Source organism: Fibrobacter sp. UWB2 (genome assembly GCF_002210425.1).
GTDB classification, from domain to species: Bacteria; Fibrobacterota; Fibrobacteria; order Fibrobacterales; family Fibrobacteraceae; genus Fibrobacter; species Fibrobacter elongatus.
On sequence record NZ_MWQK01000001.1, the window covers coordinates 1 to 56,248 of the forward strand.

A 56,248-nucleotide genomic window follows, 5' to 3' on the forward strand; every position below is an offset into this window, starting at 1 on the left:
GGCTCTGTCAAGCCTTTCCGTATTGCTGCGTTAAAAATCTTTATTGGCTGTAAATTGGCTGCGGTTTCTTGGCGGGCTCTGTCAAGCTTGGCTGTATGTTTGCGAACCTGCTGTGGTTATGCTGCGGCGGTCAAAATGGCCAAAATAGCCTAAAAACAGCATTTCCGAGGTGAATTTGCAGGTTTCGATGGGCTGACGGATTGGGAAAGTTTTGCTAACCCAGGGTTGGCGTATAAAATGACTTGACAGAGCCCGAATCATCGGCTCTTTTTGTTTCGTATTTGAAAGAACAAACTCACCAAATAAAAAAAACGATATTCGGGTGGGTTATTTTGTTATACCCTAAATTACCCTCTGAGTAAGCACGACCTTAAAGACTTAAAGGAACGGTGCAACGAGCAGAGCTGGGAACAGGGCTTGCATGTGCCGGAGAAAGGAAAGACATTTGCTGGAGAAGTCCGGGAAGAAACGGTGGCATGGAGCAAAGACACCTACCAGCTTTTGAAACAGGCAGAGCAGGGAAAGGTCAAAAGCTATGTGCAGGATATTGCCCTTGCGGTGCTGGATTGTAAGGAAACAGCGACCAGCCGGGAAACCTTTATCCGGCTGATGAATGAAAGAGGGTACGGGGTGGACTGGCAGGACAGCCACAAGTACATCACATATACCGACTTAGCCAGGGAACAGGCAGGAGAAAAGGCTTGTAAAATCAGGGATAACAAGCTGGAAAAATACTACAATATGGATTTTGGAAAGGAGAGTATGGAGCATGAGTTTGAGAGAAATGCACGAACAGCAGAAGCAGAGCAGTCCAAGAGAGCAGCTTCAAGAGTTAAACCGACAGAGCCGGACAGAGCTGGAAAACAGTCTGCTCAAAGAAGCGTTGGCGATGTCGAGCGAGAACTGCGAGGAATTGATGAAGCAGTCAAATCAAGAACAAGTGAGGGCAGAGCAGAACAGGCAGAGAGACGCAGAGCAGAACAGGAAGCTCATCAGCGAGCTGAAGCAGAGCGTAGAGCTGCTGAAGAACAGCAACGAATTGCTTCAAGACGCTATATCGGGCGAGATTGGGAGCCTGAAAGATGAGGTTAAGGAAAACACCGTCCAAGAGGTTAGAAAGGCGTTACAGGCGAATATAGAGGCTATACAGAGGGCTACAAAGCTTCTTGAGAAGCAGTCTGATACACTTACGAGCGTGATGAAGCAGAAGATCCGGGAGCTTGAGGAAAGTAAGAACAGTTTTTTTAGATATGAGGGCTTGAAGTTGTACCTGTTTTGGGGCGGTATGGTCTGCAATATTTTAGTGTTTCTTATGCTGTTGTATGGTATGATTAGTAAGTAAAAAGAAATCGATAAATTAGAATTTGACGGGGAGGTCTCATGAGGACAGAATATAAACACAATCCGCCCATTCCATATAGTCTGCATGATATGCGGGTCAAAAAGATTATAATTCAAGATAAAACAATAGTCCTTGAATTCGAGGACGGATATGAAAAACTTACAGAACCTTTTGAACAGGTCGAGGGAAACATCACAATCGAAGGTGTGGATTTTGATTGTACCTGCGTTATGTTGCAGAGCAAATGGGGAAACTATGGAAAATTCAACGGTGAGAAATTAGAACTGGAACGCTTTATAAAGAGATACAAAAACTATAGCTTTGAAATTGTAGGAAATCAAGAAGAGGACAAAAGTCGTAGGCGTCTTCCCGAATCCAGAATCGTGCGAGAGGCTCATCGGCTCGCTACTGATGGAACAACACGAGGAATGGATGGAAGAAAAAGCTTACTTAACCGAGAAGGAAATGGAAAAATCTGCTTTTTGTGCATGAATTTACAGAAAAAGACTTGCCTAATCTAAGGAATATAATTAGATTTAGTATTATACAAGGAGTTAATAAATATGCGGCAAGGTATTCTTAAATAAACTGTCAATTTGATAGTGGGAACAAAAAGTAGCAGTCCCGTTTCACTTTTAATATGGGGCTTAGTTTTTTGTACCCAGTTTAAGAATACTTTTATCATGTAATTTTATATGCCCGAAAACATATAAGTGTTTTGGGGCTATTGGAGTTATTTACCCAGTGATAGGAGTATTTATCACTGGGTATTTTTATGCCCTTTTTTGGGTGTTGATAGGAGGAAAATCACATGAAAATAATTAACTTAGGCATTCTGGCTCACGTTGACGCAGGAAAGACAACATTAACGGAAAGTTTATTGTATACCAGTGGTGCAATTGCAGAACTAGGGAGCGTAGATGAAGGCACAACAAGGACAGATACAATGAATTTGGAGCGTCAAAGGGGAATCACTATCCAGACAGCAGTGACATCTTTTCAGTGGGAGGATGTAAAAGTCAACATTATAGATACGCCAGGCCATATGGATTTTTTGGCGGAAGTATACCGTTCTTTATCCGTATTAGACGGAGCAGTATTATTAGTTTCTGCAAAGGATGGCATACAGGCACAGACCCGTATACTGTTTCATGCACTACAGATAATGAAGATTCCGACAATTTTTTTCATCAATAAAATTGACCAAGAGGGGATTGATTTGCCAATGGTATATCGGGAAATGAAAGCAAAGCTTTCTTCGGAAATTATAGTGAAGCAAAAGGTTGGGCAGCATCCCCATATAAATGTAACGGACAATGACGATATGGAACAGTGGGATGCGGTAATTATGGGAAACGATGAACTATTAGAGAAATATATGTCAGGGAAACCGTTTAAAATGTCAGAACTGGAACAGGAAGAAAACAGGAGATTCCAAAACGGAACGTTATTTCCCGTTTATCACGGAAGCGCTAAAAACAATCTGGGGATTCGGCAGCTTATAGAAGTAATTGCCAGTAAATTTTATTCATCAACGCCTGAAGGTCAATCTGAACTATGCGGGCAGGTTTTTAAGATTGAATATTCAGAGAAAAGGCGGCGTTTTGTTTATGTGCGTATATATAGCGGAACATTGCATTTGAGGGATGTTATTAGAATATCTGAAAAAGAGAAAATAAAAATCACAGAGATGTATGTTCCGACAAACGGTGAATTATATTCATCCGATACAGCCTGCTCTGGTGATATTGTAATTTTACCAAATGATGTTTTGCAGCTAAACAGTATTTTGGGGAACGAAATACTGTTGCCGCAGAGAAAATTTATTGAAAATCCTCTCCCTATGCTCCAAACAACGATTGCAGTAAAGAAATCTGAACAGCGGGAAATATTGCTTGGGGCACTTACAGAAATTTCAGATTGCGACCCTCTTTTAAAATATTATGTGGATACTACAACGCATGAGATTATACTTTCTTTTTTGGGGAATCTGCAGATGGAAGTCATTTGTGCCATCCTTGAGGAAAAATATCATGTGGAGGCAGAAATAAAAGAGCCTACTGTTATATATATGGAAAGACCGCTTAGAAAAGCAGAATATACCATCCACATAGAAGTCCCGCCAAATCCTTTCTGGGCTTCTGTCGGGTTGTCCATAGAGCCGCTCCCTATTGGAAGCGGAGTGCAGTATGAAAGCAGAGTTTCACTTGGATATTTAAATCAATCGTTCCAAAATGCGGTTATGGAGGGGGTTCTTTATGGCTGCGAGCAGGGGCTGTATGGATGGAAAGTGACAGACTGTAAAATCTGTTTTGAATATGGATTGTATTATAGTCCTGTAAGTACCCCCGCAGACTTTCGGCTGCTTTCCCCTATCGTATTGGAGCAGGCTTTAAAAAAAGCAGGGACAGAACTATTAGAGCCATATCTCCACTTTGAAATTTATGCACCGCAGGAATATCTCTCACGGGCGTATCATGATGCTCCAAGGTATTGTGCAGATATTGTAAGTACTCAGATAAAGAATGACGAGGTCATTCTGAAAGGAGAAATCCCTGCTAGATGTATTCAAGAATACAGGAACGATTTAACTTATTTCACAAATGGGCAGGGAGTCTGCTTGACAGAGTTAAAAGGATACCAGCCAGCTATTGGTAAATTTATTTGCCAACCCCGCCGCCCGAATAGCCGTATAGATAAGGTTCGGCATATGTTCCACAAGTTAGCTTAACAGCTTGCAAAAGTCATATAAAATGAGATTTGAAAGGATTAGAGACTAATTATGATGAAATGCGAATGGATATTGTGTCCTGTTTGTGGGAGCAAAACCCGTAATAAAATTAGGAAGGACACTGTTTTGGAGAATTATCCCCTTTATTGTCCAAAATGCAGACAAGAAAGATTGATTAAAGTTGACAACTTGAAGATAACTGTCATCAAAGAGCCAGACGCTTAAGACGCAGAGCCGATGAAATTGTGGAACAATTCACGAATCATGGCTCTGTCAAGCCTTTCCGTATTGCTGCGTTAAAAATCTTTATTGGCTGTAAATTGGCTGCGGTTTCTTGGCGGGCTCTGTCAAGCTTGGCTGTATGTTTGCGAACCTGCTGTGGTTATGCTGCGGCGGTCAAAATGGCCAAAATAGCCTAAAAACAGCATTTCCGAGGTGAATTTGCAGGTTTCGATGGGCTGACGGATTGGGAAAGTTTTGCTAACCCAGGGTTGGCGTATAAAATGACTTGACAGAGCCATTTTTAAGGCTCTGTCAAGTCTTTTATGTATAAAAAAACAGGTGCTCCGCTTGGAGCACCTGTTTGAAGTTGAAGGGGATTCCCGCTCGTCCCCGTCAAGCGAGGACAGGTTGGCGGGAATGACAACTCGCAGTTTTCAATTACTTGTAAAGCAGAGCGAACACCATGCCAGGACGGAAGTACTTACCAGCGGTGTACTTGAGTGCCGTGCTGTGGAGGAGCGTGAAGAGCTCGTTCACATCGACCTTGTTGCTCTTTGCAATGGCGCCGAAAGCCTTCGTGAAGGCGGCGAGATTGCGCGGGAGCTTCGGGCTGATGCGGGAGTCGGCGAGGAGAGCGCCCTTCTTCAGGAGTTCCTTGTGCATCTTGTCGGCGGCAGTTGCGCTGAGGCCGAACTTTGCAACGAGAGCTTCCGGGTGGAGGCGGCAAGAACCGTTGAATCCTTCCGGTGCAGCAAACGGAACGCGTGCTTCGTCATAGAGGTTTCCGATCATGGAATCGGCGAGCACGGAGGCTTCTTTTTCCAAACCGTGGAACATCATGGCGGTCATGATGCTGTACTGAATACCAATCCAAACGTCGTGAGCCTGGAAGTTGAATTCGTCGAGCGGAGAACCGTCCTTACGAACAAGGTTTGCAGCTCCGATGAGTGGGCTGTTGGCCTTATAGTTCGTATTGAAAATTCTGAGCAAGTTAGACTTGGCCTTCACGCTGTCGGTAATCGGTTCGAGGTCGAGCAAGCGGAGGTAAGTGTCTGCAAGCATCGTATCAGCGAACACGTCATCGCAGTCGTTAGCAATCTTTGCTTCCCAGCTCTTGGTGAAGGCTTCCTTGCACTGAGCCGTAATCCAAGCCTTCTTGAGGCCGCGGAGTTCGTTCTTGGAAAGGTCTTCGCCGTCCGGGATTTCGCCTGCGCAGAGCCATTCGTTGATGGCCTTCACGCCAGCGTTCGGATCTTCCGGGAGTTCGAGCGATACCTTCACGGCTTCGCGGAGTTCGGCGTACTTTTCGACGTTCAAGTCCTTCATTTCCATCGGAGTGATGAAGAAGCGGAAGTAGCCTTCGTTTTCGTCCCAGAGCGATTCGGTGAATTCCTTGTTGGCGGCTTCGGACTTGGCGTTCCACTTGGCGGCCTGGTCGTTATCACCGAGGAGTTCAGCAATCTTGGCTGCAGCGCGGAGGCCTGCAATCCAGAGGGAACCGCAGTAAACGGAGATGCCGTAGCTGCAGAGGTTGTCGAACGTATCGTCCGTACCGTGCGTGAGCGGGAAGTTTTCGCCCGGGTTCACCATCTTTTCGAGGTATTCCATAGCGGCGTAAACGGCTTCCTTGCAATCGGCGAGGCACTGCATGTCCTTCGTCTTGTGGTAGTGACGGTAGACCATGAGCACGTATTTCGGAGCGAGGTCCTTCCATTCCTTAACATTGTGCCAGTCGTAGGCATCCGGTTCGGCGTCGAAGGGGCTACCGAGGTCGTGAATCACAGCGCCACGCACAGCACGCGGGCCTTCGAGCTTCGGATCCGGGAGGTCGGCGTAAGGGAGGTTCACAAATTCGTGGTGACGGCGACGGTTGTTGTTCACGGCGAGGATGGCATCGCCAAAGCGCTTCATCACAACGCCATCAAGGCGCGGCATGAGGGCGAGCAAGCTAAAGCTGCCGTAGAAGTAAACGTCGAGAGAGTTGAAGAACGGATAGTCAGCGCATTCGCGAACGAGGAAGCGGTCTTCCTTGTCCCACACGGTGGCTTCGGCGAGGAAGCTGAGCGTGTTGATGGCGAGGCTCTTGAATTCAGCCTGCTTGGCGGCGGTCTTGTAGAGCTTTGCAACCGGCTTCTTCGGAACAAGGTTTTCAAATGCCTTGAGGCGATCGTCAAAAGTCTTGTCGGCAGCGAGAGCTTCCGTAAGGAGGGCGACCACACGGCCGTATGCTTCCGGGTAGAATGCGGTGTACTTCTTGGCGGAAGTGAGCTTGTTCAGCTTGATTTCCGGGAAGTCGAGCACCATGTTGAACTGGAAGGAGACCTTCTGCTTCGGCTTGAGGACTGCGGTAACGGCGATGGCGCCGGCAATCGTTTCACGTCCGCTGTAGACGTTCTTGACCCAGGAGTTTGCAACGCGACCGCTCTGGAGTGCAGCCTTCAAGACGGACTTGGCGTCGTCCTGATAGAACATCGGCTTCACGGAAACGTTGAGGTTATCCTTCTTGTTCCAAGCCACGCTTACGCCCATGCAGCCGTTGAAGTCGCTTTCGGCGAGAGCCTTTTCGTTATAAAATTCGATACCGCGAACAGAGCGGCCATCTTCGAGTTCCTTGTCGAACTGCACACCCTTCGGGAAACGTGCTGCCGGAACGAGAACAAAGCTAGAGTCCTGAACGCCCTGGCGGTCCTTCTTGGCCATGTAGCCCGTGATGCTGTCTTGAATCTGGACAATCGTCACTTCGCGGGTTTCCTTGGTGTTGTTTTCGAGCGTAAAGACGGTAGCGTTCACCGGGAGGCTGGAGAGGCGTTCGTCGCCCGGAGTCACGTAGCTGGATTGCGTCTTGGTGATGGAAACACCCTTGCCTTCGTAAACGGTTTCGCTGACCGGATAGAGGGCGGTGTACTTCATCTTGGCGGCGTCATAGCCCGGCTGGCCGAGAAATTCGCTGTCGTTTGTCCAAGCGGCGGTGAGGGCGCCTTCGCGGGCAGCCTTTTCACCAACCATGCCGTCGAAGAAGTCGATGAGCACGGCGCGGTTGATGGCGGCGGTGTCCTTGCCTGCAGCAATCAAAGCCTGGGTGCGGTCGCTGAACTGGATGTGCCAGCGTTCAAAAGCGGCCTTGTTCGTTTCGAAGAAAGTCTTGTCGGCGAGAACCTTGTTGAGCTTGGCTTCGGCCTTCTTCTGGTCCTTCATGTCGGCGTCGCCGAAAACGCGTGCGCCGCTCTCGTCGAGGAGCGGGAAGTTGTTGTTGTAAATGCCGAATGCGGCGAAGTTGCCAATCACAAGCGCAGCCTTTGCGCTGAGGACAGCTTCCTTGAAGAAGAAGTTGTTGAAGCGGAGGTCAGACGGCTTTTCGGTGCGAACCTGGACGCCCGGCATCACGTTCATCACGGGAGTCGTGCCTGCAGGCGTTGCGGTAAACGTAGAACCGATACCGCCCACGGCAATACCCGTGGTGGAAGGAGTTGTAGAAAGCGGGGTGTACCACGGCTGAATGAATTCCACAGCGAGACCCGGGGTCATCAGCTTCTGGACAGAGCCGGACATTTTTGCACCGGCAAGATATTCTTTAATGCTCATAATGAGGTCCGATATTTAAAGGTTTATACGGGTGGAAAGATAGTATTTTAGAGCTTAGTCTTGTATTGCTTTCTCTTTTTGCAGTCTTTTTACATGAAATGTTTTTGATTTGAATTATCTTTAAGGTATGACTAAGTTGATTGCACATATGCTCCCCGGCGTTTTCCTTATCGTCGTGTTTTCCCTGTTGAAAGCCTACGTTATCCCTGCTCACGTGACCTTTGAATCGTGGTTTGTCTACGTCAATTTTTTAGTCTGGGTTGTCTGCATAACGGTCCCGTGCGTCATCTATTATCTCCGCACTCCGCCTGGAATCGATCATAAATAAATTAGACGAGAGAACGGACCTACGGTCCTACAGACGAGTGACGAAAGAGGTACTCTAAAGATTTGTTTTGATTCCGTGATTGTTGGAATATTCTCTCGTCTCTAGTCTTTCGTCTAAAAAAAACTATATTTGGCCCATGTTCAAAATAGGCGTCATGGCTTCCGGCGGTGGAAGCAACTTCAAAGCAATTATTGACCGCATTGGCGAGGGTGACCTCGAAGCCCAGTGCAAGTTCTTAATCACGAACAACGCGGGTTGTGGTGCGGTGCATCATGCCGAAGAATTCGGAATCCCGGTGCATCACATTTCGGGTAAGACGCATCCGGATCAGGCTGCGTACGAAGCGGCTATGCTTGAAGTTCTCGACAAGTACGATGTGGACCTTTTGATTTTGGCGGGTTACATGAAGGCGCTCCCACTTTGCATGCTTAAGCGTATGCCGGACCGCATTTTGAATATTCACCCGTCGCTGTTGCCGAAGTTTGGCGGTAAAGGTTTCTTTGGACATCATGTTCATGAAGCTGTGCTTGCCGCGCATGAAACGGAATCTGGCCCGACGGTGCATCTCGTGAGCGAAGAAATTGACCGCGGTCGTATCTTGGCGCAGACTAAAGTTCCTGTGATGCCGGACGATACCGCCGATACGCTTGCCGCCCGCGTCTTGGTTCAAGAACACGCTTTGTACTGGAAGACAATTAAGGAATACGCGGCCTCGCTGGGTCTATGAAATTTAAACTGCCCGCATTTTTAGAAAACATTGAATCCCCGGTAGAAGGGGAGGTGGCTCTGCGCAAGTTCGCTGCTAATCCTCTCGCTTTTGGCGGTGACTTGGACTTGTTTTCTGCGGGTGCGAATGGTGCGCGTTCTGAAAATGCGTCGTATGGTTCTGCAATTGTTGTGGGCATTGACGAAGTAGGCCGAGGACCGCTTGCGGGGCCTGTTGTGGCATGCGCTGCAGTGCTTAAGTCGCCCGATGCGCTTTTGACGCTGAACGATTCCAAAAAGCTTTCTCGTCCTAAGCGTGAAGCGATGTTTGATGCGGTTAAGGACGCTTGTGCATGCTACGCCATTGCTAGCGCGAGTGTCGAAGAAATTGACGAAATCAACATTCTCGAAGCGGATTTCTTGGCGATGCGCCGTGCTTTGCAAGCGCTCGGATTCCCGGGCCTCAATGAAACTGCTCCTGAAATTCCTATAGAAGTCAAAGGCTCTTTCGCCGATGTATTGGGAACGCCATCTTGTCCTAAAATCCTCATTGCTGTCGATGGCAATCTCAAAATCGACAAGATGCCACAAAACATCCAGATGCCCATCGTCAAAGGCGATGGGCGCATCGCAAGCATCTCGGCTGCGTCAATCCTCGCGAAAGTCTTCCGTGACCGCTATATGGATAAATTAGAAGAACTTTATCCGGGTTACGGTTTTAACAAGCACGCCGGTTACGGCACCAAGGCTCACCTCGACGCCATCCGCCGCCAAGGCTTCACGCCGGCCCACCGCAAAACTTTCCATCCCAAAAGCTTGTAGCAACTTTTAACTCGCGCTTTCTCGGCGCGTTTTTTTTTGCTGTTCGTGCGTTTGTGCAAACAAAAAGAAAAGAGACTCAACTTTCGCCAAGTCTCTTTTTCTGCGGGTGCCAGGACTCGAACCTGGAGCTGTATGAAGACCGGACGAGCCTATATCGCTATAAGAAAGTTAGGGCTCGTCCTCTCGCCAACACGGCCGGTTGATACCGGTCGCTTATGGCTCACGTCGGCTCCAGTTTCTCGTAGAAATAAAAACAGAAAAGGCTAGTCTTGCGACTAACCTTCTCTTCTGCGGGTGCCAGGACTCGAACCTGGAGCCTTTTGGTTCGTAGCCAAACGCTCTATCCAGTTGGGCTACATCCGCGTTTTGTTTTGTTGTCTTCTCTCGTTGACGGGTCCAAATATAGAATAATCGAAAATAATGTCAAGGGTAAAGTGCGAAAAAAATGAAATTTTTTGAAAAAAGTTTCGAGCGTTCTCTTTTTGACCATATAAACTTCCTTTTTGACCGTTTGTACGTTTGAATTACCCCCTATTTACCCCCTAATTGCGCTCCCGTATAATTGAATAGATTTCATCGATTAGCTATTTTTGTCCGCAAACTTTTTTAGTGTGACTTAAAATGGATAAGTTCAAATCATTCATGAAGATTTTAGGCGCGGCCATCGTTAAGTATGGTTCCCTCGTTTGGCAGAAAATTTGGAGCTTGGTGAAGATTGCTTTTGCCAACAAGGTTTTCCGCTGGTTCTTTATATTCATGTGCCCGATTTTCGTGGCGTTTATTGCTGCGCTAGTCGTCTATATTCATTACTCGCCGGAACTGCCGTCGCTTTCGCAGCTCGAACAGATTAATCCGCGACTTGTGACGAATATTTACGACAAGGATGGTCAAATTGCGCATGAATACTTCGTGGAACGCCGCGAATGGACTTCCATTGACTCGATCCCGCTGAACGCTATCCATGCCGTGATGGCGACCGAAGACCGTGCGTTCTACAAACACTGGGGCATGAACGTTTGGGCGATTCCGTCTGCGCTTATCGAAAGTGCCGTCTCGGGCAACAAGCTCCGCGGTGCATCGACTTTGACACAACAGCTCACCAAGCTCCTCTTCCTCACGCCGGAACGTTCGCTTTCCCGTAAGATCAAGGAAATGATGACGGCTATTCGCATCGAACAGACCTACACGAAGGAAGAAATTCTTGAATTCTACATGAACGAAGTTTACCTCGCTGGCGGTAACTACGGTTTCCAGGCGGCAGGCAAGTACTACTTCGGCAAGCCGCTCGATAGCCTTTCTATTCCGGAATATGCTGTGCTCGCAGGTATGTTGCAGCGCCCTGAAACGTATCGCCCTGACCGTCACCCGAAGGCTTCCAAGCGCCGTCGTAACACGGTGCTCTATGCTATGCGTGATGCAGGCTTCATCACGAACGAAGAATACCGCAAGTATATAGAAGAACCGATTGTGCTAGCCAAGAAAGAAGAAGCTACGGGAACGGGCTTGTATTTCTTTGAAGAAATTCGCAAGTACATGGAAAAAAAGTACGGCGAAAATTCTCTCTATGCCGATGGCGTGTCTGTCTACAGTACGATTGACCCGGACATCCAGGCGTTCCTTGACAGTGTCGCTCGTGCGCAGGTCGAACGCGTCCGTCGCCGTATCAAGTACCGTGCAACTCGCAGACTCCAGCTCACCAAGAAGTACGACATGCCCGAAGATAGCGTTGTCGCTCACTTCGATAGTGTCTACACGCTTTTCAAGAAGGAATATCTCGCTGCTGATACGGTTCGCAACAAGCGTGGCCAGTTTACCCGTTTCCCGGACAGTATCCGTTATCATCACGCAGAAGTAGCCGCAATTATTATTGAGAATGAGACTGGTGCTATTCGCGCCATGGTGGGCGGTAGCGACTTCAACAAGTCCAAGTGGAACCGTGCCGTGCAGTCCTTGCGCCAGCCGGGTTCTTCGTTCAAGCCGATTGTCTATTCTACCGCTATGGACAATGGCGCAAGCCCCTGCGACTCCGTGAATGACCAGCCGGTGACTATTCCGGACCCGGATGACAAGAACCCGAACAAGGTCTGGCGCCCGGGTAACTTCGAACATGACTTCGAAGGCATGATGACGCTCCGTCGCGCTCTGTACAAGTCCAAGAACCTTCCTGCCATTTTGACCGGCATGAAGTACGGTCTCAGCAACGTGGTGAACTACGCTCGCAAGTTCGGCATCAAGCGTGCTCCGTTGCAGGCTGTCCCGAGCTTGGCGCTGGGTTCTGTGGGTGCAACGCTTATGGAAATGACTTCTGCTTACACAGTGTTCCCGAACGGCGGTAACCGCATCGAGCCGTACATGATTGAATCCATCGTGGACCGCAATGGCGAAGTGGTGGAGAAGAATTCCAAGGTCGAACACGAAGTCTTGCGCCCGGCATCGGCTTATTTGATGGTTGATATGCTCAAGGACGTGAACGTTCGCGGTACGGCCGGCCGTGTGTGGGCTTCTGGTTTCCGCCATCCGAGCGGCGGTAAGACCGGTACGACGAACGATTACACGGATACGTGGTACATCGGCTTCACCAAGCAGTACACGATGGGTGTTTGGGTGGGTTCCGATACGCCGGGGACCATGGGTGCCGGTCATACAGGTACCGAAGACGCTCTCCCGATTTGGATGGCGACGATGGCTAAACTGCACAAGGATTTGCCGAAGCTTCCGTTCCCGGTTCCGCCTGGTGTGATCAGCCGTGGCATCTGCAACCACACGGGTCTTATTGCTGGTGAATTCTGCTCTGAAAAGACTTACTGCCTCTACACGGCGGGCTACGGTCCGACTGAAAAATGCGATGGCAACCACTTCTCGTCGCAGACAAAGTCTGCTGATAACGCAACGTTGTTCAGCAACAAGAGCGTTGTCGAGAACAACCGCTACGAAGCTCCGCAGCCCAAGAAAAAGAAAGGCAAAGGCAAGGACGAACCGCAGCAGCCCAAGCGTAGCACGAGAAAGATGTTCTAGCGTTTGTTGTCATGCCGGCCTCCGTGCCGGCATCGCCATTTATAGCGTGTAAGGAGCCCTACGGGCTCCTTTTTTGCGTATAATTGTTTTTCTTTGCTTCGCTTTTTACTTATTTTGTAAGTATGAATTTAAAGCGTGCTCTTTTTCCGGTATTTTGCTCTTTGTTTGCTCTAGTCTCTACGGGGTGTATCAATACGCATTTTCAAAAGCTGCATATGACGGCTTCTGAAGCGCCCGAAGTCCATGGGGCAAATACTTATCAACAACCACATTCCGCTTCTTGGCGTGTTACGGGTAAAATTAATAGTAATACGCGAAGAGATGTAAAGATTACTCCAGAAACGTCAAATTCAAAAAATAAGTCAAAAGAGAGTGTGGAACCGGATTGGCTTTATAAAATGGGCGGTGTCGAATTTACGGGCAAGGCTGACTTCTTTTACAAGGCTAATAGTGCTTTTTTGGGGACAGGCATAGGGTACAACGACGGCATATACCACCACTTCTCATTTGGTGGCAACTTTTCACACGTTGAATTTGGATTTTTCATCGGACTTTACCACCAATATTTCGATGCCGATTATGTGGGGGAGCATTGCGAAGTTGTTTTATTTAGCGATGATAAATGTGATTCTTTTTCAAATGAAAGTCACGGCCTTAGCACGTCTTTATTTGGCGGTGGATTTGCCGGTTTGATATTTGGCGATTTCTTTTTAAACTATAGCCTGAGCGTCTATGCGCCAAGTCCCGAAATTGAAGGGGGGAGTCCGGACCTTTCTGGAATTCATTCGAACTATTTTACGATGGGGTATAGGTTCCATTGGGTTGAAGTGAGTGCTGGTTTCGTAATGTCGCTTGTTGAAGGTAGTATTGCTAGTTATGGCTTTACAGGCGGATTAAGTTTTTATTTGAACTAAGCGAATGAATTAAGCGAAAAAAATCCCGAGCTCGTGAGAGTCGGGATTTTTAGTGGAGTTAGAATATGAAATTCTAGCGGATTACATCATGCCGCCCATGCCCATGGACGGATCCATAGCCGGAGCTGCCGGAGCCTTCGGTTCCTTCTTTTCGGTGATCACGCAGTCAGTTGTGAGGATCATCGAAGCGATGGAGGAGGCGTTCTTGAGAGCCGTGCGAGTCACCTTAGCCGGGTCAATGACACCAGCCTTGATGAGGTCTTCGTAAGTATCGGTCTTAGCGTTATAGCCAAAGCCGTCCTTGCCTTCCTTCACCTTGTTCACCACGACAGAGCCTTCGAGGCCAGCGTTCTGGACGATCTGACGGAGCGGTTCTTCGATAGCGCGGCGGATGATTGCAGCACCAGTCTTCTGGTCGGCATTGTCGAACGTAAGAGCGTCGATAGCCTTTTCAGCGCGGATGAGAGCAACGCCACCACCCGGAACGATACCTTCTTCGACAGCGGCACGAGTTGCGTGCATAGCGTCGTCGACGCGGTCCTTCTTTTCCTTCATTTCAACTTCGGTAGCTGCACCGACCTTGATCACAGCAACGCCACCGGCGAGCTTTGCCAAGCGTTCCTGGAGCTTTTCACGGTCATAGTCGCTTGTGGTAGCTTCAATCTGCTTCTTGATCTGAGCGATACGGCCCTTGATAGAAGCGGCGTCGCCAGCACCTTCGACGATCGTGGTGTTGTCCTTCGTGATGGTGATGGACTTTGCCTTACCGAGAACGGTAACCGGAGCATCTTCGAGCTTTGCACCCGTGTCTTCGGAGACGAGCATACCGCCAGTGAGGATAGCGATATCTTCGAGCATTGCCTTACGACGGTCACCAAAGCCCGGAGCCTTAACGGCAGCAACCTTCAAGGTGCCACGCATCTTGTTCACAACGAGCGTTGCGAGAGCTTCGCCATCGACGTCTTCGGCGATGATGAGGAGAGACTTGCCTTGCTTTGCAACGTGTTCGAGCATCGGGAGCAAATCCTTCATGGTAGAAATCTTCTTGTCGTACAGGAGAATGTACGGATTTTCGAGAGCGACTTCCATGCTGTCCGTGTTCGTGACGAAGTACGGAGAGAGGTAGCCACGGTCGAACTGCATACCTTCGACAACGTCGAGGACAGTTTCAGCAGTCTTGGATTCTTCGATGGTGATGACGCCATCGTTGCCGACCTTTTCCATAGCGTTGGCGAGGAGTTCGCCAATTTCCGGGTCGTTGTTAGCAGAAATCGTTGCGACCTGGGCGATGTGTTCCTTGCCGTTGATCTTGACGGCCATCTTGCCGACTTCCTTGATTACAGCTTCGACAGCAGCGTCCATACCGCGCTTGATGTCCATCGGGTTTGCACCAGCAGCGACGTTCTTGAGGCCTTCGCGAGTGATTGCCTGAGCGAGAACGGTTGCTGTCGTGGTACCGTCACCAGCAGCGTCAGAAGTCTTGTTGGCAACTTCCTTAGCCATCTGAGCACCGAGATTTTCGTATGCGTCTTCGAGTTCGACTTCCTTAGCGACAGAAACGCCGTCTTTAGTGACGTTCGGAGCACCGAAAGAACGTGCAATCATGACGTTACGGCCCTTAGGACCGAGAGTAACCTTAACTGCATTGGCGAGCTTGTCAACGCCCTTCATGAGGGATTCGCGAGCTGCTACATCAAACTTCAATTGCTTTGCCATTTTTGTATTTCCTTTTTAAAATTCTTTTGGTTGCCTATTAGAGCGTTGCGATAACGTCGGATTCCTTGACGATGAGGTAGTTTTCGCCGTCGACGGTAACTTCAGTACCGCTGTACTTGCCGTAAAGCACCACGTCGCCAACCTTGACTTCCATAGCGACGACTTCGCCCTTGTCGTTCTTGCGACCCGGACCTACGGCCACGACCTTACCCTGCATCGGCTTTTCCTTTGCATTATCCGGAATGAAGAGACCGGAGGAGGTCTTCTGTTCGGCTTCTGCCGGCTTGACAACGATTCGATCTGCTAAAGGCTTGATCATTATTTTTATCCTCTTTTGAGCTTTTGCCCAGTTAAATTGCTTGGCCCAATTGATTGTTGGAGTTGTTCCAAATTGGACCATTTCTTTTGTTACACCGCTTTTAGAGCAATTTCCGTGCCAATATATAAATAGGCGTATCTTTGGGGAGATAGACAGATGTTTTTACTTAAGACGTTCAATTTTGAAACTCGAAGGAGAAAACGCCTAATCCGTTTTTGCGTACGTGTTTAAAAAAGAAACGTAAATATATGGGGCCAAAACACGACCATAAATTGTAAAAAAATGTTTTTTACGTACGAATTTTTTATCTTTAACCCCACGTAAGGGTGTTTGAATACACTTATATAAAAAGGGTTTTTGAATGAAAATAGTTCTTCCTGTTGCTGGAAATGGCATTCGCCTACGTCCATATACGGAAAATCTGCCAAAGTGCTTGCTTCCTGTTGCCGGCAAGACAATCATTGATTGGATTGTCGATGGTGCTCTTTTTTTGAATCCTTCTGAGACGATTTTTATTACGGGGTATAAGGCTTCTGTTGTTGATGAATTTTTGAAACAGAGACCGGAATGGGGTGCTGTCCGTACGGTGGTCCAGTCCAATCCGCAAGGCCTGGGTGAGGCAATTAGCCTTGCTCTCCCGTATGTGAACGACGATGAACCGCTTTTAATTATCCTCGGCGATACGCTTTTTGAAGCCGATTTGTCAATCCTTAAAAACGTGGATGAGAATATTCTCTACACGTTCAAGGTGGCAGATCCGAAGCGTTTTGGCGTAGCTGTGACGGATAAGAATGGCCGTATCGAACGCCTTGTGGAAAAGCCACAGGAATTCGTTTCGGACGAAGCTATAGTTGGTATTTATTACATCAAGGATGTTAAGGCCCTCAAGGAAGCCTTGAACTATCTCATGCAGAACGATATCCGTACGAAGGGCGAATTCCAGTTGACGGATGCCCTTGAACGCATGATCCAGGGTGGCTGCAAGTTCCGCACGGCTCCGGTCGAAAAATGGCTGGATTGTGGCCTTGTCGAAACTCTGCTTGCAACGAACGCTCACATTTTGCAGCGCAATGAAAAGTCTGCACCGAAGTTCGAAAGTTCCGAAATCATCATGCCTTGCCATATTGGCAAGAACGTGGTCATCAAGAATTCCAAGGTCGGTCCTAACGTGTCGGTCGGGGATGGCTGCGTGATTGAAAACTCTGAAGTCAGCGACGCCATTCTCTGGGATGGTGTGAAAGTTGCAAACCAGAAGCTTGCGGGCGCTGTGATTCACGAATAATTCTTGAATGGTGCTGCGCAGGGCTGCGCGGCTCGCTCGAATTGCAATTATAAAAGGACATCGCTTAGCGATGCCCTTTTTTCTTTCGTCTTTAGTCTGTAGCTCGCTTGCGAGCGTTCTCTCGTCTATTACAGCACGTCTACAGTTACTTTGTACATAGGCTTGTCCTTGTAACTGCGGAGAGCTTCTCTCGGGGCCGTGATGACTTTCAGGTTTTTCTTCGTGATGCCCGGCTGAGCGCGTAAGACCTTGAGGAGGTCGGCGTTGCGCTTCGATGCCATTTGCGGGAGAACCTTCATCATGTAGTTCTTGTCGATTTCGGCGGAGTGTTCCTTGACGTAGGCCTGGAACTCCTTGTCCTTTTCTTTAATTTCTTCGATGGCCCTGTAGTCGAGTTCGTTCAGTTCCGTCTTGTTGTTCTTTTGCTTATAGAAATCGATCTTGAGCTGTTTGACCTTGTATTCCTTGGCGGTCTTTCTCGGGTTGTAGTACTGCGTGAAGGTCAGCATCAGGTTCGGGTCCTTCTGGATCATTTCCGTCATCTTGGTGGCCTTGGCGTACTGTTCGCTGGTGAACGTATCTGTGTTTGCGTCAATCAGCACTTCATCGTTCTTGCCGAGGTCAAAGCCGAGCGCGCTTGCGCCTGCCATGGCGAGGTTTCCAACGAGTCTGAACGGAGAAATAGCGACCTTCACGAGCAGGTTCACGACGGTCTTCCAGATGATTTTGCCGTAAGAGAATTCAGGGTCATCGAGGTTGCCTTTGACCGGCACGTCGAACTGGATTTTGTCGTCCTTGTCCTTCAAGATGTAGAGACCGATTTTCATCGGGACGGTGTATTCCGGATCGATGTCGTCCACCTTGTTGCCGACGGTGATGTTGTAAATGTCAATCGTGTTCTTGCTGTCGATGTTGCGGTCGACAATCTTGTTTTCGCTTGCGAAGGCGAGGGTGCCTGCCTTGAGCGGGTAAGCCGTGTAGTGCAACGAGTAGTTCGAGAAGTGCTTGAGCACGAGGTTCTTCACGCTGATGTAGATGTCCATCGTGTTCAGGTTGCTGAGTGCTCCGTGGTACTTGAGCGAGAGACTGCCACCTTCGGGGAATGCGGCAGAAACGTTCACGTTGCAAGGCGTGTCGTAGTTGATGTTCTGGCCGGTAACGGTAATGGCGCTCACCTTGTAGTTGAACGGACGGATAATGGTGTGATCGGTGATGGTGATGTAAGTGTTCTTGACGAGGAGCTTGTTTATCTTCGCCTTGAGCTTCTTTGCGGCGGCGGGCTTTTCTGCTGTAGTTGTTGCGCTAGTCGAATCAGCGACGACCTTTGTTGTATCTGTGGGTTCTTGCTTTGCAGCTTCTGCAACTGGTTCTGCCTGCGTAGAATCGGCGGCGGTTGTATCCGTCATGCTTCCGGCCTTGTTCTTCGGGGTGAGGAGTACGTCAATGTTTGTCTTGCCGTCCTTGTACAGGTCGATGTGGGCGAAGGCACCATCTACGATGACGGAGTCGATGAGGTATTCGTTGTCGACGAGGTTTGCCTTGTTGATTCCGACAGTGACGTTTTCTGCGCCCATCTTGCTTCCGCTGACTTCGGTGAGGTCAATCTTGTCGAGCGAGACCTTGCCCTTGACATTGGAGGCGAGGATGCTGTTGATGTTACCGCTGATGGCGATTTGAGCCGAGAGGTAACCCGCAAAATCCTTGTAGTTGATGGAATCGTTCAGGTACGGCTTGATGCAGGAGAGTGCAAATCTATTCAGGTTCAGGAAGATGTTGAAGTCGTAGGTGGCCATGTTGGCATCGACCTTCACGTTCAGGTCGCCACCGTCTGCAAACTTGAGGCTCACGTCGACGCCGGTCGAGTTGTCTTCGAGATAAATGGCCGGGATATTGATGGAAAAGTCCTTGAGGTGGAATTTGGAGCCGACTTTTGTATCCTGGTAGATGATGTTGCCCTTGTCAAATACGATGTTTCTCAGGCTGAGCTTGACGGGGAGCCCTGCGGCGATTTCAGCAGCGCTCTTGCTGCTGTCCGATTCGACCTTCTTTTCTTCGGGGTGCTCGGCGTAATAGATGCTGTCCTTTTGGGCGAGGAAGTCTAGAATATCGGAGAAGTTGAAGCGTTCTCCGTGCTGCGTGGTGCGAACATAGAGGGCCTTCATGTAGATGTCGCTGATGTCAAGCGTTCTCGTGAAGAGCTTTAGCGGGTTGATGTTCATACTGAACTTGTCGAACGCGACAAAGCGGGTCTTGTCGTCCGCTTCCATGACCGCGAGTGTATCTACGTCCAAAACGTAGGTAAACGGGTTCAGGCTGATGTTCTTGATGGTGATGCTTCGGCCAATCATTTCCTTGGAGTGCTCTTCGATGTAGCTACGGGCAATCTTGGGCGCTACGAGAAGTGTGACGAAGTAGAGGAGGATCAAAGATCCTAATACAATGAGGGTGATTTTGAGTGGCTTTTTCATAGTATAAAATCTAAATATAATTGTGATAAAAATGTTATGTTCCCTGTGGTAAACATGTCTGTCGCGATTTGTTTTCCGTCCTTGTCTGAAAAAAGTTATTCTTAGAGTATGGACGCGAAAATTCATTATTGTCATCCGGGTTATGTTCCTTCAGGAGCAAAGTCTTTTTTGGTCGCCTTTTCGGAAGGCTCCTCTTTGCCGTCGGTCAAGTTCAATATTCTAGATAGCGAAAATCGCGTTGTTTACGAAGGTTTGGCCGAAAACTTGCAGCGCTGTGAATACACCGGCGAGACTCTGTTCAAGGGTGACTTTTCGGCGGTCAAAACCCCGGGGCGTTACCAGATTGCCTTGGTAGACTTTGATGCGAAGTCGCATTTGTTTGAAGTCTCGGATGAATGGATGAATCGCGAACTCAAGGCGAATATCAAGTCGTTCTATTACCAGCGGAGCGGTGTCGAGCTGCCAGAGCGTTTGGCGGGTGTTTGGGCACGCCCTGCGGCGCACTTGGACTCAGCTCTCGAATTTCATCCGACAATGGAACGCGCTGGGCTTTGGAATGCCCATGGCGGCTGGTACGATGCGGGCGATTACGGCAAGTATATTGTGAATGGTGGCGTCAGCGTTGCGACATTGATGCTTGGCTGTGAACTCAAGAAACCGAATGAACTGCCGGAAAGTTTGCTTGATGAAATTCGTTTTGAACTTGAATTTTTCTTGCGCATGCAGGATGAAGATGGTGGCGTGTTCTTCAAGGTGACTCCTTACCGTTGGGATGGCTTTGTGACGCCTACGGAATCGGATGCTTCTCAAAAGCGCTATATCCTTGGAAAGTCAACGTCTTCGACTTTGAATTTTGTGGGAGCGCTTGCTCAGGCTCACCACGTCTATGCCAATGTCGATTGTGATTTTGCGGAAAAATGCTTGTTCGCTGCTATCCGTGCGTACCTTTGGTCCGAAAAAAATCCTGAAGTCGATTGGCCGCACAATACAGAAGGCAGTGGCGGCTATGGTGATTCGGATTTAGGCGATGACTTTTTCTGGGCTCGTGCCATGTTGTATCGCGAACTGAAAAACGTTGAAAGTATCGCTGATGTGAATGTTTCAGGCTTGCTTGAACGTTTGGAAAGTCAACTTCCGGTAGATATGGACACGTACCTGCCGACATACGGATTGCAATGGCGATCGACACAGAACCTGGCCTGGTTTGCGCTTGCGACAATGGATTGCAAGTGGACGGAACGCGCCCGTATGGCGTTCAAGTACACGGCCGAAGAAATTTTGCATTTGCAAAAGGAAGACCCGTATGGACTTTCAATTCGCAAGTTCATCTGGGGGAGCAATGGCGATATTGCAAACCATGCGCTGACGCTTTATTTGGCGTATGAATGGTTTAATGATTCGAAGTATCGCGATGCGGCGATGGAACAGATTGAATTTATTTATGGCAAGAATCCTGTAGACGTGAGCTTTGTGACGGGCTCTGCTTGGAGTTCCCCGAAGTTCCCGCATCACCGCATTAGCCATTCCGATGGCGTTGATGAACCGGTGCCTGGGCTTGTCGTTGGTGGAATTAATGAAGACCGCCAGGATTTGCATAGGAATCCGCATTACATGGGGGAGGCTCGTGGCATGTCTTATGCAGACGAGCAATGTTCCTTTGCCAGTAACGAAGTTGCTATCAACTGGAGCGCTCCTCTGACAGCGGCATTGCTGCTGTTAAGCGCTTAATTGAAATTGTCATGTCTGCCGGAGCCTGTCCTGAGCGTAGCCGAAGGATGCGGGCATCTCCCTCTAGTTATTTCTTGCCTTGCTTTGCCGGCACTTTGGCGGGCGTCTTGACGTCGCCTTTCTTTTCTTTCGGCTGTTCTTTCGCTGTAGCCTTGGGCGTATCTTTGGATGGCTCTTTGGCTTTTGCCGATGTTTTTTCTTGCGTCTTGCTTGAATCTTTCACAGCTTCTTTTGTTGTTTCTTTGGCTGTTGCTTTTTCAGAATCCTTGACGGCTTCTTTTTCTGATTCGACTTTTATCTTGTCCTCAATTTTCGGCAGGAGTTTTTGCAAGTTGACGTTCGAGCGGAATTCACGCTTGTATTCGGCGTAAGAACGGATAGGCTTGTAATAAGAAGAATCAACCGCTTCGAGTGTGTCTGTATTAAACAAGTCGAAATACGAGGCGAAAAGAGCTGCCCAACTGCGGAGCCAATCCTTGCGAGATTCGCGGTTGCTATACCAGCAGTTTGGATTGTAAGTGTAATGATGGATGTCCTTTGTAACGTAGACAGGACTGTTGCCGGAAAGCTTTTGGAATATTCTCTTGACTCTGTATGTTGACGATGCTCCGGTCAAAAGAAGGACTGTGTCGGCTTTGTGCTTTTTGAGCCAAGGGACGAGCGAATAGGCTTCGCTAATGGTAGAAGGATCGTTGTGCGGAACGAGAAAAACGGCGTTACTGTCGAATGATCCGAGCTTCATGAAGTCATCGGCGTAGAATTCGGAATTGCTGCGTTCACGGTAGACGCGGCGACCAAGAAGGAGGACGGAATCGGCTTTGCCTTCTTTGACGAGATTTGCGGCGTAGTCGCTGCGTTCAAGATCTGCGGTTTGTCCATCGAGAACGGCAACCCATTTAACGTGTCCTATTTCATCATCTTCGACAAGCCAATGACCGCTTTTTTCGAAAATGGCGTATGTAAGGACTGCAATAACAAACAAAATCAGCAGTACGATGCCAATGCTGAAGTTCTTTTTCTTTTGGTTGCTCTTATCTGATTTTAAAATTTTTGACAAAATAATTACCTGCAGAACTTGTACAATGCGGCGTCTTCGCCATCGGAATAATATTTCTTGCGGACGCTATACAGCTTGAGCCCGTGCTTCTCGTAAAAGGCGCGTGCCTTGGCGTTACCGTCACGGACTTCCAAAAAGCATTGGTCGCCATTTTCGGTGAGTTTGTCCAAACCCGCTTTCAAAAGTTGACTACCGATGCCTTTGCGCTGTTCTGATGCGCGAGTGGCGATACTCAAAAGCTCGGAATCGGGTCCGAGCAAATGGAATATGGCATAACCTAAAAGCTTGGCTTCATCTTCACAAACAACGCAATATGCATAGCTTGCGCGGATTTCCGATAGAAATTGCTTTTCGTTCCAATCCTGAAACGCAAGTTCCCGTTGCAATTCGAGAACTTGTGGCAAGTCGTTTTCAGTCATCTCGCGCAGTCGCATTGTGATTACACCTTCAACTTCTCGAAGTACGAGGGCTGGATGTAGTTTGCTTCTTGAATGAGCGAAGGCTTCACCGTATCAAAAAGCGGAGCCCACATGTTGAGCTTCTTGTCGGTGTCGAGAACCGTTGCGATTCCCTTGTCCTTGAAAACGGCGATGAGCGCTTCGTCTGCAAGTGCGGCTGCATCGACAACGGCGTTCTTCACAGAACTTGCCTGGAGTCGTGCAACGACATCAGCGGTTTCGATAAAGCTCTCTTCGTTGTTCAAACGCAAGTACCAGAAGCCATTGCGTGCGCGAATCACGACAGCGACAGATTCATCGGTGGCGCCAGCAAAGCAGGCGAGGGCCTGCAATGTCGTTACGCCATAGAGGTCGCGTTTGCCGCTAAAGCAAAGCCCTTGGCAGAACGCGACTCCCGTGCGCAGTCCGCTGAATGAACCCGGTCCGACTGTCACCATGACGCGTTTCACGTCATCGAGAGAGGCTCCGACTTTAGCCAAGAGATTGTCCAGGCTTGCGCTCAGGATTTCGCCCTTGGCGGACGGATCGACCATTTCTTCGTACACGGAGTCTGCGCTCAGTGCCATCGAGATTCCCTTTCGGGATGTATCTACAAAAAGATCGAAGTTCATGACTAACGCTTAATCTCCAAGCTCTTGTCGATGATGAGGTCGATGAGCTGGCTGTAGGTGATGCCAACGCAAGCAGCCTGTTGCGGCAACAGCGATGTCGGAGTCATGCCTGGGAGCGTGTTCGTTTCAATTGCAAAGAGCTCGCCGTCCTTCGTGATGCGGACGTCCGTGCGGCTATAGCCTGCACCGCCCAAAGCGTAGTGGGCGTTCTTCACAAGTTCCTGAATGCGTGCGGTGAGTTCCGGTGCAAATTCAGCCGGAGTGACTTCCTGGCATTCGCCGTTGTACTTTGCTTCGAAGTCGAAGTATTCACGGGTTGTCATGCGCATTTCGGTCGGCGGAAGCGGCTTTTCGCCTTCAATGTAACCGCAGCTAGCTTCGCCACCGGCGATGAACTTTTCGCAGAGCAAACGGTTAGAATCCTTGAACAAGTCTTGGGCAATCTTGCCTGCTTCGTCGAGATTCTTCGCAATGCCGATGCCGATGGAGGAACCTCCCAGCGGGTCCTTGATAACGAGCGGGAATCCGAGTTCGTCGGCAACGCTTACGAGCGTGTCGCCGGTAAAGTTGTGCTTCCAGATCACGCGGTAAGGCGGAGTCGGGATGCCGTTTGCACGGTAAATTTCCTTGGACTTGATTTTGTCCATGGCGAGGGCCGATGCCAAAAGGCCGCAGCCCGTGTACGGAATGTTCCAGTTTTCGAGCATGGCCTGGATGTGACCGTCTTCGCCCCACTTGCCGTGGAGGGCGAGGAATGCGATATCTGCCGACGGAAGTTCCGAAAGTGCCGGGGACTTCTTCTTGTTGGCGGCAGTGCCTTCGAGGCTGTGGAAATAGTTTTCCGAGAAATTTGCCTTCTGGTACGGAGAAAGTTCACGGGAAGACCAATGCCAGGTGCCGTCCTTGTCAATGAGCACCGGGTGGATGTTGTACCTTTCCGGATCCATGGCGCGCACAACGCCAGTACCGCTAACGACAGAAACATCATGTTCAGTAGATGGACCGCCCATCAATACCAAAACGCGTAAACGGGACATAAAAACCTCACTAAAAATCTTTGCGATTTAATCTAGTAATTTAACGCAAACTCTTGCCGGAATGAACGGGCAAAATCTATATTGAAATAAATAGGTGTTGAAAAAGGAGTTCTTATGCGAGTTTTTGTAACGGGTGGTACAGGTTTTATTGGTCATTACGTGGTCAAGGCTCTTTTGGAGAAGGGACACGAAGTTGTCATTGCTACGCGCCACCCGAACAAGGTGCCGACATTAAGGGCTAATCCGAACGTCTCATTTGTCGAGGCGGCACTCACGGATTTCGAAAAGATGGGCGAGGGCCTGATTGGCTGTGACGCCTGCATTCATGTGGCTCTTGGTTGGGGCGATTCCCCGAGCGCCATGCTCATGAACGATACCCGTGCAACGGTTGCACTCCTAGAAATGTCCGCTCGCGCTGGCTGTGAAAAGTTCATCATGACGAGTAGCACTTCTGCCATGGGCCGTGTGCGTTCTGAAATGTGTGAATCTACGAGCAATTTGCCGATTGATTTGTACGGTGCCACCAAGGCGGCGGGCGAAGCATTTGTGCTTGGCTTTAGCCATGGTTACGGAAGCCAGTTCCCCGAAGTCAAGATGAAGCGTAACATCATTCGTCCGGGGTATACGTTTGGCAATCCGGCGTTCCCCGATGGTTGCTCGCAACCGGACCGCCGTTTCTTTGAAATGGCATACGCCGTCAAGGAAAACCGCGATATCAATATCATCAAGAACGATGGCACGCAGTTTATCCACGCTTCCCAGCAAGCTGAAATTTATATGAAATTGCTGGAATCCGATTACAACGAAGAAATTTTCTTGGGCCTCGGTTCCGAATGGATCAGCTGGAAGGAAATTGCTCAGAAGATGATTGCCCTCAAGCCGGGTTGCACATCCAAGATTGTGGAAACGGACATGGGCTGGGGCGAAGAACCGATGCTTTATGACGTCCAGAAAATCAGGCATTGTTTCGGTCTTTCGTTTGATGCTCACGATTATTTAGACGAGCATATCCGCTGGACTTTTGAAAATGCTTAATTTGTAATTAAATTTTCATCAGAAGTTAAAAAAAGTGCCGCTTTTGTGCGGCACTTTTTGCATTCTTACATTCCTAAAATGCTGCTGACGATTAAGGAAATGAGTCCGAACAGCATCGCAAATTTTGTAAATCGCTGAGCACGACTGTAGTCTTGGCTGCTTGCGCTTATAAGGGATATTGCAAAACACGGCGTAAGCGACAAGGCTGTTAGTGCAAGGAAAACCGGCGGGTAATTGTGCTTGAATAGTTTGTCTAAGAAGAAGACTGGAATCGGGAGCGAAATCCATGTGAAGATGATGATGTCACCCGCGAGCCTTCTAGCAACCTTTTCGCCTGCGATAAGCGGAAAAGTCATAATGCCCGCCTTTTCATCTCCGGGCATGTCTTCTAAGTCCTTGTAGATTTCTCGAGCAACGGTGAGTAAGAATGCAAAGGGAATTGCGGGGATGATGGCCCACATTTTTTCTTCAGGGTAATCATGCCAAGAAAAGTTGAAGAAGTGTTGCACGGCGTACAGTAACGGGGTGGTGCAAAGGAATGCGACCGTAATGTTTTTGAGTGCGGGGGAATGCTTGAGCTTGCGGTTGTAGGCAACGAGCAAGGCGCAAAGCAATATGAAGAACCACATCGGGAATGACAAGATGACAGCGCCCATCCAGCCGAAGTCAAGAGCGTGTTCTGGGTCCTTGACGACTTCCATGAATCGGACGTTTTGGATGATGCTATCGCCAATTCCGCAGAGAAGTGCGGTAACGGCTAAAATGTAGCAGGCAATGCGGGCCGTTTTGATAGAAACCTTGCCGGTCACGAGCGGTCGGTTGGGACGGTTAAGCTTGTCGCTTTCTAAATCGAGGTAGTCGTTTTGGATGTTGGCAAATCCGATAGCTGAGGCAAACCCGAGTATTTGTAGAATGAGAACAGGGGTGGTTGGGTTGTGCTGTATCAAGGCGTAGCCCACGATAAGGGTGATTATGGCAATCACGATGTTTATGGGACGCGTCATCTTAAAAAGCGTAAAAAGCGTAGAAATCATGGATTTTCCCTTCGATAACAACTGAATAATAGACAAAAAATACGTTTGTGAAAAGAGCTTTTCTTTAAAATGGCTCAAATTAGGTGAAAAAACTAATTTCTATCTTTACACTATGCCTTTTTTTACGAAGAGTAATTTGGAAGATTTGAGAAAGGAAGCCGAACAGCTTTCTATTTGCGTCGAGCATTTTCTGTATGCCTCGGAACATATTCCCGAAAGTGACTGGAAAACGAAAGGTTTTTACGACAATTGCATCGAAAAGTGCAATGGCCGCCTGAAGGCGATTCATTTTTTGATGGAATCGATTCGCCGCGGACGCCCTGTGACTGAAGAGGAATTGGAAGAGGCTCGGGAGCTCGAAGACGAAAAACTTTCTAAATTGAAAAAAGATGCGAAATAACGATTTTGATTCCGACGAAAATGAAACTCCATTGAAGAGTGTACGCACGTCACGGCGCGAACACAGAAGCCGCCGTATCGATGTAATGCGTGAATTGGAATCGGGAGTCGTTGATGAACGCCCAATCAAGGAGCGTTTCAGTCGCGAATTTAAAAAGGCAAAAATCAAGCGCATCAAGAATCCGGTCGAAAACATCGGTGAAGAAAATTGCGTGGAAGGGCTTGTGCTCGAAGTCCACCGCCGCACCTGCGAAGTGCGATTAAACAAGAAGGAGGTGCCCCCCCGGAATAAATCCGGGGTGACAGAAGGCGGGCATGACAACCTTCCTACTTCCGACTTCCTACCGTCTACAGTAACAGCTATGTACCGTGCAACGACGTCCAAGACGCTTGGGGAATTCCCGGCCGTGGGCGACCGCGTCTTGCTCGGGCTTGTGAATGATGCCGATGACGAAGGTGATGGAGTCGGTTCGCAGAAGTATTGCGTTGTGCGAGTGCTCCCGCGAAAGAGCGAACTCAAGCGCCCGGGCCCGCGCGATAGCTTCTACAAACAGCAGACACTTGCCGCAAATATCGACCAGGTCGTGATTGTTGCGAGCGTGACGCAACCGGAATTCAACTACGGGTTCATGGACCGCTTTTTGCTTGCCGCAAACTTGAACGATTTGCCGTTTGTGCTCGTGCTCACCAAGATGGACTTGTTGCCGAATGGCGAAGCGGACCTATCGACGGATATTCGCGACTTCATGAAAATCGTGGACAAGGTGATTCCCGTGAGCGTTAAAAGCGGGAATGGCCTCGAAGTTTTGCGCAATGAACTCGTCGGAAAGTCCTCTGTCTTTAGTGGTATGAGCGGGGTTGGCAAGTCTACGCTCATCAACGAGCTCGTTCCGCATGCCGAACTGCGCACGGGAGATGTCCGCGAACGCGATGGCAAGGGTCGCCATACAACGACTTCTTCGAGCTTGTTTGATTTCCCGGGTGGCGGTTACGTCATTGATACGCCGGGGATTCGCAGCATTGGCCTTATGGATATGGAACCGGAAACGCTTGCAAAGATTTTTCCGGGATTCTTCGAAGATGACTTGTTTACATGCAAGTTTAGCAACTGTAAGCACCTCAAGGAACCGGGCTGTGCCGTGCGTGCCGCTGTCGAATCGGGCAAAATTTCCGAAGCCCGCTATGCTAGTTACGTGAGAATTTTGAATTCAGGGAAATAGATTTATGTCGAATTATGTTGTAAAAATAGCGCTCATTGCATCGATTATCCTGATGGGTTCAAATATTTCCGAGTTTTTGGCGAACTTTAAGACTGCAAGCGAAAAAATTGGTGAATTGTTGAGCATGGCCAAGGCAAATTCTGCAACGGAAGCTGAATTGCGTAGATCTAATATTATTCTTTCGTGCATCCTTTCTGTGGTCTATGTGGCTTTGGTCTATTTTTCGGATATCGTTATCTGGATTGTTGCTTTAGTTGTCTTGAAATTGCTTTTTACATTGCTCGTTTCTGATAAACTGCTCATCCATGTTTTGCGTGAAGGTTCGCTTTCTAAAAAAGGGTATCTGGTCTCAAAATTTGATGCTCTTTTTAACGCTGTTATGGGACTTGCCTTTGCCATAATTCTGGTATTTTAAGATGAAAAAGAATCCTTTTAATTTTGTAAAGTGTGCCGTTGTAGCCTTGGTTTTTGCGCTTTGTGGAGCTTCATCTTCTTTTGCGCAAGTGGGCTCGGGGGCGACTGCTTTTAATCCGCTTGGCGGGGTTTCTGCAGGTGCGGGGACAAGCATGCGCTGGCCGTTATTCTTGGGCGGAACTTTTGGGCTTGGCTCTGGAGCGGGTGTTGGCGATGGTAATGGCGTCGGCATTTGCCAAATCAAGCCGTTGATTGGTGCATGGATGCCAGGCCTTGCCTTTGTTCGCTTGGGGTATGGCTTTTCGAGCTACGAAGAAAAGGATGATGATGGCAACAAGAACGAAGTTGAAAGTTCGGATTTTAGCGTTGACTTGGGTGTGCATCTCCTCAGTGAATTTTTCGTGAAAGGTTCTTATTCTCGTGTGGACGCGCTTAGCGAAAAAGGCGATGTCGCATGGAATGAATGGAGCGTTGGCTTTGGTACGTTCTGGGTTGTATTCTCGAGGACTTTCCTGACGCTCGATATTGGTTACCATTGGGTACTTGAACATTATGACCCGTTGATTGATAGGGATGTTTCGGGTGGACGTTGGCAGATGAATCTTGGATTCTCTGTGTTTGTCTATTAATTTGTAATTATTGTGAGTTGCGTAATGAAGAATGTTGCTGTTTTGGGTGGTGCTTTTGATCCGGTCCATAAAGACCACATGCGTGTGGCAAGAACTTGCCTGGACCGTGGTTTCTGTGATGAAGTTTGGTTTATGCCGAGTCCCGACCGTTGGGATAAGCAACTGAATGCTTCGCCAGAAGACCGCTTTGCAATGCTCGAACTTGCATTCTCTGGCGATAAGCGCTTGTTCCTTTCGGATCTAGAAATCCAGCAGGGCGATTACCGCGGCTCGTACGTGTTCTTGATGAGCCTCAAGGAAAAATTCCCAGATATCAATTTCCGCTTGCTCACGGGTGCCGATACTTACGAAGGCATTCCGCATTGGCGCGATCCCTTGAATTTTTACGGCACGAACTACAACGGCCATTTGCTGCTCCGCGATATTGAACTGATTGTCTTTGCCCGCAATGGTTATCCACAGCCGGATATGGAACAACATAAGCGCAACGGTTACGCTCCGCTGTACTGGCTTGGTCCGGAACAGGGCTTTAACGGCGTTTATTCGAGTACTGCCATCCGCAGGTCGCTTTTGCTGAACCGGGGTGTGTGCCCGCAGGGGCTGGAACAATCTGTTTACGATTACATCATCAAACACGATTTGTACAGGGAATAAAATGGGCAAGGCTCCGTCAGATATGTTCTTTGAAAGCGAAGTGCGCCCTGAATACGAAGGCCGCCTTTTGCTCGATTCTCTTTGCGACCGTTTCACATACCACAGCCGTGAAGACTGGATAGACCGCCTGACGCGCGGACTCGTGACGATTAACGGTGCAACAGCCAATGTAGAGACTGTAGCGCATCGCGGCGACAAGGTCGTTTACCATGTTGAAAACTACAGCGAACCCGAAGTCCCGACTGATTTTGAAACGGTCTTTGAAGATGATGAATTTATTCTAGTCGCAAAGCCGGCTGGCGTGCCTGTACACCATACGGGCCGCATTTTCTACAACACGTTTGCTGCAATCATCCGTCGCGAATTCGATTCCGAGACGGCAACGCCGATGCATCGATTGGACCGCGATACGGGCGGACTTATCTTGTTTGCAAGGTATGGCGAAACGGCTGCACGTTTCCAGAAAAATCTGGACCGCATTTTGCTCCGCAAGTTCTACCTTGCGGTCGTGCGTGGAAAATTCCCAGAAGGCGAAGTGGAATGCCACATGCCTTTGCGAGAAGACCCGGAAGACCCGATTCGCTTGCGCATGCACCACCGTGTTGATGGCAAGGAATGCTTTACGCGCTTTAAGCTCGTGCGCCATTTGGATTGCCCGGAAATTGCACCGGAACTTTCGCTTGTCGAGGCGGAGCTCATTACGGGACGTAAGCACCAGATTCGTGCGCACCTCGCTGAAATGGGTTACCCGATCGTGGGGGACCGCCTGTATTACCGCGATGGTGAATTTTACCAGAAACTCGCGCAGGGCGGAGAACTCACCGACGAAGATATCAAGGTGCTTGGCGCTCACAACCAGATGCTTTTTGCGTACAAGGTCGAACTCCAGCTCCCGTACTGGAAAGAACCCCGCACCTTCGAAAGCCACGCGTACCCCGCTGATATGGCAAAACTCCTCGCAGAATAACGCAAAAACGCGAAAAAATGCGTTTTTTGCGCCGTTTTTACATAAAAATTGAATCAGTGCGTGAATTTTTGGCGCACTTCTTTGTATTTTATGCACATGAAATTTTCATTCCTTCCTAAAGTATTGTTGTGTCTGGGGCTTTCTGGCGTTTTTGCCGTTGCCCAAGAAACGGTAGAAAGCGTTCGTCGCCAAATCAAGACGGTCGAGGCCGAAACCGCTCGCGAAAAATCTATGCACGAAGCCGAAAAGAAGCGCCATGCCGAATTCGTTGAAGTCGGTCGCAAAAAGGTGCAGAACCTCTCGGCCCAGAACAAGTCCTTGAAAGCCGAAATCGACTCGCTCAAGGTCGAACTCAAGAAAATTTCAGCGGCCCGCTCCAAGACGAATGGCTCGATCCGCTATTTCGAAAACCGCAAGACGAAGTACGCCGATTCTCTTGCGACGGTCATCGATTCTCTCGTGCCGTTCTTTGAATCGGATTTCCCGTACCGCACGGACGAAGCAGTCAAGAACATCCAGGAAATCGCAAGCATGTTGCACAAGGGCCTGATAGAAACGGACGATGCTTTGAACCGCACGATGGAAGTCTTTTACGACCGCATCCGCCTGGGTTACACCACCGAAGTTTGGAAGGGCTTTTTGCAGGTGGACGCTCGCAACGTGGCTGGAACGTATTTGCGCTATGGTGCAGTCGCCTCGATTTTCGTCAGCAATGACGGTAACGATGTTTTGTTCCTCACTCGTAACGGTCTCGGCTACTCCTGGAAGAACGTCTCCGAAGACCTCACGATGCGCACGGTCCTCAAGGACGTGATGAAGGTCGCCGAAGGCAAGACTGCTCCAAGACTTGTGACTATCCCAGTATCTTTCCCGAAGGAGGCTAACTAATGAGCTTCCGTAATTTTACCGCTTTTGTATTTGCCGCGAGCCTCGTGGCGCTCACGCCGACTGCAACACTTGCTCAGCAGAACACGACTGTCGATGCTGTCAAGAAGCGTGCAGAACTCAACAGCGCGAAGGCTGATCTCGAAGAAGCCCGCCGCAAGCGCGACATGGCTGTCGCCGCCCGCTGGAAGGACCGCGAAACGTTCAACAAGGAACGTGAACTCTTCAATGAAAAGTATCAGCTCGGCAAGGAACGCGTGGACGCTTTGATGTCCGAACGCACCCGCTTGCTCGAAGACGTGCGCGTGGCTCGCGAAGACTTGGCACAGGTCAAGCTCCAGGCCGAAAAGGCACGTGCCGAATACCTCTCGCTCGCCGCTGGTCCGGAACGCTTGGAAATGCTTGCCAAGTTCCAGGAACAGGGCGTGCCGTTCAAGGTTGCCGATCGCGTCGAAGCGCAGAATAAGGTCAAGAAAGAGATGGGGCTCTACCGCGATGACCCGCTCCGCATTGCCCGTGCGATGCTTGACGTCGCCAAGAAAGAAATGAAGTTTACGCGTGAAGTCCGCACTGAAAAGGCTGACCTCATGTTCGGTAGCTCGGTTGCCGAAGGCGACCGCATGCGCTTGGGCGGCCTCTTTGCCATGCAGATGGCGAAGGTCACCGACATCAACGGTTTCCATCCGTCGGCTTTGATGCTCCCGGTGGCAGGCGAAAAGAAGCGCGTCTATAGCTGGCAAGAAAATCTTTCTCCCGAAACGCGCAAGGACGTGGCGAAGGCTTTTGCTGGTGCGAATGATTCCGCTTTCGTGATGGTGCCGGTCGATGTGCTCCTCAGCACCGAACTTTCGAGCGAACTGGCTAACCACCAGGAAACCACGTGGAAAGAAGACTTTGCTGAATTCTTCCATAACGGCGGCATCCTGATGTACCCGATTGCAATGCTCTTTATCCTTGGCCTTATCATCTTCCTCGTGCGCCTCGTTTGGCTCCTCATCCTTGGCTTTGGTGGCCGTGGTGCCCGCAATGCGGCTAAGGCTCTCGCTAATCGCGACCTTCGACTTGCTACGGCTGAATCCCAGAGTGCTCATGGCGAAGTGGGCAAGGTGTTGCGCTCCGTGCTTGGCAAGAATTTCAAGGACCGTGCGAGTGCCGAAAAGTCTCTCGAAGTCCTATTCGCAGGCGAAGTGCCAAAGCTCGAAATGGGCCTCAGCTGGATTTCCGTGTTTGCATCGACGGCTCCGCTCCTCGGCCTTTTGGGTACCGTTATGGGGATGATTGAACTTTTCAATGTCATTACCATGCACGGCACGAGCGACCCGAAACTTTTGGCTGGCGGTATTTCCATTGCCCTTGTGACGACGGAAGCTGGCCTTATCGTGGCTATCCCGCTCCAGCTCTTGCACACGCTCCTCGTGAACATCTCGGATTCTGTCCGTACCCGCATGGAAAAGACGGGCCTTGCCGTCCTCAACGCTATCTGGATTAAGGAAAAGTAATGGACGAATATTCCGTCATCGAAGCGACCATGAGCATCCTGCTGCGCGGCGGCTGGGTGTTGCTCCCGCTATTCATGATTGGGTGGCTGGGCTGGTTCTTGATGTTTGAACGATACGGCTATTATTTTATGCTGAAAGGCACTTCGACTTCGAAGTTCTTCAAGGATTTGGACACGGTGGGTGAGGAGGCTGCATTTGCAAAACTCCGCAAGCGCCGTTTTGGCTACTTCTTGGCTTTGGTCGAAAACGTGCGGAAGTACCGTAAAGATGGTCCTGTGGCTGTACGCAATGCGATGCTCGCGACGCGTCATGAACTGGACGTGAGCCTTTCCAAGTCGCTCAAGACGATTGTGACTTGTGCCTCGATTGCACCGCTTCTCGGACTTTTGGGAACGGTATCCGGCATGGTGCATACGTTCGAGACAATTAAGCAATTTGGCTTTGGGAACCCGGTGCTTTTGGCCGATGGCATTTCCGAAGCGCTCCTCACGACGCAGGCGGGCTTGCTTGTTGCGTTCCCGTTGATGCTCGTTTATAACTATCTCGAAAGTCGAGTAGATTCTATTGGTGATTTTGCCTGGGGCGAAGCGCTCAAGTTCGAAGAACGTTGCTTTGCCAAGGAGGTTGAATGAGTTTTATCCGTAAACGTTCGAGAAGCGGTGGAGGCATTGATGTCTCTCCGATGCTCGATATGGTGTTCATCCTTTTGATCTTCTTCATCGTGACTTCGACATTCACGCGTGAAACCGGCGTGGATGTGACGAAGCCGAAGGCGAGTACCGCAAAGGAACTCGCTAAGGAAAGCATTTTGATTGGTGTCACCCGTCAGGGGACCATCCACATCAACGAGACGCAGGTGAACCTCTCGACTTTGCAGACCGTGCTCCGCCAGATGATGGCCGAAGCGCCGGATCGCCCGGTGATTATCGTGAGCGACCGCGATGCCCCCAACGGTGTTGTTGTTGATATCCTCGATGAATGTAATTTGGCGAAGGTGAGAAAAGTCTCCATTTCCGCGAATAAGGAGGAGTAGCTCTCGCTCTCATGCTTGACTTTTGTGCGAAATATTTCCGATTCCCGGTGGCGTTTGTGCTCTCGTTTGTCGTGGGCGCTGTGTTCTTCCTTGCGATCCCGGTCATCAACGTGTTATTCTTCGATAAAGGCGTGAAGTCTGAAAAAGTTCTCGAAGAAGTGACCGAGGTTGAAGTTCTCGTGAGTGAGAAAAAGCCCGAAGTGAAGCAGAAGGTCATCCGTACGGTGGCAACTCCGAATACGTTCAAGGTTTCGGCGCACATGGGCGTTTCTCGCAGCCAGAATTTCCAGATGGATTTGTCGCTTGCTCGCGGTGCTGCTGGCGATGGCGTTGCCGTAGATGCTGGCTCGATGGAAAACGTAATTTACGAGGCTGGTGAAGTGGATGAACAGGCGCAAGTGTTGCGTGAAATCCAGCCGAAGTTCCCGGAACGCGCCAAGAAAATGGGCGTTTCGGGTTACGTGAAAGTATTTATTGTGATTGATGTGAACGGTGACGTGGCTCAGGCTCAGGTGCTGACGCAGGACCCGGCAGGATACGGCTTTGATATCGAAGCGCTCAAGGCTATTCGCCAGTGGAAGTTCTCCCCGGCTCAGTTACGCGGCTTCCCAGTAGCACAAAAAGCTACAAAGGAGTTCCGTTTTGTCAAGTAATTTTAATTACAAATTTGGGAACTCTTTGAGTAATGCTACCCGTACCGCATGCGGGCGGGGCCCCAGCTCGGAGTTGCGAAGGCCGCACGGGCCCCTCCCTGCACCCTCCCCATCCTTGGCCGACGCGAATGTAGTGATGAAAAGTTTATCTCAGAAAGGAATGTTTTTTATTAAGAAACACATCTTTCTTTCTGTGCTTTGCTTCTTGCTGTTTTTGCCGTTGAATGTTTTTGCTGCTGATGATTTCTTCTTCAAGGCGAACGAACTTTACGACCAGGGGCGTTACAAGGAATCGGTGAAGTATTACCGTGCTGCGATTGACGATGGCCGTTACGAGCCGTTCGCATGGTTCAACTTGGGCAATGCCCTTGTGCAGCTCGGCAAAAAAGAAGTCGCGATGGTGGCTTACAAGCGCACTGTCGAACTGCTCCCGGATTTTGTGAAGGCTTGGATGCTTCTTGGCGATTTGTATTACCTCGCTGAATCTCCGAGCGATGCGATTGTCGCCTACAACCGTGCGATTGAACTCGGGACGGAAACGGACCACATCCATTTTGCACTTGCGGAATGTTATATGAAGGGTAGCGACTGGACGCTTGCGCAAAAGCATTTTGAACGTGCGCTGGCGCTAAACCCGGACCGCATGGATGCTTGGTACGGCCTTGCCGAAGTCTATGAAAAACTGGGCGATTACGAATATGCAGTGAAGACGCTCAAGAATGCGCTCCAGATGACAGCGACCGCTGGCGCCGACGTGCATTACACGCTCTCGTATTACTACCGCAGCATGGATTCTACGCGGCTCGCTCTCAATGAAATGGAAAACGGCATCATGATGGATCCTGAAAACGTTTCCGCTCGCCGCTATCTCGCGCAGATGTATGTCAAGAATGAATCCCCGTGGATGGCTATTTTCACGCTCGAAGAAGGCCTCCGCCACAAGAAGGGAATTGCGGATTTGAATCTCGACTTGGGACAAATTTACTTTACGCAAAAGCGCTACGACGAAGCATTTGAATGTTACATGAAAGCTTGGCGTGCAGGCAATTCTCAAGGCCGCATCGGAGCAGAAAACGTCGGCCACATCTTCTCGAACGCTGGCGACACCGAAAAAGCTGAATCCCTCTACGCCCGCATCCGTAACAAAAAGTGACGTCTTACTACTTTGTAGTCCCTAGTAACTCATCCCATAATTTTTTATTGGGCGTTGTATCAATGTAATTACCGCGCTGTGGATGAATCTTGCCACTGTACACATCAATTTTGATACGCCCGAATTTATCGATGGTTACATCTTTTCGATGAATATCATAGTGGTTTACTAATGTATGTACTCTATACAAATCATCGTCAATTTTTTCGATTGATTTGGCGGTGCGCATGAGTATACCTTTTGCAGATAAGATGTAAGCGATTAATAGAAAAAACGTAAAAATGGCAAATGCGTCATGAGCATTTTTGAATGGACTGTTAAAAACAACAACAGCCGTATAGGTTATTATTGAAATAAAAATTGTAGTCCATACAGCGAATATAATCCATACGATTTTCAGTACGCTAGACTTCATCTTTAACATGAAATATTACCCTTTCTTGCGGTCTTGCCAGACGCTTTGATTGAACAGCTGGCCTTCGGAAAGTCCGTACTTTTCTTCGACGCCTGCTTTAGAAATCGCTGTGTCAATGTCGAGCTTGCCGCGGATGGCTTGCGTATAAATGTCAATCTTGCGGCGGACAGATTCGGGTTCTTCGTCCAAGAGTTCTAGGCGGTAGCTGCTCACGTTTTGTGCGATGAGCCTTGGCAATAGCTTGAGGGCGGATTGCGGCTTGCCGACAAAGAGCGTGTTGCGGCATTCGGCATCGGATTGCAAGAAGTGGCGTTCGCCTTTGTGGTCGAGAATTTCGACTTTATGTTGTGTGCAAATCTTTTTGCATTCGGGGAAGCGGCGGCCTGTTGTGAGGGCGCGTGCGAAGGCGCAGTATTCTGAGTGGAATGCTGGCATGTACTGGTGTAGCGCGAGTTCGAGTTTGCTTCCGTCTATGTTCTTGAGCAAGTCAAAAAGCTGTGTGCTGTTGAGGTCCCACGACGGATGCAATTTTTCGAGTCCTTGTGCCAAAAGCCAATCGTAGCTTGCGCTGTTGGTGGCGTTCAAGCTGTAGTCGCCGACCATCGGAATTCCGGAATCCTTGAGGAGCGCGAGCGAACCGAGATTACGCACCAAAGCAAATTCCGGCATGAGCGTGAGAATTTGTTTGATGTAATGGTTTTCGCTGGGCTTATGGATGCGGAGCGTAGCGATGCCGGCTTCAAAACCGAGCTTGTGGATGCGTTCGAGCGGCTCGTCGTATTTGACGCCCCAGTCAAAGTCCATGACGACTTTGTCGATGTCGAGACCTTGCAAGGCTTCGATTTGTTCGGGACGGCGAACGAGGACGGTAATTGTGCGGCGATTGCTTGCTGCTTTGTCGGTAGTGCCCGCCCCGGAACGGAGTCCGGGGTGAACTCCAGCGGGAATCTCCTTCACCGAAACGCTATGTAGGAATGCGCGACCGTTGTCCGCAGAAGGTGCAAGTTCTTTCCACTGCAAGCGCTTTTCGTCCAAGGCTTGTACTGCTTCTTGACGGAGTGTGCGCAAAACTTTACCGGGGAGGAATGCGTTTTGTGGGAGCTTGATTTCGAGTTTGTCTAGAACGTAAGCGGTGGCGCTCAATCCTGAAAGTTCTTTTTTGGCGATGGCTTGCAAAGCATCGGCGGAACTTTCGTTGCGGGCGGCTTCGAGGACGGGGCCTTCGACCGTGGCGCTGTTCACGCTGGCAGTTGCGCAGTTTTCGCGATTCTCGCAGCCCTCGTGATTGTCGCGAGTCTCGGTAATCGTGAGCTTGAGCGGTTCGCCAATGGTTCCTTCGAGCGTCATGCACACGGGAATGTGCTTTGCAAAACTTCTGTCGGTGAATGTCTTGTGCAGTTCTTTTTCGAGAGCGGGGGAGTCGTTGCGGTAGGCCTTCATGCCGTACGAGACTTTGCGCAAGTTGAATTCTCGACCGAATTCCAGACGAACTTGTGCACTTGTCACCCCGGCCTTTGTGCCGGGGTCGGTATTTGCGCTTTTTCCTCGTCGTCCAATTTGTTGGAATGTAGCTTTGTACAGTCGACTTCCCGTTTGGCGCGGCTCGGGCTCTGCCCTATATTCTTCGAATAAAATCCCGTCGCCAGGCAACAATGTGCACGGAACAGGCTTGTCTTCAAGTTCCACAATCACGCCGCCGCGTTCCACCTGAACGACGGTTCCGATAAATTCGCCATGGTGGTTCGAGAAGGAGCCATCGACGAGTTCCTGGTGGTTCACTCCATCGAGCCAACCTGTGTTGAGTCCGCGCGAGAACAAGACTTCGAGCGGTTCCAAATCCTGCGCAGTAAGCCCGGCGGCATTTCCATTCGCACACTCGGCTTTTTCTTTATAACCTTTTTCGCTCAGTATTTCCAGCGCCTTGCGATACGCGTGCGAAACGGCAGCCACATATTCCGGGCTTTTCAAACGCCCTTCGACCTTGAGCGATTCTACGCCGATGTCCTTGAGTTCTTCAAGTTTCGGGAGTGCACAAAGGTCACGTGTGCTGAACAAGTAACGGGCCTTCGGATCTTTCCATTCCTTGCCGTCCACAAAAATGCGGTAGGGAAGGCGGCAGCTTTGGGCGCACTGCCCGCGGTTTGCCGAGCGTCCGCCAAAGTTTTCGCTGGTAAGGCACTGCCCCGAGTACGAGACGCAAAGCGCCCCGTGGATGAAAACTTCAAGTTCCAAGTCGGTGAGGCTCTTGATTTGCGCAATTTGTTTTGCCGAAAGTTCGCGAGCCAAGACCGCTCTTGAAAATCCGATGTCCTTGACCAAGTTCACGGCTTCGGAACTCGCGAGCGTCATTTGCGTGCTCGCGTGGATTTCCTGTTCTGGGCTAATCGCCTTGATGAGCCTTGCAAGCCCGATGTCCTGGATGATGAACGCGTCCGGCTTTAACGCAATCAAGCGTTCCAAAAATTCCGGCAATTCCTGAATTTCGCGCTCGAAGATGAGAATGTTCATCGCAAGGTACGTCTTTACGCCGCGAAGTCTTGCGTAGCGGATCATCTCTTCGACATCTTCAAATGAAAAATCTTCGGTTCGACCGCGTGCGTTCCAGTGGGGCACACCATAGTAAACCGCGTCCGCCCCGTTGTTGATGGCGGATTCCAGCATGTCGCGCGTACCGACAGGCAAAAGAAGTTCAGGATTGTTCATACCCGCAAAAATAGAATTTATTGAATGACTTTAAAAAAGTCTGAAGAATAACTTTAGAAAAGTACGTCATGCGGGCGGGGCCCCAGCTCGGAAAAATCTAAAACCCATCCTGGCGCAAGCGCCAACCTTACGGCTCGACCATGACCATACAAGTATGGTCGCGGCACTCGTCTTTAAAGGTTGTGGCCGACGCTTTTATTCTCTCGACGAAATTATATGCGTTACAATTGTTTTTTTGTCACGCTGTTTTCATTAGGAAATGTTAATTAAATGTCTTCTAGCTTGTAGCCGAATTGCACAATGGCGCCGGTATTGACTTCACGGAAAATGCGCAAGTGGGCAAGCCCTTCGAGGATGGCGTTGTCCAGCGTGTCCTGGTTTTGCGCTGCATTGTTCCCAAGTCCAATGGTGGGTATGTCCTGTGAACCCTTGTAACCCTCGTGGATGACCTTCACGTAAGTGTATTCCGGGTCCATCTCAAGGATGGCTTCGTGGATATGCTTGTCGTTATAGCCCGGATCGCTCTCGAATGATTGCTCGGAACGGCTACGGATCGTAAGAGAACCGCAATAGCCATCCTGTTTAAATTTCAACCATTTTTGTCCGACTGTCATAATTCCCTCAAAAAATAATCTAATTTTGCGATATGTTCAAGAAATCCCTTATTTTGTCGTCTTTAGTTTGCATTTCAATGTTTGGTTTCTCGGGCTGCTCCAACCAGGAGGCTGAGTACAAAATTGCAACTCTTACCGAAGAAAACGCCCGTCTGGCACGTCAAGTCCTTGTTCTCAAGGCTACTTTGGATTCATTGAACGCCCACAACAAGGCTGTGGATCACTCGCTCAAGTCCCTGGACATGAAATAAGAGAAACTTTGGGCGCATGTGCTCAAAAAAACATACAATTTTCTCTCATTTTCTTACAATAAACCGATTTTCTGCACGAAAAATTTGTTAAATTTGCGCTCGTGACTGGCCCCGGTTTGTCGCCACGGCGAAAACCATTTTTGCTTCCCACGTGAAGCCCCGCGACCGTCAAGTCTCCAAGGAGGCGCTAGTAAGATGGTCTTTAATTAACCCACACATTCCAGTCACCCCGCTTGCAGGTTATTTTCCAGCCTGCTCGTGTGGTTCAACCCTTACTTTATGAGGTGCCCACATGGAAATAATCGCTCTCGCACTTTCACTCCTCGCAGTGATTCTGTGCATTGTTATCCTTGTTAAGGTTAATAAGCTTCTCACGATGCTTCGTACCCCGATTTTCAAGAAGCTCACCCCGGACATGAACTTGAAGCCGTCCGCCCGTCGCCCGATTAGCGCACAGGAAATGGCTCAGCGTGGTGGCAACAATAAGGAAAATCGCCAGAACAAGGAACGTCCGAACAACAATAATAAGGACAACCGCAATCAGCAGCAGGCTCAGGCTCATGCCCCTGCAACGCGTGATCGCAATGAACAACAACAGCGTCCGGAACGTGGCCCGCGCCGCGAACGCCGCCCGGAACGCCCGCATCGTGAAGCTAACGCTGAAGCTCCTGTTGCTGCTGCAGAACAGGCCGCTCCGGTTGCACCGGCTGCTGAAGCTCCGGTCGCCGAAGCTCGTCGCCCGCTCGCTCCGCGCATTCCGGTTGAAACTCCGGCCGCTCCGGCTGTCGAAGCTGCCCCGGTCGCTCCGGTTGCTGAAGCCCCGGCTGAAGCTGCTGCAGAAACCGCTTTTGATCCGTCCAAGGTCCGCTATGGCCGTCGCAACGTGATCAAGAAGGCTCCGGAACTCTCCGAAGAAGCTTAATTCTCACGAGAATTTGCAAAAAATCCCAGTCCAACCGGACTGGGATTTTTTTTGTATGCTAAACGTTTTCGTAGTGACCTTTGCAAGAAAGAATGTCGATAAATTCACCATTAATTCTGTAGATTAGCCGATTGCCATCGTCAATTCGTCGACTCCAAAATCCGCTGAGGTTTCCTTTCAATGCTTCAGGCTTACCTAAGCCTTCGAAATGGTTTCGCTCGATGTCTTTAAGCAGTTGGTTGACTCTTTTGAGTGTTTTCTTATCTTGTAGTTGCCAATAGAGATATTCTTGCCACGCTTGTTCGGAAAATGCAATCTTAGCCATTTTCCATTGCCTCGAGTTCTTCCAACGTCTTCACAATACCTTTCCCGGCATTGAGCTGTTCGATGCCTTTTTTGAGGGCCTCAATGTCGCTTGCTTTGGCGTTGTAACGGGCTGTGGGCTCGCGGACTTCGAAGGGAATGCGATGTTCATTGATGACGCTCTTGATGAACATGTTGATGGCTGCAGATGCGGACAAACCAACGTTATTGCAGAATTCGTCAAAACGTTCTTTGTCTTTGCTATCGATTCGTGCTGAAACTGTTGCCTGTGCCATAAGACGCTCCTTTTTATACGATCCAATATATAAAAATGGACTGCAAAGTGCAATGGATTGTAATTAATTGGTTGCAAGATAGCGCATTTTGCGTTGCTTTGCAATTTATACTTGTTTTTGAATGCGCAAAAAAAAGTTACCCCGCAACAGAGTGCGGGGTAACATTTTTTTTTGATCCCCTCCCTAATGGTCGAGGATGACGGGGGGGGGCCTTTTATTTTGACAGTTTCTCAGTAAGTCCCATAAGCATGTTCAAGCCGACTGCGTCCATGGCAGTGCTTGCGCCGCCCTTGGAGTCACCGGTCATCATGATTTCCGGGACGAGCGGATGTGCGGACTTGGCGAGAGCCTCAGCAACACCGACCTTGGTCTTGTAATCCCATTCGGCGCGTTCTTGCGGAGTCAAACCGGCGCTGACGAGGGCCCTGTTTGCGGCTGCTTCAGCTTCTTTTTCGGCCTTGATTTTCTTAGCGACTTCGAGAGCTCTTAGAGCTTCGAGACGGGCGACTTCCTGTTCCTTCTGAGCTTGGAGAACGGCCACGTCGCGTTCCTTTTCGGCCTGCGTCACAGCCTTGATCTTTTCCACTTCCTGGTCGGCCTTGGCCTGGGCGATGCGAGCCTTACCTTCGGCTTCGGCGGTGATGGCAGCCTGCTTTGCCGTTTCTGCGGCCGTTGCGTTAGAGACGCGCTTCATTTCGCGGTCCTTCACGATGTCGAGCTGCTGTTGTGCTTTCTGGTCGAGGCGGACGTTCTGGATTTCGAATTGCACCACTCTGATGCCGTAAAGACGGAGTGCCGAGGGCTTTGTCAAGATGCGGTTGCCGTTCTTATCGAGTTTCAGCTTTGTGACCTTGTATTCTTGCGTTTCGGCTTTCTTGATGATTTTGCCTTCGGAATCGTAATCGTCTTCGCCGGCCTTTTCGGTGAGCACTTCGATTGTGGTGAGGTATTCGCCTTCGGTGAGCTGGTCTTCGGCGATTCTTCTGAATTCGGCAATCTTTGTCACCTTGGCTTCTTCAGCAGTGAAAAGCGGTGCGGTCTTTCTAACGGCAGAGAGCACGGAGTTTCTGACAAGGTCATGCTTGAGCTTCTTGTCGGAACGTTGTTCGCGATGGATTTTCACGAGGTCTTCGCAGTCCGTGGGGAGCTGGTATTTGAGGTAGCCGCTGATTTCGGCGTTTGCATTTCGGGACAAGGTCACGGAAATATCGTCCTCGTCGTCGTCGCCGCCTTCCCAGCCTTCGCCCTTTACCTTATCGGTAGAGGAGTTGAAGTAGAAGTCCTTGGTTCTGTCGTAAGAGTAGATGCTTGCAAATCCCTTGAAGTAAAAACCGGCGTGGTCGATGCAGGAGAGGGTACCAAACGGAGACTGCTTCACAAGAAGCTGCGTTGCACTATTGTAACCGATATTGCACTTGAGCAAAATAAGAGCGATAACAACGATGACCGCGACAATGATTGCTTTTGTGTAATTCTTTTTGGGAAGCTGTATTTTGGGTTGCACTTTGGGCTGTAATTTGGATTCTGTTTCCATTGTTTTTTCCTTCTTTAGTTTATGCAATAAATATAGTTATTGCATAAGGCTTGTCAGGGAGAGCGCCGTCGTTCTTTCGGTACTGCTCTTGACAATGTCCGCAATCGTCTGGCGGGCTTCTTCGCCTTCGGGGGCGGGGTAGAGGGGGTACACGTGTCCCAGTTCTTCGCCGACGTGGAGCGTGACGGATACGCCTGCCGCCTTCATTTTTTCACCGCAATTGACGATGTCGGGGTAGAAAACTTCCCAAGTGCCGACGAAAATGTCGGTGGGCGGGAGCCCCTGCATGTTGCCGTAGAGTGGCGAAACCATCGGGTCATGCGCATCCATGCCGTTAGCCCAAGAAAGACCAAATTGATGCAGTTCGTCAATATGAAGCCAGTTGTCGTATTCTGCAATGGATTCGTCGCCACCCGTGATGTCGACCCAGGGTGAAATTAAGATGAGGTGCATGGGCGAGGGGAGCGACTGCTCTTGGATTTCTTCAGCGAGCGCAAGTGAAAAACCGCCACCGGCACTGTCTCCCATGATGATGATTTTGCTTGCGGGGAAGCGTTTCAAGAGTTCGCTGTAGAGCTTTAATACGAGTGCATGGGCTTCGAGCGCCGTATGTTCCGGCAAAAGGGGGTAGTCCGGCATGACAAAACCGCAACCTGTTGCCTTTGATATTTCAGAAAGAATTTTCCAGTGGGATGGCGTAATGCCTTGCCTGTAGGCTCCGCCGTGGAGGTAGAGAATGACGGGCTTGGTTTCGTCTGCGGCCGCCATCTCGTAAACGTGCATGCTCTCGATTTGGTATTCTTTTACGGGGCGCTTGTAGACGCTCACCAATGAGACTATTGCTACGAGCGCGAGCAACAAACAGGGCACGAATATCTTTGCAAATTTCATACGAGGGGCCAATACACCAAAGTTCTCGACAATATACTTTTTCCGTCGTGTAAACTCAAGTAAAAAAAAGAAGACCCCGCAATAGTGTGCGGGGCGACAATTCACTGGATCCCCTCCCGCGCTACGCTTGGTCGAGGATGACAAGCCTGATTACTAGAATTCGATCAAGCCCTTGGCTTCGTCAGCGAGGATGACTTTCGTTGCCATGTTGATGAACAGGCCGTGTCCGACGATACCCACGATGTGTTCCAGATCACGGGCGAGCTTGTTCGGGTCTGCAATGGGAGCGAACTTCGCATCGGCGATGAGGTTACCGCTGTCGCTAATCACCGGACCGTCCTTGCCGGGAGCGCCCATGCGAACTTTGACTTCGCCACCGAGCTTTTTCACGCGTTCTGTGACGACGGCGATAGCGCCCGGGATGATTTCAAGAGGGACGGCGAACTTGGTGCCGAGCTGCTGCACGGCCTTGCCGGAGTCAGCGATAATCACGTAGTTGTCCGTCATGGAGGCTACAATCTTTTCGAGGAGGTGTGCGGCTCCGCGTCCCTTGATTAGGTTGCGGTTCGGGTCGATTTCGTCGGCGCCGTCAATCACCATGTCGAGGTGGCTCACTTCGCCCATTTCCTTGAGCGGGATGCCGAGGCTACGGCATTGGAGTGTGGTGCTCCAGCTGGTCGAAACGCCCGTCACGTGGATGCCTTCGGTCTTGATGCGTTCGGCAAGGCGGTTCACCATGTGAGCTGCCGTGCTGCCTGTGCCGAGACCGACAATCATTCCGTCCTTGATCATGTCTGCGGCGCGAACGCCTGCAGCCTTCTTGAGTTCGTCCATCGATGCCATTAGCGCCATCTCCTTTCGTTTGAATCAAAATTGTCGTCGCCCATGCGATTGTCGTAACTGTCGTAGTTATCGTATCCGTCGTTAAATTCGTCTTCATCCGGGAAGCCGGACTCCTGTTCGGTGAAACTTGCTTCGACGATGTCTACAACTTCGACGTTAAAAATCAAATCCTTGCCTGCAAACGGGTGGTTCCCGTCCACAATCACGGTGTCTTCGAGAATTTCCTTGATGGTGTAAATGCCGTCGCACTGGTCGTCATCGCCATCCAGGTTCAAGTCGTTTACAAATTCCTCGGCGGAGTCCGGTAACTGGAATTCGCGCATGTCGTTATCCTGGTACATTTCAAGTTCCATGCCGAGCCAGAGCTCTCCGACGTCGCGGAGTTCTTCTTTCGGGACCGTGAGGATAAGGTCCTTGCGGTATTCGCCGTAACCGAGATTTGCCGGAATGCTCACCGTAAATTTTTCGCCCAGACGACGCCCCGTCAATGCGTCTTCGAGTCCGGGAATGATATTGTTGTATCCGTGGATGTACACGAACGGTTGGGAGGCGGGAACTTCTTCAAGAATTCGCTTGCCTTCTCTGAGGGTGTAGGCTATGCTCACCTTCATCTTGTCTTGAATGACTACCATACATGCCCAAATGTAGTAAAATTGGTCAATTTCGCCACTTATATTAAATTGTTTTTCTAAATTACGGGCATGCTTTACGGTATTTGTTCAGATATCCATTCCAATGCCACTGCTTTTGAGGCTGTGCTCCAGTCCATGCGCGAAAATGGCGTGGAACGGAGAGTATGCCTTGGTGATATTGTGGGATATGGCGTTGATACCGATGAGTGCGTCAATTTGGTTAAAGAGAACATGGATGTGTGCCTGATCGGGAACCATGATAGCGTGGCAGTCCGGTACGAATCCAGCGCCGGGTTCAACCCGTACGCGAAGCAGGCGATTGAATGGACCCAGAAGAATCTCTCCAAGGAGTCCGTGTCGTTTATCCGCTCGCTCCCGTACATCCAGGAAGAAAACGATATCTGCTTTGTGCATGCGTCGCCCTTGTCTCCGGCAGATTGGGTCTATGTGACCGATCTCGAGGATGCGCTGAACGCTTTCGACCATTTCTCGGAGCGTTACTGCTTTGTGGGACATACGCATAGCCCGGTCATCATTGCTAGCCGCCCTTTGGCGATCCCGAAGATTCTGGACGAGTACGAGTACGTGATTGCGAATACCGAACGCTTGCTGGTGAACGTCGGCAGTGTGGGGCAGCCCCGCGATCGCGACCCGAGAGCCTGCTGGTGCCTGCTCGATACCGAGACCAAGTGCGTGCGGCTCATCCGAGTGGAATACGACATCCGCGAGACGCAGAACCGCATGAAAAAGCAGGGGATGCCCTCGTTCCTGATTGACCGACTATCGGTGGGGCGTTAGATGAAGTGGGTGTTGGCGGTGTTTGGTAAGGCTGGTTCCCCGTTCATTGCGGACGAGGTGGAAAAGTATGTGAAGCGTTTGCGCGGTTCCGCGATGCCACTGGAAGTGGTGGAGCTCAAGGAATCGAAAATTGACGACCACGCCCAGGCGCTTGCCCAAGAAGCTGCCCTTTTCGAAAAAAAATTCCCGCGTAACGAGTACCGCCGAGTGATCCTCTCCGAAGAGGGCAAGCTCATGACGACGGTGAAGCTTGCCGATACGTTACAGGCCCGCTTTACGGGAAATATTGTGTTTTTGATTGGCTCTGCGTACGGTATCGACGAGAACTTGAAAAAGTCCGCCGACTTGCTCTTGAGCCTTTCTCCATTGACTTTTACCCACGACCACGCCAGGATTATTACGGTGGAACAGCTCTACCGCGTCCAGATGGTCATGCAAAACCACCCATATCATCACCGATGAGACGAGAGATGTTAATTTCTGCAATTGTAGCGGTTTCTGAAAACAATGTCATCGGGCGTGACGGTCACTTGCCGTGGCACCTTTCTGCTGACCTCAAGCGATTCAAGGCGATTACTACGGGGCATGCCATCATCCTCGGTCGCAAGAACTACGACGATATCGGCCGCCCGCTTCCGAACCGCACGAACTACGTGCTCACCCGTAACAAGGATTTCCAGGCTCCGGGCTGCATCGTCTGCTCGTCGCTCGGTGAGGCTATCGAGGCTGCCCGCGCCGCAGGCGAGACGGAATGCTTCGTCATTGGTGGTGCTGCCGTGTACCGCGAAGCGATGCCGCTGGTTGAAAAGCTCTATTTGACGAGAGTTTTGTCGCATGTGGAAGGCGATGTCTTCTTCCCGGAGTGGAACGATAAGTTCCAGAAAGAAAGCGAAGAATCTTTCCCGGCAGACGAAAAAAACGATTTCCCGACAACCTTTGAAATTTGGGTACGAAAAAAATAAGGTTCTATTGCCCTTAGAATAACTTATTATATACTAGAGATGTTGTTGAGGAATGGAAAGAAAATACTTAGACTTCTCATTGCAGTGCTTGCCGCTGTAGTGGTTGTTCTATTTGTTGTCAGTTTTAACGGCATGTGCCGTCATGGTTCGTGCAACAATGTCATCGCGCTTAACGATGGCTGGTCCATTTCTTTTGGCGGCATTCATCTTCCGCCGATGGAACATGTCTCTGATTTCCGAGTTCCCTCAAATATTCAGCCCGGCGATACGATTATCTACGAGCGCGACATGCGAAACGATTCGATTCCCTTGCCGACAACGCTCCGATTCCATGCGTATCACGTTGCAGTAGCTGTCTATGTTGACAGTGTTTGCTATTACCGTTATGGTTTTGAACGCTTTAAAGAGGGAAAACTGGTCGGTAGCGGCATCCATCTCGTGAATATGCCGGAATTTCTTGACGACCATGTCATTCGCGTGGTGACGATTGTGACCGAAAAAGCGGCCGCAAAATCTGTGGCGCAGATTGAACTTTTGCGTTCAAATAGCATGACAGACTATTTTTCGCAAAATTCCGATTCTATCACCATTGGCATATTCCTGATGTTCTTTGGGATGATAGCCTTTATTACAGGCTGCTGTGCCGTCGGCTTTGACAGGGCTTATTACCGCCTTGTTCTGATTGGCTTGTTTGCTGGTTTGATGGGACTTTGGACGCTGAATTACGCGAAGGGTATCCAGATTGTTTCCACGAACTATGCGCTGGATACGACGCTGGAATACGTTTCGCTTTACCTCGCTGCGATTCCGTTTGGGCTTTTGATTATCAATATGCGTGCGGGCAAGATTTCGACCTGGAAGTTGAACGTGCTGAAAGTCATTGTCGGCTTTGGTGTGCTGTTCTTCTTGGTAACGACGATTTTGCATGTGACCGATATTGCGCATTACCCGACGTTCTTGCTCATTTACCATAGCTATATCTTTGTTTCGTTCCTGTTCATGGTATTCTTCAAGGTCCTTTATGACCGCGGTGCCGGATTGCAAGAGAAAATTCTTGCGTCGGGAACGGTGGTGTTTGTGCTGTTTGGCATTGCCGATTTGTTCCGCTATAATGTGCAGAACTTGTTTGGCATGGAAAAATCCTTCTTGGATGCGACTTGCCTCCCGGTCGGTACGCTCCTGTTCATCTTGTTCTTGATGGTGGGCTATCTTGTCTACATGTACGAGGAACTCATGGACAAGACTGAAAAGGAAGTGCTCCGCCAGATTGCTTATCGCGATGCCTTGACTGGCATTTATAACCGTGCAAAGTGCGAACACATTTTTGAAGTGCTCAACCGCGATGATAGCGACTATGCTATTGTGAGTATCGACGTGAACGGCCTCAAGTATGTGAATGACCACTTTGGACATTCTACAGGCGATAAGCTTTTGTGCGCCTTCGCCGACGTGTTCAAGAACGCGTTTAACGGCATCGGGACTACAATCCGCATGGGCGGTGACGAGTTTGTGGCGATTGTTCGTGCAGAACATCTTTCTGATTTGAATACGGCGTTAAAGACAATGGTGCTCTTGGAAAAAGAGGCCAAGTTGCCGATTGCATTGAACGTCGCTTACGGTTACTCCGTGCGCCGTCGCGGTGATGCCGTGACTGCAATGGACGTTTATCGCATGGCCGATGCAAACATGTACGCCATGAAGCTCGCCTCTAAGCAACAGCGAATGGCATAATTAGAACTTAGATCTTTGAAAATCTGCCAACTAAGTTCTGCTAACTAAGTTCTATAAAACTTTTCTTTCGCACATTTTTTTGATTAGATTTTGAATGATGATTGAGTTCAATATCTTTTATAAGCTTGCGGCGGCGCTGGGTATCGGTTTTATTATCGGTATGCAGCGTGAAAACTCGTATTCCCGCAATAATTCAAGGCACCCCGCTGGGCTGTGCTCGTTTTCGATTGTAAGCCTTTGTGGCGCCTTGTCCTGCTACCTGGGCGACTTGATGGAATCGATCGTTCCCTTTGTCGTCGGGCTTGTGATTGTCGGGCTTTTGCTAGTGGCAAGTCATATTGCGTACGGTCTTTCGAATCAGAATAATGGCGGGCCTGCGGGCGTCACGACGAGTGCGGCACTTATCATGATTTATTTCTTGGGGGCGCTTTGCTGGTACAACCGGCTCTTGGAAGCGTGTATTCTCATGATTGTGCTTTTGTGGCTGTTGGCGGTCAAGCGTCAGCTTCACGATTTTGCGAAAAAGATTTCGACTGAGGACATTATCGCGACTGTCAAGTTTGCGGTGATTTCTCTCATGATTTTGCCGTTCTTGCCGAACCGCTCATTTGGTCCGCCGGGGCTCGAGGTTTTGAACCCGCATACGATTTGGCTCTTTGTCGTGTTCATTTGCGGCATTGGCTTTGTGGGCTATGTGCTCATCAAGCTTGTTGGGCCGGGCAAGGGCATTTGGCTCACGGGACTTTTGGGCGGGCTTGCGAGCAGTACCGCACTCACGCTGAATTTGGCGGGCCGTAGCGTCGATAACGAACAGTATGCGGCGGACTTCACGCTAGGCATTGTGCTCAGCTGGTCGGTGATGTATGCGCGACTCTACCTCATTTGCATATTCCTGATGCCGTCGCTTGCGCTTCCGCTTTTGGCTCCTCTCCTTGTGCCTGTGGTGCCGGGGCTTGGCTATGCGGGGTACTTGAAGCTTCGTGAATCCAAGGATCATCGTCAGAAAACAACTGATTTTAACAACCCGTTCAAGTTGTTGCCGGCAATTAAGTTTGGCTTGGTCTTTACGGTGGTCATGTTCATCGCGAATGCGGCTCATGCGTACTTTGGCTCGGGCGCGTTGATGATTTGTAGCTTCTTGGGCGGTGCTGCTGAAATGGATGCGGTGGCGTTCTCGCTCATCGACATGTGCCGAAAGGCGACTCTTGAACACCACAACCTGATTTTGGCGCTCCTTTTTGCGAGCCTTGCCAATACGCTTACCAAGGGCTGCATGGTGTATTTTCTTGGGTCTAAGTCCATGCGAGGCCCGATTCTCCCGGCGGTGGGGCTTATCTGCGGCGTGTCCGTAGTGATGATTGGAATTTATTCGGTGGTATAAAATGTCTGAAAAAATGAATTTTGCATTGACTATCGCAGGCTTCGATGGCTCTGCGGGCGCTGGAATTTTAGCGGATGTTAAGACGATGGCGCATTTTGGCGTGTACTGTGAATCTGTATGTACTGCACTCACACAACAGAACGAAGATGAATTTGTGGCGCCTGGCTGGGTAATTTGGGAACGCATCGAAGCGCAACTTGAAACGTTGTTTGCCAAGCGCCAGTTCAAGTTCGTGAAAATCGGACTTGTCGAAAAGGCTAAAGTTTTACAGCGAATTGTTGAATTTGTCCGTGAAAAATCTCCGGATGCTTACATTATTTGGGATCCGATTGCAAGCGCTTCGGCGGGCTTCCACTTTATGCGCTCGGCAGAACGCGATGAATTTATGCCGGTGATGAAGAAGATTGATTTGGTCACGCCGAATCTGGACGAGTTCGGATTCTTGGGATTTGAACAGGCCGCTTCTCGCGGAAAGTTTGAATTCGGGAAAGATTTCGCCTTGCTTTTGAAGGGCGGCCATTCAAAAGATGACGAAGCCGTTGATACATTGTGGGATAGGGATCGTAAACAGTACAAGTTCACAAGTCCGCGAATCCCGGGGAATGGCAAACATGGTACTGGCTGCCATCTGTCATCGGCAATTTTGGCGAATCTCGCGATTGGCCATACGCTGCCGGAATCTTGCCAAATTGCGAAAGATTACCTCACCGAGCTATTGCAAAGTGGGGACGGGCGATTGGCGAAAGATATTTAAACTGAAAAAAAAGCACCCCGAAGGGTGCTTTTTTAATGTCTGTAGAATGCTGATTAATCGTCATCTTCAGCCGGCTTCTTGGACATCTGCTTACGCTTGATCGGATCGAGCTCGGTCTTGCGGATGCGGAGCACTTCCGGAGTGACTTCGATGCATTCGTCTTCGTTGATGAAGGTGACGCATTCTTCCAAAGTCATGCGGCGGTACGGCGTGAGCTGGATCATGTCGTCAGCGGACTTCGAACGCATGTTGGTGAGGTGCTTGCCCTTCGTGACGTTCACGGTGATATCGACGTCGCGGTTGTGTTCGCCCACGATCATGCCCGGATAAACTTCGGCACCCGGACCAATGATGAGGTAGCCACGATCTTCCAAGTTGGAAAGTGCATAGCTTGCTGCTTCGCCCGGTTCCTTGGCGATGAGTACACCGTTGATACGAGACGGAATTTCTCCCTTGTACGGCTGGTATTCCTTGAAGAAGGACTGCGTCACAGCGTAACCCTTGGAAAGGGAGAGGAGCTTCGGACGGATACCGATAAGGCCACGGGAGGGAACGATAAATTCGAGAGAAACGCGGTCGTTTTCGTCGGTGGTCATGTTGACCATTTCGCCCTTGCGCTGCTGGATTTCCTGGATGCAGGCGCCGCTGAATTCGTTCGGAACTTCGACCTTGAAGTCTTCCACCGGTTCAAGGAGTTTGCCGTTTTCGTCGTTCTGGAAAATCACCTGCGGAGAGCCGATGGTGAATTCGTAAAGTTCACGGCGCATGTTTTCGACGAGAATCGTGAGGTGCAAAATGCCACGGCCAGAGACCTTGAACGTCGATGCGCCTTCTGCCTTTTCGACGAGGAGGGCGGGGTCTGCCATGTGGGCTCGTTCCAAACGTTCCTGGAGCTGGTTTCCCGTCATGAACTTTCCACCGTACTTGCCGGCGAGCGGGGAGGTGTTCACCGTGAAGAGCATGGAGATGGTCGGCGGGTCGATGTGGATACGCGGCAAGTGAATCGGATTACTTGTTGCGCTGAGCGTATCGCCAATGTCAAAGTAATCAAGGCCTGCGATGAGGATGATTTCGCCCGGACCGGCTTCTTCAATCGGCTTCGGGGTGAGGCCTTCGTAGCGGAGGATCTTCTGCGGGCGGATGGTCTTGACTGTTCCATCCGGGAATGCCTGAGCGTAAGTCTGGTTCGGCTTGAACACGCCCTGCTGTACACGACCCACAGCCAAACGGCCGAGGAAGCTCGAGTATTCGAGGGATGCAATCTGGAGGAGCGGTTCTGCGTTCGGATCGCCCTTCGGAGCCGGGATGCGTTCGATAATCTTGTCCATCAAGATGCTGAAGTCGCCATCCGGGTCTTCAAGTTCGGCGCGGCAAATGCCCTTACGGCCACTACCGAACACCTTGTCGAAGTCGAGCTGTTCTTCAGATGCATCGAGTTCGCAGAACAGGTCAAAGACCTTGTCCAAAGCGAGGAGCGGGTTGCAGCCGTCGCGGTCGATCTTGTTCACGACGATGATCGGGGTAAGGCCGAGCTGCAAAGCCTTCTGCGTCACAAAGCGAGTCTGTGCCATCGGGCCTTCGAATGCGTCAACCACCAGGATAACGCCATCGACAGTACCCAAAACGCGTTCCACCTGGCCACCGAAGTCAGCATGCCCCGGGGTATCGACGATGTTCACGCGGTATCCCTTGTACATCACGCTCGTGTTCTTGGAGAGGATGGTAATGCCGCGTTCGCGTTCAAGGTTGTCGGAGTCCATCACGCGGTCCACGATTTCTTCACCTTCATGGAAGGTACCGCACTGTTTGAGGAGCTGGTTCACCAAGGTTGTTTTACCGTGGTCAACGTGGGCGATGATGGCAACGTTTCTGATTTTTGATTGATCCATATTTTACCGTTTGGCTTTAATTTTCGGCGCAAAGATAGAAAAATGAGCGGAAAAATGCAATATTTCCAGTTCGTATTCTATATTTAGGGGCGTGAATTACTTGGCTTTGGATTACGGAGAGCATCGTGTTGGGGTCGCTTTTGGCGATTCCGAGCTCAAAATGGCGTTTTCGCGCGAGACGATTGACCAGAAGACGACGAACCTGTTCGAACGCCTGGACCAGCTCGTGCGCCTCAACAAGATTGACGAATTTGTCGTCGGGATGCCATACCATCCGGATGGCCGCAAGGATGGCAAAAACGTGGTGGTGGAGGCTTTTATCAAGGATTTGGCACTGCGATTCCCAGGAATGAAAATCCATACGCAGGATGAATCGTACTCCAGCGTGCAGGCGCAGGAGTTCACCTCGTACATGAGCAAAAAGAAAAAGCAGAAGAACAAGGCCATTATCGACCGTACTGCCGCCGCTATAATATTGCAACGATGGTTCGACGAAAACCCTTAAAACCTAATACCCAACTTTTTACTATATTTTAATCATGGCTAAAGAAATCGATAATTTTGATGATGAAGAAATGGACGAAGCCAACGGTGCGATGCTTGACGCATTGAACGCCGAAGAAAACTTTGTCCCGCAAGTCCGTGACTACAGCGACCGTCGCATCCTGATTTGGGAAGAAGACGATGTCCGTCGTGAAGCCTGCCTCGAAGTCCTTTCGGACTTGCTCGTGGGCGCTTACTTCAAGACGGTGAAAACCGAAGAAGAAGCTCTGCAGCAGCTCGAAGAAGATGACTGGGACACGTTCGTCGTGGACTTCTACACCGAAGGTGTTTCTGTCAGCGATTTCATCAAGCGCGTGAATAACTATCCGGGTTCTATCCTCGTGGCCATCAACATGGGTCCCTTGACGCTCCCGGAAGAACGTGAACCGGCTAAGGCCGAAAACTTGCGCCGCCTGTTCGACATCGAACGCGCCAGCTCCCAGATCCACGCATAAGCATTGTCTCCTGACGCTTCACTCTCGTCATCCTGAGCGAAGCGAAGGACCCAGTAAAGTCTTGTAAATGCAGTCAAGCCCGCCTTTGAGCGGGCTTTTCTGCTATTTGACGATAAATTCATTTATTCTTATATTTTGCTTACAAATTTAAAATTGCATATACTGCTAGGATATAAAAAAAAGGATTAGGTTCATGAAAACCAAAATGAAAAAGAGTCTCCTTGCTATTACAGCAACGGTTGGTGCGTTTTCTGCAATGACTTGCCTTACGGCTTGCGAAGATACGCTTGCCGATGCAAAGGGACAAGCTTCCGTAGCCACCGTTAAGGAGCTTGGTGACTGCGGCGAGTCCAATGAAGGAGAACTTGTCTATGTCAAGGAAAAGTCCTCGGTGTATCTGTGCGCCGACAGTACCTGGAAAACCGTGAATGTTTCTGTTTCGGATGGCAAGGATGGCTCTGATGGTAAGGATGGTTCCGACGGTAAAGACGGAAAAAACGGAACAGACGGTAAAGATGGCAAGAACGGAACGAATGGCGTTGATGGCAAAGACGGCAAGAATGGAGCCGATGGAAAGTCTTGCACGGTAGAAGAAATTAAGAATGGGTACAAAGTTTTGTGCGGTGGCGATTCTGTCGGAGTGCTTTTGAATGGCAAGGACGGCAAAAACGGAGTCGATGGCAAAGATGGTGATAATGGCACAAGCTGTACCGTCAAGGAAAACAAGGAAAAGAACGGCTTTGATTTAAGCTGTGGTGGCAAAACGGTCACGATTACGAACGGCAAGGACGGTCAAGACGGCAAGCCGGGCGAGAACGGCGCATCGATTACGGGACCGCAGGGTGAAAGCTGCAAGGGCGAAGCTCTTGAAAATGGCGATATCAAGATTACTTGTGGTGAAACCGAAGTCGGCGTACTTAAGAACGGAGCTGCTGGTACTAATGGTACAAATGGTGAACCCGGCAAAAGCTGCACGGTCAAAGAAAATGCCGAAAAGAATGGCTATGACCTGGAATGTGATGGCAAGGTCGTGACTGTAACAAACGGCACTCCGGGCGTGAATGGAGAATCTTGCACAATCGCCGAAGATAAGGGCGGTGTCGTGACGCTGCAGTGTGGCGAAGGCGAAAACGCCAAGACGACCAAGCTCTACAAGGCCTTGTGCGGTAGCGATCCGTATGACCCCGAAACCCAGCGTTGCGTCGATGGAAGCGTTTTTGGAAAATGCGGCAAGGGAACATATATAGAAAATGTGGAGTTCTGCTACGATGGCGAGGCTTATCCACTTTGCGGAAAGGATTTGTTGGAATACAATCCGAACAGGGAAGCCTGCAAAGATGGGGTTGTTCTCAGCTTATGCGGAACGAAGACCTTTGATCCCACTGTTTACGCTTGTGTATCGGGGATGATTTTACCGCTTTGTGTAAATGAACCGTATAATCCGGATCTTCAGGAATGCGATGATGAGACTGGTTCGGTTACAGACAAGTATGTTGAATATTGCGGCACGAAACCTTATGATCCGAACATCAAGTTCTGCGATGATCGTGATGGCGAAAATGTTATTTATGGTATGGTTACGGTAACGCACTCGGGGATGGGTTATTCGGAAACCTGGATGACGGATAACCTGAGATACAAGACCAAAACGGGAAGCGTTTGCCATCCGGATGATAATGACGCATGTACAGAATACGGTCGTTTCTATGTTTGGGATGCTGCTATGTGGGTAGACGATGATACTGGTAATTATGTTGATATTTGCCCGGATGGTTGGCGATTGCCTACTTACGGACAGTATATGAACTTGGCGCAGGTTTTTGGTGGTGCGGAACGAGCCGGAATCCCCTTAAAGTCCAAAGATTGGGATGGCACTAATGAATCTGGCCTTAATATTTTGGAGGCCGGTTATGTGGAAATCAAAAATAACGCGTATGTCTTTAATAATGATTCGACTAGTTTCTGGACTCGCGATTATTATAATGGCTCAATGGCACTCTCCTTTGATGTTCATGATGGCAAAAAAAACTTAGCTATTTTGAAGCAAGATAAGAAACTTCCGAAATCAGTCCGTTGCATTAAAACAAAAACAAATAATTAACTCTTGAAAACAAGGCCGCCCCAAACGGGACGGCCGTGTTGCTATGTCCCCCCGGACTTGTTCCGGGGTCGGCTTTTTAATTCCCGCAGGCTGAAATCACGCCCGGAGTGGGGACGCCCAAACACCAGGAATCGCCGTCATCACGTTTGTCCCAAAGCTCGATGTTGAGCTGGGTACTTTTGCGAACTCCGCTTGTTGCTGTATGTACAGGAATTGGCGATGTAATGAGAGAATCTGCCTTTCCGTAATAAAGCGAATCAAGAATTGCGCCATCGCATTGCAATACAATTGAACTGGAAGATTTGACAAAGGCGGGCA

General features: G+C 49.8%; 54 protein-coding genes, 1 tRNA gene and 3 pseudogenes (1 of these 58 cut by a window edge). 37 read left to right on the plus strand and 21 right to left on the minus strand.

Annotated features, from left to right (window positions below):
* Window positions 1-423 precede the first annotated feature (423 nt).
* The 6 genes and pseudogenes from B7982_RS15175 to B7982_RS00035 form a co-directional block, all read left to right on the plus strand.
* Window positions 424-723, plus strand: a pseudogene (locus B7982_RS15175) (hypothetical protein); the annotation flags it as partial.
* A 46-nt stretch (window positions 724-769) separates the two neighbouring features.
* Window positions 770-1,342, plus strand: a complete 573-nt coding sequence (locus tag B7982_RS14970) for a hypothetical protein (RefSeq protein WP_002801799.1) — start codon at window positions 770-772, stop codon at window positions 1,340-1,342.
* Between the two features lie 38 nt (window positions 1,343-1,380).
* Window positions 1,381-1,674: pseudogene (locus B7982_RS15180) on the plus strand (hypothetical protein); the annotation flags it as partial.
* 1 nt (window position 1,675) lies between these two features.
* A pseudogene (locus B7982_RS00025) lies at window positions 1,676-1,834 on the plus strand (transposase); the annotation flags it as partial.
* Window positions 1,835-2,153: 319 nt separating this feature from the next.
* The gene (gene tet(O), locus B7982_RS00030) at window positions 2,154-4,073 is read left to right on the plus strand and encodes a tetracycline resistance ribosomal protection protein Tet(O) (RefSeq protein ID WP_073053263.1); all 1,920 of its coding nucleotides are present in this window, start codon (window positions 2,154-2,156) and stop codon (window positions 4,071-4,073) included.
* Window positions 4,074-4,124: 51 nt separating this feature from the next.
* Complete coding sequence (locus tag B7982_RS00035; protein ID WP_002779755.1) at window positions 4,125-4,298, plus strand: cysteine-rich KTR domain-containing protein; 174 nt, start codon at window positions 4,125-4,127, stop codon at window positions 4,296-4,298.
* Between the two features lie 435 nt (window positions 4,299-4,733).
* Here the strand turns inward: B7982_RS00035 and B7982_RS00040 are convergent, their stop codons facing one another.
* A complete protein-coding gene (locus B7982_RS00040) occupies window positions 4,734-7,877 on the minus strand; it encodes a GH116 family glycosyl hydrolase (RefSeq protein WP_088659021.1) in 3,144 nt (1,047 codons plus the stop codon).
* A 127-nt stretch (window positions 7,878-8,004) separates the two neighbouring features.
* Here B7982_RS00040 and B7982_RS00045 point away from each other — a divergent pair, with 127 nt between their 5' ends.
* From B7982_RS00045 to B7982_RS00055, 3 genes are all read left to right on the plus strand, one after another.
* Entirely contained in the window at window positions 8,005-8,205 is a 201-nt protein-coding gene (locus B7982_RS00045) for a hypothetical protein (protein ID WP_014547299.1), read from the plus strand.
* Window positions 8,206-8,341: 136 nt separating this feature from the next.
* Entirely contained in the window at window positions 8,342-8,932 is a 591-nt protein-coding gene (gene purN / locus B7982_RS00050) for a phosphoribosylglycinamide formyltransferase (protein ID WP_088659530.1), read from the plus strand.
* On the plus strand, window positions 8,929-9,732 hold the full coding sequence (locus tag B7982_RS00055) for a ribonuclease HII (RefSeq protein WP_088659022.1): 804 nt from the start codon (window positions 8,929-8,931) through the stop codon (window positions 9,730-9,732). Before purN ends, B7982_RS00055 begins: the two co-directional genes overlap by 4 nt.
* 289 nt (window positions 9,733-10,021) lie before the next feature.
* Here B7982_RS00055 and B7982_RS00060 read toward each other — a convergent pair.
* Window positions 10,022-10,095: transfer RNA gene (locus B7982_RS00060), tRNA-Arg, on the minus strand.
* A gap of 258 nt (window positions 10,096-10,353) precedes the next feature.
* Here B7982_RS00060 and B7982_RS00065 point away from each other — a divergent pair.
* Window positions 10,354-12,747: a penicillin-binding protein 1A gene (locus B7982_RS00065; protein ID WP_088659023.1), complete on the plus strand. Its 2,394-nt coding sequence runs from the start codon at window positions 10,354-10,356 to the stop codon at window positions 12,745-12,747.
* A gap of 122 nt (window positions 12,748-12,869) precedes the next feature.
* Window positions 12,870-13,661 carry a hypothetical protein gene (locus B7982_RS00070; RefSeq protein WP_144065893.1) on the plus strand — a complete coding sequence of 264 codons (792 nt, stop codon included), beginning with the start codon at window positions 12,870-12,872 and terminating at the stop codon, window positions 13,659-13,661.
* Between the two features lie 81 nt (window positions 13,662-13,742).
* Here B7982_RS00070 and groL read toward each other — a convergent pair whose 3' ends face one another.
* Together groL and groES are read right to left on the minus strand one after the other, a co-directional pair.
* A complete protein-coding gene (groL, locus tag B7982_RS00075) occupies window positions 13,743-15,377 on the minus strand; it encodes a chaperonin GroEL (RefSeq protein ID WP_072828114.1) in 1,635 nt (544 codons plus the stop codon).
* A gap of 37 nt (window positions 15,378-15,414) precedes the next feature.
* Complete coding sequence (gene groES, locus B7982_RS00080) at window positions 15,415-15,696, minus strand: co-chaperone GroES (protein WP_088627732.1); 282 nt, start codon at window positions 15,694-15,696, stop codon at window positions 15,415-15,417.
* Window positions 15,697-16,057: 361 nt separating this feature from the next.
* Between groES and B7982_RS00085 the strand changes: the two genes are divergently transcribed.
* Window positions 16,058-16,978, plus strand: coding sequence for a sugar nucleotidyltransferase (locus B7982_RS00085; RefSeq protein ID WP_088659025.1), 921 nt, complete (start codon window positions 16,058-16,060; stop codon window positions 16,976-16,978).
* Window positions 16,979-17,106: 128 nt separating this feature from the next.
* Here B7982_RS00085 and B7982_RS00090 read toward each other — a convergent pair whose 3' ends face one another.
* Complete coding sequence (locus tag B7982_RS00090) at window positions 17,107-19,446, minus strand: DUF748 domain-containing protein (RefSeq protein ID WP_088659026.1); 2,340 nt, start codon at window positions 19,444-19,446, stop codon at window positions 17,107-17,109.
* 108 nt (window positions 19,447-19,554) lie between these two features.
* Between B7982_RS00090 and B7982_RS00095 the strand changes: the two genes are divergently transcribed.
* Window positions 19,555-21,174 (plus strand): glycoside hydrolase family 9 protein, encoded by a 1,620-nt coding sequence (locus tag B7982_RS00095; RefSeq protein WP_088659027.1) that lies wholly within the window; start codon window positions 19,555-19,557, stop codon window positions 21,172-21,174.
* A 67-nt stretch (window positions 21,175-21,241) separates the two neighbouring features.
* Here B7982_RS00095 and B7982_RS00100 read toward each other — a convergent pair whose 3' ends face one another.
* From B7982_RS00100 to B7982_RS00115, 4 genes are read right to left on the minus strand one after another with little or no spacing between them, the layout of a single operon-like run.
* Complete coding sequence (locus tag B7982_RS00100) at window positions 21,242-22,231, minus strand: ElyC/SanA/YdcF family protein (protein WP_158212943.1); 990 nt, start codon at window positions 22,229-22,231, stop codon at window positions 21,242-21,244.
* Window positions 22,232-22,236: 5 nt separating this feature from the next.
* On the minus strand, window positions 22,237-22,665 hold the full coding sequence (gene rimI / locus B7982_RS00105; RefSeq protein ID WP_088659029.1) for a ribosomal protein S18-alanine N-acetyltransferase: 429 nt from the start codon (window positions 22,663-22,665) through the stop codon (window positions 22,237-22,239).
* 5 nt (window positions 22,666-22,670) lie between these two features.
* On the minus strand, window positions 22,671-23,300 hold the full coding sequence (gene tsaB, locus B7982_RS00110; RefSeq protein ID WP_088659030.1) for a tRNA (adenosine(37)-N6)-threonylcarbamoyltransferase complex dimerization subunit type 1 TsaB: 630 nt from the start codon (window positions 23,298-23,300) through the stop codon (window positions 22,671-22,673).
* Between the two features lie 2 nt (window positions 23,301-23,302).
* Window positions 23,303-24,337 carry a D-alanine--D-alanine ligase gene (locus B7982_RS00115; protein WP_088659031.1) on the minus strand — a complete coding sequence of 345 codons (1,035 nt, stop codon included), beginning with the start codon at window positions 24,335-24,337 and terminating at the stop codon, window positions 23,303-23,305.
* A 114-nt stretch (window positions 24,338-24,451) separates the two neighbouring features.
* Here B7982_RS00115 and B7982_RS00120 point away from each other — a divergent pair, with 114 nt between their 5' ends.
* Window positions 24,452-25,372, plus strand: coding sequence for an NAD(P)-dependent oxidoreductase (locus tag B7982_RS00120; protein WP_088659032.1), 921 nt, complete (start codon window positions 24,452-24,454; stop codon window positions 25,370-25,372).
* 65 nt (window positions 25,373-25,437) lie between these two features.
* On the opposite strand, the gene B7982_RS00125 is transcribed toward B7982_RS00120, so the two are convergent.
* Complete coding sequence (locus B7982_RS00125; protein ID WP_088659033.1) at window positions 25,438-26,406, minus strand: geranylgeranylglycerol-phosphate geranylgeranyltransferase; 969 nt, start codon at window positions 26,404-26,406, stop codon at window positions 25,438-25,440.
* Window positions 26,407-26,542: 136 nt separating this feature from the next.
* Here B7982_RS00125 and B7982_RS00130 point away from each other — a divergent pair, with 136 nt between their 5' ends.
* The 12 genes from B7982_RS00130 to B7982_RS00185 all read left to right on the plus strand — a co-directional run bounded on the left by B7982_RS00130 (window position 26,543) and on the right by B7982_RS00185 (window position 35,912).
* On the plus strand, window positions 26,543-26,806 hold the full coding sequence (locus B7982_RS00130) for a hypothetical protein (RefSeq protein WP_088629177.1): 264 nt from the start codon (window positions 26,543-26,545) through the stop codon (window positions 26,804-26,806).
* The gene (rsgA, locus tag B7982_RS00135) at window positions 26,796-28,025 is read left to right on the plus strand and encodes a ribosome small subunit-dependent GTPase A (protein ID WP_088659034.1); all 1,230 of its coding nucleotides are present in this window, start codon (window positions 26,796-26,798) and stop codon (window positions 28,023-28,025) included. The genes B7982_RS00130 and rsgA overlap by 11 nt, the downstream gene beginning before the upstream one ends.
* Before the next feature lie 4 nt (window positions 28,026-28,029).
* Window positions 28,030-28,440 (plus strand): hypothetical protein, encoded by a 411-nt coding sequence (locus tag B7982_RS00140; protein WP_088659035.1) that lies wholly within the window; start codon window positions 28,030-28,032, stop codon window positions 28,438-28,440.
* 1 nt (window position 28,441) lies between these two features.
* Complete coding sequence (locus B7982_RS00145) at window positions 28,442-29,068, plus strand: hypothetical protein (protein WP_088659036.1); 627 nt, start codon at window positions 28,442-28,444, stop codon at window positions 29,066-29,068.
* Window positions 29,069-29,092: 24 nt separating this feature from the next.
* Entirely contained in the window at window positions 29,093-29,722 is a 630-nt protein-coding gene (locus B7982_RS00150; protein WP_073424498.1) for a nicotinate-nicotinamide nucleotide adenylyltransferase, read from the plus strand.
* A gap of 1 nt (window position 29,723) precedes the next feature.
* Window positions 29,724-30,689, plus strand: coding sequence for an RluA family pseudouridine synthase (locus B7982_RS00155; RefSeq protein WP_088659037.1), 966 nt, complete (start codon window positions 29,724-29,726; stop codon window positions 30,687-30,689).
* A gap of 96 nt (window positions 30,690-30,785) precedes the next feature.
* Window positions 30,786-31,577, plus strand: a complete 792-nt coding sequence (locus B7982_RS00160; protein WP_233138284.1) for a DUF3450 family protein — start codon at window positions 30,786-30,788, stop codon at window positions 31,575-31,577.
* The gene (locus B7982_RS00165; RefSeq protein WP_233138285.1) at window positions 31,577-33,073 is read left to right on the plus strand and encodes a MotA/TolQ/ExbB proton channel family protein; all 1,497 of its coding nucleotides are present in this window, start codon (window positions 31,577-31,579) and stop codon (window positions 33,071-33,073) included. Before B7982_RS00160 ends, B7982_RS00165 begins: the two co-directional genes overlap by 1 nt.
* Complete coding sequence (locus B7982_RS00170; RefSeq protein WP_088659038.1) at window positions 33,073-33,705, plus strand: MotA/TolQ/ExbB proton channel family protein; 633 nt, start codon at window positions 33,073-33,075, stop codon at window positions 33,703-33,705. The genes B7982_RS00165 and B7982_RS00170 overlap by 1 nt, the downstream gene beginning before the upstream one ends.
* A complete protein-coding gene (locus B7982_RS00175; protein WP_012819885.1) occupies window positions 33,702-34,106 on the plus strand; it encodes a biopolymer transporter ExbD in 405 nt (134 codons plus the stop codon). Before B7982_RS00170 ends, B7982_RS00175 begins: the two co-directional genes overlap by 4 nt.
* 11 nt (window positions 34,107-34,117) lie before the next feature.
* Window positions 34,118-34,759, plus strand: a complete 642-nt coding sequence (locus B7982_RS00180) for an energy transducer TonB (RefSeq protein ID WP_012819884.1) — start codon at window positions 34,118-34,120, stop codon at window positions 34,757-34,759.
* Window positions 34,760-34,973: 214 nt separating this feature from the next.
* The gene (locus tag B7982_RS00185) at window positions 34,974-35,912 is read left to right on the plus strand and encodes a lipopolysaccharide assembly protein LapB (protein ID WP_233138286.1); all 939 of its coding nucleotides are present in this window, start codon (window positions 34,974-34,976) and stop codon (window positions 35,910-35,912) included.
* 7 nt (window positions 35,913-35,919) lie between these two features.
* On the opposite strand, the gene B7982_RS00190 is transcribed toward B7982_RS00185, so the two are convergent.
* The 3 genes from B7982_RS00190 to B7982_RS00200 all read right to left on the minus strand — a co-directional run bounded on the left by B7982_RS00190 (window position 35,920) and on the right by B7982_RS00200 (window position 39,644).
* Window positions 35,920-36,336, minus strand: a complete 417-nt coding sequence (locus tag B7982_RS00190) for an OSTA/TMEM184 family protein (RefSeq protein WP_088659039.1) — start codon at window positions 36,334-36,336, stop codon at window positions 35,920-35,922.
* A 6-nt stretch (window positions 36,337-36,342) separates the two neighbouring features.
* Complete coding sequence (locus B7982_RS00195) at window positions 36,343-39,030, minus strand: U32 family peptidase (RefSeq protein WP_088659040.1); 2,688 nt, start codon at window positions 39,028-39,030, stop codon at window positions 36,343-36,345.
* A 266-nt stretch (window positions 39,031-39,296) separates the two neighbouring features.
* On the minus strand, window positions 39,297-39,644 hold the full coding sequence (locus B7982_RS00200) for a hypothetical protein (protein ID WP_088659041.1): 348 nt from the start codon (window positions 39,642-39,644) through the stop codon (window positions 39,297-39,299).
* Between the two features lie 32 nt (window positions 39,645-39,676).
* Here B7982_RS00200 and B7982_RS00205 point away from each other — a divergent pair, with 32 nt between their 5' ends.
* Window positions 39,677-39,895: a hypothetical protein gene (locus tag B7982_RS00205; protein ID WP_012819879.1), complete on the plus strand. Its 219-nt coding sequence runs from the start codon at window positions 39,677-39,679 to the stop codon at window positions 39,893-39,895.
* Window positions 39,896-40,187: 292 nt separating this feature from the next.
* The gene (locus B7982_RS00210; protein WP_012819878.1) at window positions 40,188-40,817 is read left to right on the plus strand and encodes a hypothetical protein; all 630 of its coding nucleotides are present in this window, start codon (window positions 40,188-40,190) and stop codon (window positions 40,815-40,817) included.
* Window positions 40,818-40,875: 58 nt separating this feature from the next.
* Here the strand turns inward: B7982_RS00210 and B7982_RS00215 are convergent, their stop codons facing one another.
* The 6 genes from B7982_RS00215 to B7982_RS00240 form a co-directional block, all read right to left on the minus strand.
* Entirely contained in the window at window positions 40,876-41,142 is a 267-nt protein-coding gene (locus B7982_RS00215) for a Txe/YoeB family addiction module toxin (RefSeq protein ID WP_012819877.1), read from the minus strand.
* Window positions 41,135-41,416, minus strand: coding sequence for a type II toxin-antitoxin system RelB/DinJ family antitoxin (locus tag B7982_RS00220; RefSeq protein WP_088659042.1), 282 nt, complete (start codon window positions 41,414-41,416; stop codon window positions 41,135-41,137). The genes B7982_RS00215 and B7982_RS00220 overlap by 8 nt, the downstream gene beginning before the upstream one ends.
* A 214-nt stretch (window positions 41,417-41,630) precedes the next feature.
* The gene (locus B7982_RS00225; RefSeq protein WP_088659043.1) at window positions 41,631-42,950 is read right to left on the minus strand and encodes an SPFH domain-containing protein; all 1,320 of its coding nucleotides are present in this window, start codon (window positions 42,948-42,950) and stop codon (window positions 41,631-41,633) included.
* 36 nt (window positions 42,951-42,986) lie between these two features.
* Window positions 42,987-43,841, minus strand: a complete 855-nt coding sequence (locus B7982_RS00230) for an alpha/beta hydrolase (RefSeq protein WP_088659044.1) — start codon at window positions 43,839-43,841, stop codon at window positions 42,987-42,989.
* Window positions 43,842-43,994: 153 nt separating this feature from the next.
* Entirely contained in the window at window positions 43,995-44,684 is a 690-nt protein-coding gene (gene rpiA / locus B7982_RS00235) for a ribose-5-phosphate isomerase RpiA (RefSeq protein WP_233138287.1), read from the minus strand.
* Window positions 44,684-45,316 carry a peptidylprolyl isomerase gene (locus B7982_RS00240; RefSeq protein WP_088659046.1) on the minus strand — a complete coding sequence of 211 codons (633 nt, stop codon included), beginning with the start codon at window positions 45,314-45,316 and terminating at the stop codon, window positions 44,684-44,686. Before B7982_RS00240 ends, rpiA begins: the two co-directional genes overlap by 1 nt.
* Before the next feature lie 69 nt (window positions 45,317-45,385).
* On the opposite strand from B7982_RS00240, the gene B7982_RS00245 reads away from it, so the two are divergent.
* The 6 genes from B7982_RS00245 to B7982_RS00270 all read left to right on the plus strand — a co-directional run bounded on the left by B7982_RS00245 (window position 45,386) and on the right by B7982_RS00270 (window position 50,942).
* A complete protein-coding gene (locus B7982_RS00245; protein ID WP_088659047.1) occupies window positions 45,386-46,114 on the plus strand; it encodes a metallophosphoesterase in 729 nt (242 codons plus the stop codon).
* Window positions 46,115-46,576: a 23S rRNA (pseudouridine(1915)-N(3))-methyltransferase RlmH gene (locus B7982_RS00250; protein WP_073424487.1), complete on the plus strand. Its 462-nt coding sequence runs from the start codon at window positions 46,115-46,117 to the stop codon at window positions 46,574-46,576.
* A gap of 8 nt (window positions 46,577-46,584) precedes the next feature.
* On the plus strand, window positions 46,585-47,076 hold the full coding sequence (locus tag B7982_RS00255; RefSeq protein ID WP_088659048.1) for a dihydrofolate reductase: 492 nt from the start codon (window positions 46,585-46,587) through the stop codon (window positions 47,074-47,076).
* Window positions 47,077-47,115: 39 nt separating this feature from the next.
* Window positions 47,116-48,807 carry a GGDEF domain-containing protein gene (locus B7982_RS00260; RefSeq protein ID WP_088659049.1) on the plus strand — a complete coding sequence of 564 codons (1,692 nt, stop codon included), beginning with the start codon at window positions 47,116-47,118 and terminating at the stop codon, window positions 48,805-48,807.
* Between the two features lie 94 nt (window positions 48,808-48,901).
* The gene (locus tag B7982_RS00265; protein WP_088659050.1) at window positions 48,902-50,188 is read left to right on the plus strand and encodes an MgtC/SapB family protein; all 1,287 of its coding nucleotides are present in this window, start codon (window positions 48,902-48,904) and stop codon (window positions 50,186-50,188) included.
* 1 nt (window position 50,189) lies between these two features.
* Complete coding sequence (locus tag B7982_RS00270) at window positions 50,190-50,942, plus strand: hydroxymethylpyrimidine/phosphomethylpyrimidine kinase (protein ID WP_088659051.1); 753 nt, start codon at window positions 50,190-50,192, stop codon at window positions 50,940-50,942.
* 53 nt (window positions 50,943-50,995) lie between these two features.
* On the opposite strand, the gene typA is transcribed toward B7982_RS00270, so the two are convergent.
* Window positions 50,996-52,831 (minus strand): translational GTPase TypA, encoded by a 1,836-nt coding sequence (gene typA, locus B7982_RS00275; protein WP_088659052.1) that lies wholly within the window; start codon window positions 52,829-52,831, stop codon window positions 50,996-50,998.
* 91 nt (window positions 52,832-52,922) lie between these two features.
* On the opposite strand from typA, the gene ruvX reads away from it, so the two are divergent.
* From ruvX to B7982_RS00290, 3 genes are all read left to right on the plus strand, one after another.
* A complete protein-coding gene (ruvX, locus tag B7982_RS00280) occupies window positions 52,923-53,336 on the plus strand; it encodes a Holliday junction resolvase RuvX (protein ID WP_074208275.1) in 414 nt (137 codons plus the stop codon).
* 34 nt (window positions 53,337-53,370) lie between these two features.
* Window positions 53,371-53,829 carry a hypothetical protein gene (locus B7982_RS00285; RefSeq protein ID WP_088659054.1) on the plus strand — a complete coding sequence of 153 codons (459 nt, stop codon included), beginning with the start codon at window positions 53,371-53,373 and terminating at the stop codon, window positions 53,827-53,829.
* A 205-nt stretch (window positions 53,830-54,034) separates the two neighbouring features.
* Entirely contained in the window at window positions 54,035-55,930 is a 1,896-nt protein-coding gene (locus B7982_RS00290; protein WP_158212944.1) for an FISUMP domain-containing protein, read from the plus strand.
* A gap of 76 nt (window positions 55,931-56,006) precedes the next feature.
* On the opposite strand, the gene B7982_RS00295 is transcribed toward B7982_RS00290, so the two are convergent.
* Window positions 56,007-56,248, minus strand: the end of a protein-coding gene (locus B7982_RS00295; protein WP_088659056.1) for a hypothetical protein. Its footprint extends 1,006 nt past the window's final position; 242 of the gene's 1,248 nt are visible here — the last part of the coding sequence; its start codon lies off the right edge, out of view; the stop codon is at window positions 56,007-56,009.

What these genes read in the sequence shown, in the direction of transcription:
- B7982_RS14970 (WP_002801799.1), top strand. Translation starts at nt 770, where the DNA reads ATGAGTTTGAGAGAAATGCACGAACAGCAGAAGCAGAGCAGTCCAAGA.
- B7982_RS00035 (WP_002779755.1), top strand. Translation starts at nt 4,125, where the DNA reads ATGATGAAATGCGAATGGATATTGTGTCCTGTTTGTGGGAGCAAAACC.
- B7982_RS00040 (WP_088659021.1), bottom strand. Translation starts at nt 7,877, where the DNA reads ATGAGCATTAAAGAATATCTTGCCGGTGCAAAAATGTCCGGCTCTGTC.
- B7982_RS00045 (WP_014547299.1), top strand. Translation starts at nt 8,005, where the DNA reads ATGACTAAGTTGATTGCACATATGCTCCCCGGCGTTTTCCTTATCGTC.
- purN (WP_088659530.1), top strand. Translation starts at nt 8,342, where the DNA reads ATGTTCAAAATAGGCGTCATGGCTTCCGGCGGTGGAAGCAACTTCAAA.
- B7982_RS00055 (WP_088659022.1), top strand. Translation starts at nt 8,929, where the DNA reads ATGAAATTTAAACTGCCCGCATTTTTAGAAAACATTGAATCCCCGGTA.
- B7982_RS00065 (WP_088659023.1), top strand. Translation starts at nt 10,354, where the DNA reads ATGGATAAGTTCAAATCATTCATGAAGATTTTAGGCGCGGCCATCGTT.
- B7982_RS00070 (WP_144065893.1), top strand. Translation starts at nt 12,870, where the DNA reads ATGAATTTAAAGCGTGCTCTTTTTCCGGTATTTTGCTCTTTGTTTGCT.
- groL (WP_072828114.1), bottom strand. Translation starts at nt 15,377, where the DNA reads ATGGCAAAGCAATTGAAGTTTGATGTAGCAGCTCGCGAATCCCTCATG.
- groES (WP_088627732.1), bottom strand. Translation starts at nt 15,696, where the DNA reads ATGATCAAGCCTTTAGCAGATCGAATCGTTGTCAAGCCGGCAGAAGCC.
- B7982_RS00085 (WP_088659025.1), top strand. Translation starts at nt 16,058, where the DNA reads ATGAAAATAGTTCTTCCTGTTGCTGGAAATGGCATTCGCCTACGTCCA.
- B7982_RS00090 (WP_088659026.1), bottom strand. Translation starts at nt 19,446, where the DNA reads ATGAAAAAGCCACTCAAAATCACCCTCATTGTATTAGGATCTTTGATC.
- B7982_RS00095 (WP_088659027.1), top strand. Translation starts at nt 19,555, where the DNA reads ATGGACGCGAAAATTCATTATTGTCATCCGGGTTATGTTCCTTCAGGA.
- rimI (WP_088659029.1), bottom strand. Translation starts at nt 22,665, where the DNA reads ATGCGACTGCGCGAGATGACTGAAAACGACTTGCCACAAGTTCTCGAA.
- tsaB (WP_088659030.1), bottom strand. Translation starts at nt 23,300, where the DNA reads ATGAACTTCGATCTTTTTGTAGATACATCCCGAAAGGGAATCTCGATG.
- B7982_RS00115 (WP_088659031.1), bottom strand. Translation starts at nt 24,337, where the DNA reads ATGTCCCGTTTACGCGTTTTGGTATTGATGGGCGGTCCATCTACTGAA.
- B7982_RS00120 (WP_088659032.1), top strand. Translation starts at nt 24,452, where the DNA reads ATGCGAGTTTTTGTAACGGGTGGTACAGGTTTTATTGGTCATTACGTG.
- B7982_RS00125 (WP_088659033.1), bottom strand. Translation starts at nt 26,406, where the DNA reads ATGATTTCTACGCTTTTTACGCTTTTTAAGATGACGCGTCCCATAAAC.
- rsgA (WP_088659034.1), top strand. Translation starts at nt 26,796, where the DNA reads ATGCGAAATAACGATTTTGATTCCGACGAAAATGAAACTCCATTGAAG.
- B7982_RS00140 (WP_088659035.1), top strand. Translation starts at nt 28,030, where the DNA reads ATGTCGAATTATGTTGTAAAAATAGCGCTCATTGCATCGATTATCCTG.
- B7982_RS00145 (WP_088659036.1), top strand. Translation starts at nt 28,442, where the DNA reads ATGAAAAAGAATCCTTTTAATTTTGTAAAGTGTGCCGTTGTAGCCTTG.
- B7982_RS00150 (WP_073424498.1), top strand. Translation starts at nt 29,093, where the DNA reads ATGAAGAATGTTGCTGTTTTGGGTGGTGCTTTTGATCCGGTCCATAAA.
- B7982_RS00155 (WP_088659037.1), top strand. Translation starts at nt 29,724, where the DNA reads ATGGGCAAGGCTCCGTCAGATATGTTCTTTGAAAGCGAAGTGCGCCCT.
- B7982_RS00160 (WP_233138284.1), top strand. Translation starts at nt 30,786, where the DNA reads ATGAAATTTTCATTCCTTCCTAAAGTATTGTTGTGTCTGGGGCTTTCT.
- B7982_RS00165 (WP_233138285.1), top strand. Translation starts at nt 31,577, where the DNA reads ATGAGCTTCCGTAATTTTACCGCTTTTGTATTTGCCGCGAGCCTCGTG.
- B7982_RS00170 (WP_088659038.1), top strand. Translation starts at nt 33,073, where the DNA reads ATGGACGAATATTCCGTCATCGAAGCGACCATGAGCATCCTGCTGCGC.
- B7982_RS00175 (WP_012819885.1), top strand. Translation starts at nt 33,702, where the DNA reads ATGAGTTTTATCCGTAAACGTTCGAGAAGCGGTGGAGGCATTGATGTC.
- B7982_RS00180 (WP_012819884.1), top strand. Translation starts at nt 34,118, where the DNA reads ATGCTTGACTTTTGTGCGAAATATTTCCGATTCCCGGTGGCGTTTGTG.
- B7982_RS00190 (WP_088659039.1), bottom strand. Translation starts at nt 36,336, where the DNA reads ATGTTAAAGATGAAGTCTAGCGTACTGAAAATCGTATGGATTATATTC.
- B7982_RS00195 (WP_088659040.1), bottom strand. Translation starts at nt 39,030, where the DNA reads ATGAACAATCCTGAACTTCTTTTGCCTGTCGGTACGCGCGACATGCTG.
- B7982_RS00200 (WP_088659041.1), bottom strand. Translation starts at nt 39,644, where the DNA reads ATGACAGTCGGACAAAAATGGTTGAAATTTAAACAGGATGGCTATTGC.
- B7982_RS00205 (WP_012819879.1), top strand. Translation starts at nt 39,677, where the DNA reads ATGTTCAAGAAATCCCTTATTTTGTCGTCTTTAGTTTGCATTTCAATG.
- B7982_RS00210 (WP_012819878.1), top strand. Translation starts at nt 40,188, where the DNA reads ATGGAAATAATCGCTCTCGCACTTTCACTCCTCGCAGTGATTCTGTGC.
- B7982_RS00215 (WP_012819877.1), bottom strand. Translation starts at nt 41,142, where the DNA reads ATGGCTAAGATTGCATTTTCCGAACAAGCGTGGCAAGAATATCTCTAT.
- B7982_RS00220 (WP_088659042.1), bottom strand. Translation starts at nt 41,416, where the DNA reads ATGGCACAGGCAACAGTTTCAGCACGAATCGATAGCAAAGACAAAGAA.
- B7982_RS00225 (WP_088659043.1), bottom strand. Translation starts at nt 42,950, where the DNA reads ATGGAAACAGAATCCAAATTACAGCCCAAAGTGCAACCCAAAATACAG.
- B7982_RS00230 (WP_088659044.1), bottom strand. Translation starts at nt 43,841, where the DNA reads ATGAAATTTGCAAAGATATTCGTGCCCTGTTTGTTGCTCGCGCTCGTA.
- rpiA (WP_233138287.1), bottom strand. Translation starts at nt 44,684, where the DNA reads ATGGCATCGATGGACGAACTCAAGAAGGCTGCAGGCGTTCGCGCCGCA.
- B7982_RS00240 (WP_088659046.1), bottom strand. Translation starts at nt 45,316, where the DNA reads ATGGTAGTCATTCAAGACAAGATGAAGGTGAGCATAGCCTACACCCTC.
- B7982_RS00245 (WP_088659047.1), top strand. Translation starts at nt 45,386, where the DNA reads ATGCTTTACGGTATTTGTTCAGATATCCATTCCAATGCCACTGCTTTT.
- B7982_RS00250 (WP_073424487.1), top strand. Translation starts at nt 46,115, where the DNA reads ATGAAGTGGGTGTTGGCGGTGTTTGGTAAGGCTGGTTCCCCGTTCATT.
- B7982_RS00255 (WP_088659048.1), top strand. Translation starts at nt 46,585, where the DNA reads ATGTTAATTTCTGCAATTGTAGCGGTTTCTGAAAACAATGTCATCGGG.
- B7982_RS00260 (WP_088659049.1), top strand. Translation starts at nt 47,116, where the DNA reads ATGTTGTTGAGGAATGGAAAGAAAATACTTAGACTTCTCATTGCAGTG.
- B7982_RS00265 (WP_088659050.1), top strand. Translation starts at nt 48,902, where the DNA reads ATGATGATTGAGTTCAATATCTTTTATAAGCTTGCGGCGGCGCTGGGT.
- B7982_RS00270 (WP_088659051.1), top strand. Translation starts at nt 50,190, where the DNA reads ATGTCTGAAAAAATGAATTTTGCATTGACTATCGCAGGCTTCGATGGC.
- typA (WP_088659052.1), bottom strand. Translation starts at nt 52,831, where the DNA reads ATGGATCAATCAAAAATCAGAAACGTTGCCATCATCGCCCACGTTGAC.
- B7982_RS00285 (WP_088659054.1), top strand. Translation starts at nt 53,371, where the DNA reads ATGGCTAAAGAAATCGATAATTTTGATGATGAAGAAATGGACGAAGCC.
- B7982_RS00290 (WP_158212944.1), top strand. Translation starts at nt 54,035, where the DNA reads ATGAAAAAGAGTCTCCTTGCTATTACAGCAACGGTTGGTGCGTTTTCT.